The 48069-nt window shown below is 65.1% G+C and carries 49 protein-coding genes and 1 pseudogene (1 of these 50 only partly in view); 13 read left to right on the top strand and 37 right to left on the bottom strand.

Annotated elements, in window-relative coordinates; genetic code table 11:
* Both OXR00_RS17605 and OXR00_RS17600 read left to right on the top strand, forming a co-directional pair.
* Positions 1–1281: hypothetical protein (locus OXR00_RS17605; protein WP_267389528.1), on the top strand; the 1281-nt coding region annotated here is incomplete at its 5' end.
* A gap of 44 nt (positions 1282–1325) precedes the next feature.
* Positions 1326–2603 carry an ectonucleotide pyrophosphatase/phosphodiesterase gene (locus tag OXR00_RS17600; RefSeq protein ID WP_267389527.1) on the top strand — a complete coding sequence of 426 codons (1278 nt, stop codon included), beginning with the start codon at positions 1326–1328 and terminating at the stop codon, positions 2601–2603.
* Between the two features lie 93 nt (positions 2604–2696).
* On the opposite strand, the gene OXR00_RS17595 is transcribed toward OXR00_RS17600, so the two are convergent.
* The 5 genes from OXR00_RS17595 to petA all read right to left on the bottom strand — a co-directional run bounded on the left by OXR00_RS17595 (position 2697) and on the right by petA (position 6684).
* The gene (locus OXR00_RS17595) at positions 2697–3167 is read right to left on the bottom strand and encodes a hypothetical protein (protein WP_267389526.1); all 471 of its coding nucleotides are present in this window, start codon (positions 3165–3167) and stop codon (positions 2697–2699) included.
* A gap of 206 nt (positions 3168–3373) precedes the next feature.
* Positions 3374–3916 carry an adenine phosphoribosyltransferase gene (locus OXR00_RS17590; protein ID WP_267389525.1) on the bottom strand — a complete coding sequence of 181 codons (543 nt, stop codon included), beginning with the start codon at positions 3914–3916 and terminating at the stop codon, positions 3374–3376.
* A gap of 3 nt (positions 3917–3919) precedes the next feature.
* Positions 3920–4771: a cytochrome c1 gene (locus tag OXR00_RS17585; RefSeq protein ID WP_267389524.1), complete on the bottom strand. Its 852-nt coding sequence runs from the start codon at positions 4769–4771 to the stop codon at positions 3920–3922.
* 11 nt (positions 4772–4782) lie between these two features.
* The gene (locus OXR00_RS17580) at positions 4783–6087 is read right to left on the bottom strand and encodes a cytochrome b N-terminal domain-containing protein (RefSeq protein ID WP_242151011.1); all 1305 of its coding nucleotides are present in this window, start codon (positions 6085–6087) and stop codon (positions 4783–4785) included.
* Positions 6088–6099: 12 nt separating this feature from the next.
* Positions 6100–6684 (bottom strand): ubiquinol-cytochrome c reductase iron-sulfur subunit, encoded by a 585-nt coding sequence (gene petA / locus OXR00_RS17575; RefSeq protein ID WP_267389523.1) that lies wholly within the window; start codon positions 6682–6684, stop codon positions 6100–6102.
* A gap of 176 nt (positions 6685–6860) precedes the next feature.
* Between petA and OXR00_RS17570 the strand changes: the two genes are divergently transcribed.
* From OXR00_RS17570 to OXR00_RS17560, 3 genes are read left to right on the top strand one after another with little or no spacing between them, the layout of a single operon-like run.
* Positions 6861–7322, top strand: a complete 462-nt coding sequence (locus OXR00_RS17570) for a tRNA (cytidine(34)-2'-O)-methyltransferase (protein WP_267389522.1) — start codon at positions 6861–6863, stop codon at positions 7320–7322.
* Positions 7323–7363: 41 nt separating this feature from the next.
* On the top strand, positions 7364–8206 hold the full coding sequence (gene hemF / locus OXR00_RS17565) for an oxygen-dependent coproporphyrinogen oxidase (RefSeq protein ID WP_267389521.1): 843 nt from the start codon (positions 7364–7366) through the stop codon (positions 8204–8206).
* Positions 8207–8210: 4 nt separating this feature from the next.
* Positions 8211–8810: a GNAT family N-acetyltransferase gene (locus tag OXR00_RS17560; RefSeq protein WP_267389520.1), complete on the top strand. Its 600-nt coding sequence runs from the start codon at positions 8211–8213 to the stop codon at positions 8808–8810.
* Here the strand turns inward: OXR00_RS17560 and OXR00_RS17555 are convergent.
* On the bottom strand, positions 8774–9541 hold the full coding sequence (locus tag OXR00_RS17555) for a hypothetical protein (RefSeq protein ID WP_267389519.1): 768 nt from the start codon (positions 9539–9541) through the stop codon (positions 8774–8776). The genes OXR00_RS17560 and OXR00_RS17555 overlap by 37 nt on opposite strands.
* A gap of 10 nt (positions 9542–9551) precedes the next feature.
* On the bottom strand, positions 9552–10379 hold the full coding sequence (locus OXR00_RS17550; RefSeq protein WP_267389518.1) for a hypothetical protein: 828 nt from the start codon (positions 10377–10379) through the stop codon (positions 9552–9554).
* 113 nt (positions 10380–10492) lie between these two features.
* Between OXR00_RS17550 and lipB the strand changes: the two genes are divergently transcribed.
* The 3 genes from lipB to OXR00_RS17535 all read left to right on the top strand — a co-directional run bounded on the left by lipB (position 10493) and on the right by OXR00_RS17535 (position 12351).
* Positions 10493–11179, top strand: a complete 687-nt coding sequence (lipB, locus tag OXR00_RS17545; RefSeq protein WP_267389517.1) for a lipoyl(octanoyl) transferase LipB — start codon at positions 10493–10495, stop codon at positions 11177–11179.
* A gap of 66 nt (positions 11180–11245) precedes the next feature.
* Positions 11246–11488 (top strand): hypothetical protein, encoded by a 243-nt coding sequence (locus tag OXR00_RS17540; protein WP_242150993.1) that lies wholly within the window; start codon positions 11246–11248, stop codon positions 11486–11488.
* 176 nt (positions 11489–11664) lie between these two features.
* Entirely contained in the window at positions 11665–12351 is a 687-nt protein-coding gene (locus tag OXR00_RS17535; RefSeq protein WP_242150990.1) for a hypothetical protein, read from the top strand.
* Between the two features lie 52 nt (positions 12352–12403).
* Here the strand turns inward: OXR00_RS17535 and xth are convergent, their stop codons facing one another.
* Together xth and erpA are read right to left on the bottom strand one after the other, a co-directional pair.
* The gene (gene xth / locus OXR00_RS17530; RefSeq protein WP_267389516.1) at positions 12404–13174 is read right to left on the bottom strand and encodes an exodeoxyribonuclease III; all 771 of its coding nucleotides are present in this window, start codon (positions 13172–13174) and stop codon (positions 12404–12406) included.
* Positions 13175–13187: 13 nt separating this feature from the next.
* Positions 13188–13526 (bottom strand): iron-sulfur cluster insertion protein ErpA, encoded by a 339-nt coding sequence (erpA, locus tag OXR00_RS17525; protein WP_267389534.1) that lies wholly within the window; start codon positions 13524–13526, stop codon positions 13188–13190.
* 133 nt (positions 13527–13659) lie between these two features.
* Between erpA and OXR00_RS17520 the strand changes: the two genes are divergently transcribed.
* Positions 13660–14505, top strand: a complete 846-nt coding sequence (locus OXR00_RS17520; protein WP_267389515.1) for an IclR family transcriptional regulator C-terminal domain-containing protein — start codon at positions 13660–13662, stop codon at positions 14503–14505.
* Positions 14506–14571: 66 nt separating this feature from the next.
* On the opposite strand, the pseudogene OXR00_RS17515 reads toward OXR00_RS17520, so the two are convergent.
* The 4 genes and pseudogenes from OXR00_RS17515 to OXR00_RS17500 form a co-directional block, all read right to left on the bottom strand.
* Positions 14572–15132 (bottom strand): annotated as a pseudogene (locus OXR00_RS17515) (M23 family metallopeptidase); the annotation flags it as partial.
* 365 nt (positions 15133–15497) lie between these two features.
* The gene (locus OXR00_RS17510; protein ID WP_267389514.1) at positions 15498–16301 is read right to left on the bottom strand and encodes a ferritin-like domain-containing protein; all 804 of its coding nucleotides are present in this window, start codon (positions 16299–16301) and stop codon (positions 15498–15500) included.
* The gene (locus OXR00_RS17505; RefSeq protein WP_267389513.1) at positions 16298–16765 is read right to left on the bottom strand and encodes a peroxiredoxin; all 468 of its coding nucleotides are present in this window, start codon (positions 16763–16765) and stop codon (positions 16298–16300) included. The genes OXR00_RS17510 and OXR00_RS17505 overlap by 4 nt, the downstream gene beginning before the upstream one ends.
* Positions 16762–19434 carry a bifunctional [glutamine synthetase] adenylyltransferase/[glutamine synthetase]-adenylyl-L-tyrosine phosphorylase gene (locus tag OXR00_RS17500; protein WP_267389512.1) on the bottom strand — a complete coding sequence of 891 codons (2673 nt, stop codon included), beginning with the start codon at positions 19432–19434 and terminating at the stop codon, positions 16762–16764. Before OXR00_RS17500 ends, OXR00_RS17505 begins: the two co-directional genes overlap by 4 nt.
* An 83-nt stretch (positions 19435–19517) precedes the next feature.
* On the opposite strand from OXR00_RS17500, the gene OXR00_RS17495 reads away from it, so the two are divergent.
* Positions 19518–19706 carry a hypothetical protein gene (locus OXR00_RS17495; protein ID WP_267389511.1) on the top strand — a complete coding sequence of 63 codons (189 nt, stop codon included), beginning with the start codon at positions 19518–19520 and terminating at the stop codon, positions 19704–19706.
* Here OXR00_RS17495 and OXR00_RS17490 read toward each other — a convergent pair.
* The 3 genes from OXR00_RS17490 to OXR00_RS17480 all read right to left on the bottom strand — a co-directional run bounded on the left by OXR00_RS17490 (position 19703) and on the right by OXR00_RS17480 (position 21444).
* Positions 19703–20350 (bottom strand): sigma-70 family RNA polymerase sigma factor, encoded by a 648-nt coding sequence (locus tag OXR00_RS17490; RefSeq protein ID WP_267389510.1) that lies wholly within the window; start codon positions 20348–20350, stop codon positions 19703–19705. The two genes, OXR00_RS17495 and OXR00_RS17490, sit on opposite strands and share 4 nt — an antisense overlap.
* 83 nt (positions 20351–20433) lie before the next feature.
* Complete coding sequence (locus tag OXR00_RS17485) at positions 20434–20580, bottom strand: hypothetical protein (RefSeq protein WP_242150965.1); 147 nt, start codon at positions 20578–20580, stop codon at positions 20434–20436.
* A 60-nt stretch (positions 20581–20640) separates the two neighbouring features.
* Positions 20641–21444 carry a response regulator gene (locus OXR00_RS17480; protein WP_242150961.1) on the bottom strand — a complete coding sequence of 268 codons (804 nt, stop codon included), beginning with the start codon at positions 21442–21444 and terminating at the stop codon, positions 20641–20643.
* Between the two features lie 219 nt (positions 21445–21663).
* On the opposite strand from OXR00_RS17480, the gene OXR00_RS17475 reads away from it, so the two are divergent.
* Both OXR00_RS17475 and OXR00_RS17470 read left to right on the top strand, forming a co-directional pair.
* On the top strand, positions 21664–21843 hold the full coding sequence (locus OXR00_RS17475; RefSeq protein WP_242150958.1) for a NepR family anti-sigma factor: 180 nt from the start codon (positions 21664–21666) through the stop codon (positions 21841–21843).
* A gap of 8 nt (positions 21844–21851) precedes the next feature.
* A complete protein-coding gene (locus OXR00_RS17470) occupies positions 21852–23441 on the top strand; it encodes a histidine kinase dimerization/phosphoacceptor domain -containing protein (protein WP_267389509.1) in 1590 nt (529 codons plus the stop codon).
* Positions 23442–23496: 55 nt separating this feature from the next.
* Here OXR00_RS17470 and OXR00_RS17465 read toward each other — a convergent pair whose 3' ends face one another.
* The 21 genes from OXR00_RS17465 to OXR00_RS17365 form a co-directional block, all read right to left on the bottom strand.
* Positions 23497–24675 (bottom strand): deoxyguanosinetriphosphate triphosphohydrolase, encoded by a 1179-nt coding sequence (locus OXR00_RS17465; RefSeq protein ID WP_267389508.1) that lies wholly within the window; start codon positions 24673–24675, stop codon positions 23497–23499.
* Complete coding sequence (locus OXR00_RS17460; RefSeq protein ID WP_267389507.1) at positions 24672–27158, bottom strand: SPOR domain-containing protein; 2487 nt, start codon at positions 27156–27158, stop codon at positions 24672–24674. Before OXR00_RS17460 ends, OXR00_RS17465 begins: the two co-directional genes overlap by 4 nt.
* 202 nt (positions 27159–27360) lie before the next feature.
* Entirely contained in the window at positions 27361–28842 is a 1482-nt protein-coding gene (ftsZ, locus tag OXR00_RS17455; protein WP_267389506.1) for a cell division protein FtsZ, read from the bottom strand.
* 110 nt (positions 28843–28952) lie between these two features.
* A complete protein-coding gene (gene ftsA / locus OXR00_RS17450) occupies positions 28953–30215 on the bottom strand; it encodes a cell division protein FtsA (RefSeq protein WP_242150943.1) in 1263 nt (420 codons plus the stop codon).
* Positions 30216–30239: 24 nt separating this feature from the next.
* The gene (locus tag OXR00_RS17445; RefSeq protein WP_267389505.1) at positions 30240–31196 is read right to left on the bottom strand and encodes a cell division protein FtsQ/DivIB; all 957 of its coding nucleotides are present in this window, start codon (positions 31194–31196) and stop codon (positions 30240–30242) included.
* A complete protein-coding gene (locus OXR00_RS17440; RefSeq protein WP_267389504.1) occupies positions 31193–32122 on the bottom strand; it encodes a D-alanine--D-alanine ligase in 930 nt (309 codons plus the stop codon). Before OXR00_RS17440 ends, OXR00_RS17445 begins: the two co-directional genes overlap by 4 nt.
* The gene (gene murB, locus OXR00_RS17435; RefSeq protein ID WP_267389533.1) at positions 32119–33021 is read right to left on the bottom strand and encodes a UDP-N-acetylmuramate dehydrogenase; all 903 of its coding nucleotides are present in this window, start codon (positions 33019–33021) and stop codon (positions 32119–32121) included. The genes OXR00_RS17440 and murB overlap by 4 nt, the downstream gene beginning before the upstream one ends.
* Positions 33018–33191, bottom strand: coding sequence for a hypothetical protein (locus OXR00_RS17430; RefSeq protein ID WP_267389503.1), 174 nt, complete (start codon positions 33189–33191; stop codon positions 33018–33020). Before OXR00_RS17430 ends, murB begins: the two co-directional genes overlap by 4 nt.
* Entirely contained in the window at positions 33188–34591 is a 1404-nt protein-coding gene (gene murC, locus OXR00_RS17425) for a UDP-N-acetylmuramate--L-alanine ligase (RefSeq protein WP_267389502.1), read from the bottom strand. The genes OXR00_RS17430 and murC overlap by 4 nt, the downstream gene beginning before the upstream one ends.
* Positions 34588–35748 carry an undecaprenyldiphospho-muramoylpentapeptide beta-N-acetylglucosaminyltransferase gene (gene murG / locus OXR00_RS17420; RefSeq protein WP_267389501.1) on the bottom strand — a complete coding sequence of 387 codons (1161 nt, stop codon included), beginning with the start codon at positions 35746–35748 and terminating at the stop codon, positions 34588–34590. Before murG ends, murC begins: the two co-directional genes overlap by 4 nt.
* Positions 35745–36959: a putative peptidoglycan glycosyltransferase FtsW gene (locus tag OXR00_RS17415; RefSeq protein WP_242150922.1), complete on the bottom strand. Its 1215-nt coding sequence runs from the start codon at positions 36957–36959 to the stop codon at positions 35745–35747. Before OXR00_RS17415 ends, murG begins: the two co-directional genes overlap by 4 nt.
* Positions 36956–38236: a UDP-N-acetylmuramoyl-L-alanine--D-glutamate ligase gene (murD, locus tag OXR00_RS17410; RefSeq protein WP_267389500.1), complete on the bottom strand. Its 1281-nt coding sequence runs from the start codon at positions 38234–38236 to the stop codon at positions 36956–36958. Before murD ends, OXR00_RS17415 begins: the two co-directional genes overlap by 4 nt.
* The gene (gene mraY / locus OXR00_RS17405; RefSeq protein WP_242150915.1) at positions 38233–39303 is read right to left on the bottom strand and encodes a phospho-N-acetylmuramoyl-pentapeptide-transferase; all 1071 of its coding nucleotides are present in this window, start codon (positions 39301–39303) and stop codon (positions 38233–38235) included. The genes murD and mraY overlap by 4 nt, the downstream gene beginning before the upstream one ends.
* The gene (gene murF / locus OXR00_RS17400) at positions 39304–40677 is read right to left on the bottom strand and encodes a UDP-N-acetylmuramoyl-tripeptide--D-alanyl-D-alanine ligase (protein WP_267389499.1); all 1374 of its coding nucleotides are present in this window, start codon (positions 40675–40677) and stop codon (positions 39304–39306) included. It lies immediately after the preceding gene.
* A 148-nt stretch (positions 40678–40825) separates the two neighbouring features.
* Positions 40826–42241, bottom strand: coding sequence for a UDP-N-acetylmuramoyl-L-alanyl-D-glutamate--2,6-diaminopimelate ligase (locus OXR00_RS17395; protein ID WP_267389498.1), 1416 nt, complete (start codon positions 42239–42241; stop codon positions 40826–40828).
* Positions 42238–43977, bottom strand: a complete 1740-nt coding sequence (locus tag OXR00_RS17390; RefSeq protein ID WP_267389497.1) for a penicillin-binding protein 2 — start codon at positions 43975–43977, stop codon at positions 42238–42240. The genes OXR00_RS17395 and OXR00_RS17390 overlap by 4 nt, the downstream gene beginning before the upstream one ends.
* Positions 43974–44570, bottom strand: a complete 597-nt coding sequence (locus OXR00_RS17385) for a hypothetical protein (RefSeq protein WP_267389496.1) — start codon at positions 44568–44570, stop codon at positions 43974–43976. The genes OXR00_RS17390 and OXR00_RS17385 overlap by 4 nt, the downstream gene beginning before the upstream one ends.
* Positions 44570–45529: a 16S rRNA (cytosine(1402)-N(4))-methyltransferase RsmH gene (rsmH, locus tag OXR00_RS17380; RefSeq protein ID WP_267389495.1), complete on the bottom strand. Its 960-nt coding sequence runs from the start codon at positions 45527–45529 to the stop codon at positions 44570–44572. Before rsmH ends, OXR00_RS17385 begins: the two co-directional genes overlap by 1 nt.
* Entirely contained in the window at positions 45526–46026 is a 501-nt protein-coding gene (locus tag OXR00_RS17375) for a division/cell wall cluster transcriptional repressor MraZ (protein WP_242150899.1), read from the bottom strand. Before OXR00_RS17375 ends, rsmH begins: the two co-directional genes overlap by 4 nt.
* Before the next feature lie 353 nt (positions 46027–46379).
* Positions 46380–46685 (bottom strand): hypothetical protein, encoded by a 306-nt coding sequence (locus tag OXR00_RS17370; protein ID WP_267389494.1) that lies wholly within the window; start codon positions 46683–46685, stop codon positions 46380–46382.
* A 49-nt stretch (positions 46686–46734) separates the two neighbouring features.
* Positions 46735–47727, bottom strand: coding sequence for a cysteine synthase A (locus OXR00_RS17365; RefSeq protein ID WP_267389493.1), 993 nt, complete (start codon positions 47725–47727; stop codon positions 46735–46737).
* An 84-nt stretch (positions 47728–47811) separates the two neighbouring features.
* Here OXR00_RS17365 and OXR00_RS17360 point away from each other — a divergent pair, with 84 nt between their 5' ends.
* A protein-coding gene (locus OXR00_RS17360) for a DNA-deoxyinosine glycosylase (RefSeq protein WP_267389492.1) crosses the window boundary here: on the top strand, positions 47812–48069 show its start. Its footprint extends 276 nt past the window's final position; only the first 258 of its 534 coding nucleotides appear in the window; the start codon lies at positions 47812–47814; the stop codon falls past the right edge of the window.

Genomic DNA, 48069 nt, shown 5'->3' with positions numbered 1-48069 from the left:
GTACACATCATGCGGGAGATGACGATGCCGTCAAACCCGCCCGCCGCGATGCCGGGCAAGGCGATGCCAGCGCAGCCCACGCCCGCCGACACTGCGGCACCGCCGCACGACATGGCGGCGATGCCTGGCATGGTGATGGCCCTCGCTGGCTATGCCGAAGGCTCCGGCACCGCGCGCAACCCCGGCGCGGAGGGTATGATGCGCGGCCTGCATCTCGCCACCGGCGACTGGATGGTGATGCTGCACGGCTATGCCTTCGCCACCTACACCGATCAGGGCGGACCGCGCGGGCGTGATATGGGGTTCGTCACCTCGATGGCGATGCTCAGCGCGCGCCACGACCTCACGCCCGAAACGCATCTGCAACTGCGTACCATGCTCAGCCTCGACCCGCTGATCGGGCCACGCGGCTACCCCAATCTGTTCGCCACCGGGGAAACCGCCAACGGGCGCGATCCGCTGATCGACCGGCAGCACCCGCATGATCTGTTCATGGAACTGTCTGCCCGCATCGACCGCGATGTCGCGCCCGGCACCAGCCTGTTCCTCTACGGCGGCCCGGTCGCGGAACCGGCGCTGGGGCCGTCCGCGTTCATGCACCGCGCCTCCGCGCAGTATCAGCCGCTCAGCCCGATCACGCACCATTGGTTTGACAGCACGCACATCAGCTACGGCGTCGTCACTGCCGGCGTCGCCGCGACGCACTGGCAGATCGAGGCATCGGGTTTTCGCGGGCGTGAGCCGGACCAGTACCGCTGGAACATCGAGACGCCCGGCCTCGATAGCTGGAGCATCCGCGCGACGTGGAACCCGAGCGAGCATTGGTCCGCACAGATCAGCCACGGCCACATCACCAGCCCGGAACAGCTTGAACCCTTCACCAACGAGGCGCGCACCACCGCCAGCGTGCAATATGCCGGTGGCGGCCTTTCCGCGCTCGCCGCCTTTTCCGCCAAGAACAAGCTGCCCGGTCGCACGCTGACCGCGTTTCTCGGTGAGCTGAGCTGGGATTTCGCGCCCCGCGAGACGGTGTTCGGCCGCATCGAGAATGTCGCCAACGACGAACTGTTTCCCGATCTGCTCGATCCGCTGCATGGCGCGAAATACCGCATCAGCCTGTTCGAAGCCGGCTATGCGCACCGCCTGCGCCTCACCCGCGACACCGGCGTCGCGCTGGGCGGTGCGCTCGGCGTCTATGCCAAACCGGGCGCGCTCGACGCCGCGTACGGGCGCTTTCCGGTCAGCGCGAGCGTGTTCGCCAAATTCATGCTCGGAGGATGAGCGCTGTCTTGAAGATGTCGCGAAGCGGGCGCAGAGGGCGCCCCATGCGTTGGTATAGCAAAATCGTCGTCGCCGGGCTGTGCGCCAGCCTGCAAGCCTGTGTCACCCCGCCCGCCGCCGCACCCGCGCCGCCGGTGGCGCAGACGGAGGCGGCACGACAGCCGGTGACGATCCTCATCTCGATCGACGGATTTCGCAGCGACTATCTCCAGCGCGGCGTGACGCCGCGGCTGAACGCGCTCGCCGCCGCCGGGATCAGCGCGGTGATGCACCCTGCCTTTCCGTCCAAGACCTTCCCCAACCACTGGACGCTCGTCTCCGGGCTGCGGCCCGATCGCAACGGCATCGTCTCGAACAGCATGGAGGATGCCGCCCGCCCCGGTGAGACCTTCACCATGGCGACCGACGATCCATTCTGGTGGAACGAGGCAAAGCCGATCTGGGTCGATGCCGAACAGGCCGGCATCCACACGGCCACGATGTTCTGGCCCGGTGCGAACGTCGCCTGGGGCGGTGCGGTAAAGCCGAACAGCCACGGCGCGACCACCGGCGGTACCCGGCCGGAAGACTGGATGCAGTTCAACCAGGCGGTGACCGGCGCGCAGCGGGTCGAGGGCGTGCTCGACTGGATGCGCCGACCGGCCGCGATCCGGCCGCGCTTCGTGACGCTCTATTTCGATACGGTCGATAGTGCCGGCCACATGTTCGGTCCGGACGACGCGCGCACCACTGCTGCCGTCGCCGACGTCGATACGCTGATCGGCAGGCTGACCGATGGGCTGCGTGCGCTTGGGCAACCCGCCAATCTCGTCATCGTCGCGGATCACGGCATGGCGGCGACGAGCAGCGAGCGTACCATCGCGCTCGACCGGATCGCCAACCCGGCCGACTACCGCGTGTTCGAAACCGGTCCGTTCGCGTCGCTGTCGGCGGTGCCGGGGCATGAGGCGGCGCTGGAAAAGGCGCTGTTCGCGCCGCACGCGCATCTGCATTGCTGGCGCAAGTCGGATATTCCGGCGCGGTTCCATTACGGCGCCAATCCGCGCATCCAGCCGTATTTCTGCCTCGCTGATGCCGGCTGGGAAACCGCCAAGACCACGCCAGACAAGCCGCGCACCGGCGGCGACCACGGTTACGACAACATGGCGCCGGAGATGAACGCGCTGTTCATCGCCAGCGGCCCTGCGATCAGGCCCAAGGGCAAGCTCGCCGCGTTCGACAATGTCGATGTGTACCCGCTCTTGCGCGATCTGCTGGCGCTGCCGCCCGCTGCGGGGGTGGATGGCAACGATGCGCCGTTCCGGGACGCGCTGCGACGGTGATACAAAACGGGCGGCGTGTCATCGACACGTCGCCCGTTTGGGATTTGGGTAAGCTAGGCTGGCGGTGTGTACGACCGCCGCGCCGCTCGCCGATCAGTGGTGGTGACCGCCACCGCCACGGCCGTGGAACCCGCCGCCACCGCCGCCGTGGAAGCCACCACCGCCCGGACCGCGACCACCGCCGCCATGGAAGCCACCGCCACCCGGACCGCGACCGCCCTGAATGCCGCCGCGTGCGCCACCGAAGTCGCGCCACATCGGGCGTACATCACGGTGCGCGTTGTTCCAGGTCTGCGAACGCCCGCGCCAGTAGTTCTGCTGACCACCATCCCACCGATGGCGACCACGGTTGCGATCATAGACGTAATAGCCGGTGCCCGGATAATAATAGTCGCCGTACCAGCCCCAGTATGGATCGGCGTTGAAGCCACCATAATAGGGATCGTAGCCGTCGCTGACATAGCCGACGCCACCGCCGTAGCCATAGCCATCATCGACACAGGCGGATAGGCCCACCGCAGCGGCAAGGCCAAGACCGGCAATCAGGATTTTGCGTGAAAGCATGGTTTTACTCCAACAGGACGCGGTGCCGCGAGACCTGCGGCGCATCATGTCGGATCAACGATATATTGTCGCCAGAGTTCCATATCCGTTCCCCCCACGAAACACGGGGTTGCGGTAACCTGCCCAACTGGTCGCGATGGCCACGGCAGATTGCCGGATCGGCCGCGCCGGATGCTGATCACTGCACGCTCAGCCGTGACGAGAGCTCAGTGCCCGTCGAACGCGATCAGCGCGTCGACCGAAAGCCCGTCGCCGCGCAGCGCGTCGGCACCGCCGAGATCGGGCAGGTCGAGCAGGAACTGCACCTGCTCCACCACCGCGCCCGCCTTGCGCAACAGCCGCACCGCCGCGCGTGCGGTACCGCCAGTCGCGATGAGATCGTCGACCAGCAACACGCGCTGGCCGGGCACCAGTGCGTCCTCGTGGATGGCGATGCGATCGGTGCCGTATTCCAGCACGTAATCCTCGGCGATGGTCGCGCCGGGCAGCTTGCCGTCCTTGCGGATCAGCAGCACGCCCGCGTTCAGCGGCGCTGCCAGCGCGGCGGCGAAGATGAAGCCGCGTGCCTCGATCCCCGCGACCAGATCGACTTTCCCCACCACTCGCGCCGCCATCCGCGCGATCGCCTCGGCAAAGCCGTTCGCGTCGAGCAGCAGCGTGGTGATATCCCGGAACATGATCCCCGGTTTGGGGAAATCCGGGATGGTGCGGATCAGGGCTTTGAGATCGTCGTTCTGGCCTGCGGTCATTCTCTAGTGTTTCACGTTACGCCAGACGTTCTGATACGCGCCGTATGCGAGGAAGCAGAACACCAGCAGGAACCCAAGCACGGCCAGGCCGGCGCCGTGGCGGGTATCGAGATTGGGTTCGGCTGTCCATGTCAGAAACGCCGCAACGTCCTTCGCCATCTGGTCGACCGTCGGCCTGGTCCCGTCGAGATACTGGACCTGCCCGTCGGACTTGAGCGGCGGCGGCATCGCGATGTTGAGGTTGGCGAAATACTGATTGTAGTACAGGCCCTTCGGCGTCTTCACGTCGGGGAACTTGGCGAGCAGATCGGCCGGCTGATTCACATAGCCATGCCCGACCAGCGAGTAGATATAGTCCGGCCCCTCATGCCGCGCCTTGGTCATCAGCGAGAGATCGGGCGGGACAGCATTGTTGTTGGCGGCGCGTGCGGCCACGTCGTTGGCGAACACCAGCGGGAAATGGTCGGACGGGATGTTCTTGCGCGTGGCGATTTCGCCGGTGTCCGGGTTGATGCTCGGCTGTTCGATCTGCCAGCCCGCGGCGATCGCCTTCACCTGACCATCGTCATAGCCGAGCTTCTTGAGGTCGCGGAACGACACCAGCCGGATCGAATGGCAGGCCGAGCAGACCTCCTTATAGACCTGGAAACCGCGCTGAAGCTGACGCAGATCGAACTTGCCGAGCACGCCCTCCGATGGCAGTTCGGCACTGAGCAGCGGGTGCTGCGAGCGGACGTAATGTTCGGCGGTCGGCGCGGGCGGATCGGTGACGACACCGATGACCGACCAGAGCAGCGACCAGGCCAGCACGGCGACGATGCCGAGGCCGACAATCCCGGAAATCCAGCGAATCATGGTCGTCCCCCTTATTCGGCTGCCAGCACGGAACCGCTAACCGCGGATTTCGTCGGGCTGGTGCCGCCATGCTTCGCCAGCACCGCCTCGGTGATCGAGGTCGGCAGTGGGCGCGGACGCTCCATCCGCGACACGATCGGCAGGATGACGAGGAAATGTGCGAAATAATAGGCCGCCGCGACCTGCGCCGTGATGACGTAGAGCGGCTCCGCCGGCGATCCGCCGCACCAGCCCAGCACCAGCACGTCGGCCACCAGAATCCAGAAGAAGGTGCGGTACACCGGTCGGTAATTGGTCGAGCGGACCGGCGAACTGTCCAGCCACGGCAGGAAGAACAGCAGCGCGATCGACCCGAACATCGCCAGCACGCCCCACAGCTTCGCGGGGAGGATGAAGTCCGACGTGAACGAACGCAGGATCGCGTAAAACGGCCAAAAATACCATTCCGGCACGATGTGCGCGGGCGTGGAAAGCGGGTTGGCCGGAATGTAATTGTCCGGATGGCCGAGATAGTTCGGCGCGAAGAAGATCAACCCGGCAAACACCACCAGGAAGATGCCCAGCCCGAAGCCGTCCTTCGCGGTGTAATAGGGGTGGAACGGTACGGTATCCTGCTCCCCCTTCACGTCGACGCCGGTCGGGTTGTTCGAGCCCGGAATGTGCAACGCCCAGATGTGCAGCACGATCACGCCCGCGATCACGAACGGCAGCAGATAGTGCAGCGAGAAGAAGCGGTTGAGCGCGGCGTCATCAGGAGCGTAGCCGCCGAGCAGCCACACGCGGATGGTATCGCCGACGATCGGGATAGCCGAGAAGAAACCGGTAATGACCTGCGCGCCCCAGAAGCTCATCTGTCCCCATGGCAGCACATAGCCCATGAACGCAGTCGCCATCATCAGCAGGAAGATGACCACGCCGAGCAGCCACACCATCTCGCGCGGCGCCTTGTACGATCCGTAGTAGAGGCCCCGGAAGATGTGGGTGTAGACCACGATGAAGAACATCGACGCGCCGTTCGCGTGCGCATAGCGCAGGAACCAGCCGGCGTTGACGTCGCGCATGATGTGTTCGACCGAGTCGAACGCGACGCCGCCGTTGGCGGCATAATGCATCGCCAGCACGATGCCGGTGATGATCTGGATGCCAAGCGCGGCACCGGCGAGCACGCCGAAGTTCCAGAAATAGTTGAGGTTGCGCGGCACCGGATAGCCTGCGCCGACCGCATTGTAGACGAGGCGCGGCAGCGGCAGCCGTTCGTCCACCCATTTGGTGACGCCGTATTTCGGTTCGTAATGCTTGGCCCAGGGAAAGCTCATCTCAGTGCATCCTCAACCGACGGTGACCGTCGTGTCCGACGAGAAGGTGTATGGCGGCACGGCCAGGTTCTTCGGCGCCGGCCCTTTGCGGATGCGCGCGGCGGTATCGTACTGCGAGCCGTGGCACGGGCAGAAATAGCCGCCGAACTGGCCGCGGTTCTCGCCCTCGTGGATACCGAGCGGGATGCAGCCGAGATGCGTACACACGCCGAGCGTGATCAGCCAGTTGGCCTTGCCGGGCTTGGTGCGCTCCGCCAGAGTCTGCGGGTCGCGCAGTTCGGACAGCGGCACGGCATTCGCCTCCTCGATCTCTTTCGGGGTGAGGTGGCGCACGAACAGCGGCTGCTTGCGGAAACTGGTGACGACCCCCTGCCCGGCCTCGATCTTCGACAGATCGACCTCGGTGGTGGATTGCGCCAGCACGTCCGCCGACGGACTCATCTGGTTGATGAGCGGCAGCACCACGATCGCGCCGCCGACGCCGGCCCAGGCCACCGCCGCGATGTTGATGAAGTCGCGCCTACGCGGATCGTCTTCGCCCTCGTGATACGGGGCGGGGTCCTCTCCGGGTGGCACGGCATGATCGAGTGTTGCCATTTCTCTGCCCTTGTCTTCCGTGTCGACCGTTGCGGCCTCGGCGGTGGGTCTTTTCTGAGGTGAAACGCGCTAGACGCTGCCACCCTGAACCTCTCCGTCCCCACGGGAGGTAGTGATCTGATAGACGGAGGTGGCGCGCTTTGCCAACAGCAATTTACCTCTGTTAAAGGCGCGCGATGCGGATCGCTTTGTACCAGCCCGAAATCGCCGGCAATGTCGGCACTATCCTGCGCATGGCAGCGTGTTTCGGCGTCGCGGTCGATCTGATCGAGCCGATGGGCTTTGCATATAGCGATCGCGCGCTGGCGCGGGCGGGCATGGACTATGCGCGCGCCGCCGAAGTGCGTCGTCATATCGACTGGTCCGCGTTCGTCGAGACGGCACCGTCACGCCTGGTGCTGCTGACGACACGCGGCGGCACCCGGCTTGATGCGGCCAGCTTCGACGCGGGCGACACCTTGCTGTTCGGGTCGGAGGGCAGCGGCGTGCCGCAGCCGGTGCACGATCGCGCCGACGCGCGTATCCGCATCCCGCTTGGTGCCGGCATGCGCTCGCTCAACCTCGCGGTGGCGTGCGGCATCGCGCTAGGCGAGGCGTTGCGGCAGACGGATGGTTGGCCGGGCGATGCCGAGTTTTGACCACTCGACTTGCGCGGGCGTCTCGCGCAAGAGCAACCGTCATGCAACCGCTCGACGAACAGCAAACCGCCGCCCGCACCTGGTTTGAGCATCTGCGCGACCTAATCTGCGCGGAATTTGAACGTATCGAGACCGAAGCCGGGTCCGACGCGATTTTCGAATACACCCCTTGGGACCGCACCGATCCGTCTGGTGCGCCCGGAGGCGGTGGTGTGCGCGGCGTGATGAAGGGCAAGGTCTTCGAAAAGGTCGGCGTGAACGTCTCGACCGTCGGCGGCCAGCTCGAAGGTGAGTTCGGCAAGACCATCCACGGCGCAGCGGACGACCCGAGTTTTTGCGCGACCGGCATCAGCCTCGTCGCGCATATGGCCAACCCGCACGTCCCCGCCGTCCACATGAACACCCGCTTCCTGACGACCACCAAACGCTGGTTCGGCGGCGGCGCCGATCTCAATCCCCCGCTGCCGGTGAAAGAGGACACCGCCGCTTTCCACGCCGCGATGAAGGCAGCGTGCGACGCGCATGATCCGGCGCATTACCCGCACTTCAAGGCATGGGCCGACACCTATTTCTACATACCGCACCGCAAGGTGCATCGTGGTGTGGGGGGCATCTTCTACGATCATCTCGAAGGCGATTTCGACGCCAATTTCGCCTTCACCAAGGACGTCGGCCGCGCGTTTCTCGAGATCTTTCCCAAGATCGTGCGGCGGCGAATGGACACGCGCTTCGATGCGGTGGACCTCGCCGCGCAGCGCGCATGGCGGGGGCGCTATGCCGAATTCAACCTCGTCTATGATCGTGGCACGCTGTTCGGGCTCAAGACCGGCGGCAACATCGACGCCATCCTGATGAGCCTGCCACCGGTCGCGACCTGGAGTTGAGCCCGTGGGTCTGACCGGCGTGCGCGCGACCGACGTGGCGACGATCGTCACCACGCTGGAGATGCGCGCGCGGCCTGACGTGACGCAGGCGCTGGTATCACCGTTGCGGCTGGTGCGGCTCGAAAGCCCCACACCCGATCGCTACCGGGCGCTGTTCCGCGCCGTCGGGGAACGCTGGCTGTGGTTCTCGCGGCTGGTTATGGATGATCCGACACTGACGGCCATCATCCACGATCCCGATGTAGCGGTGTTCGCGGCTGTGGACCCGGCGGGCAAAGACGCTGGCATGCTGGAACTCGATTTCCGCCGCCACGGCGAATGTGAGCTCGGCTATTTCGGGCTGGTACCGGATCTCGCCGGACAAAAGCTCGGTCGCTGGTTGATGGCAGAGGCGCTTGGCCGAGCGTGGGCACCCGGTGTGGAGCGGGTATGGGTCCATACCTGTACGCTCGACCACCCATCGGCGCTAAACTTCTACCGCGCGTCCGGTTTCACGCCAATCGCACGCACGATCGAGACGTTTGCCGATCCGCGCATCCTGGGGCTGCTACCCGAATCGGCCGGTCCTCACGTGCCGCGGTTGAGCGCCAGCGCTTCGCGGTAAAGCGCGATCCGCACCAGAATCCCCGCAGTCAGCGTCACCGTCAGCGTCGCCGCCGCCATTGCGTCGAGCAGCGCCGCCGCGACCGGGTTGGCCATCGGCGCGCCACCCATCGTCCGCCCCGCCACCGCAAAGGGCAACGCGACAAGCTGCCCGCCGAACAGCAGCAGGCCGGCGATCGCCATCATCACGACACCGTTGCCACGCGTCAGCCGCACACTGCGCTGAAGCGCGGCCACCACGCCGATCGGCTGCTCGGCGACGATGACCGCCCCGCTCAGCAATAGCCGCCCCAGCAGGTACAGCGACGGCAGCACCAGCACCACGCCGATCGCCGGCAGCATGAACAGCCCCGCCGGAAGCGACACCAGCAGCGCCGCAAGGAAGTAGCGCGGGAACAGCCGCAGCGCATCCGCCAAAGCGTCGCGGAGCGCAGGCTGCCCATTGCCGAGATACAAAAGCAGCATCACCAGGCTGCCGAACAAGGTCAGCAGTTCCGCGCCGAACAGCCAAGGACCATATGCGCCGAACCAGCCGGTAAATGCCTCCAGCCACGTCCGCACCGCCGCTTCATCAGGCTGCCCCTCCGGCATCATCGGGGCGACCGGTACCAGCAGCGAACAGGCAAATTGGGGCAGGAACACGAAGAACCCCGTAACGCGCAGCAACAAGTCCCAATCTGCTCGCCACATCTCCCACGCGGTACGAAGTGCACGGCCTATGTTGATCTTCATAAACAACTTTTCATGCGAGTTCGATGACCGCTTCACGAACGTCGCGAACCGCGACGAACAGGCGCGCGGCAAAAATGACGGCCAGGATGGAAAACCCCGTCTGAACGAGTGCAACCAGGATCGCGGTGATGATCGTCGCAAAATTCACCGGGCCCGCGCCCAGCGCGAACAGGCCAAGGATCGTACCGAAAACCGTCCGCGTCGCCATCGTCGCGACTTGCGAGACGATGATGTACAGCAGCAGCACACCGACCAGCTTCAGCGTCAGCCCGCGTGTCAGCCGCAGCGATCGTGGCAGCGCGGATACGCCCCGCCGCTCCGCCACCAGCGCCGGGTCGACAAGCAGCAGCCGGGCGAACAGGATCAGCACCAACACCGTGAAAAAGAGGCTGTACACCAGCGCAAACACGGCCGGCCCGAATGCTATCGTCGGCATGGCGCCGGGCGCCGGCATCTGCCCGGGCACGATCCCGCCGAGCGCGAACGCGACGAAGATCGGAGCCGCCGCCACCACAACAATACCGAGTTCGATCACCGCGACGAGCAGCTTAGCCGGCAGCCGCGCCGCCCCGATACGGATCGCCCCCGATGAGTCGACCGGCTCGATCACGAGTGCTGTCAGTGCGAGATTACCCCACAAGGTCACGATGCTCATCGCCAGCGTGGCAAGGCCGAACACGATGTTTGCTGGCGTCGCGTCGCGACCGACCAGCGGCATGAGGTTGCCGAGCAGCGCCATCGGCACGAAGATCAGCGGAACCGCAATGCGCAGCACCGCGCCGAAGCGATCGCTGATGAACCCCGACGTTCCGTCCCACGTTGTCCCGATGCTGACCATGCGTCCCCCGACAAAAGCGCCGCCGTTGCGTAGCGTTAGCGCAAGCGGCGGAAGCTTGCCAACCGATCCCGCATAATCTTGCGCTTGGCAGCACTTGAGCGCAATCGACGGCGATGGATTTGACGACCGAGATCGAATGGCGTGTCGAGCCGACGCGCATGCCCTATCAGGATGCGCTCGCGACGATGGAGGCGCGTGCCGCCGCCGTTGCCACGGGCGACGCGCGAGAGCTGGTGTGGTTGCTCGAACACCCGCCTGTGTACACCGCCGGCACCAGCGCGAACCCCGCCGAGCTGCTCGATCCGCGCTTCCCGGTGGTTCAGACCGGGCGTGGCGGCCGCTTCACCTATCACGGCCCCGGCCAGCGGGTCGGCTATCTTGTGCTCGATCTCAACACGCGCGGACGCGACATCCGCCACTTCATCTGTTCACTGGAAGGATGGCTGATCGACGCACTCGCTCAACTCGGCATCGTCGCGTTCCGCGCACCCGGTCGGATCGGCATCTGGACGCGCACGGCCGATGGCGCGGAGGCCAAGATCGGCGCGATCGGGGTACGTGTCCGACGCTGGGTGACATTGCACGGTTTCGCGATCAACCTCGCGCCCGATCTGTCGCATTTCACCGGCATTGTGCCATGCGGCTTGCCCGACTTCGCCGTCACCAGTGCACGGGCGCTTGGCAAAGCGAGTGATTTCACCACCTTCGACGCTGCGCTGGCAGCTACGTTTCCGGCGTTTCTACAGCGTTTGCGCGGCAGTGCGGAAAACAGCCTTGAGGCAAAAGCCGGTTCAGACTAATATCCCCCTCGATTTGGGTAATAAGGTCAGACGGCCACCCGGGTCGCCTATCTAGGGAGCTTTTCTATGCGTGCATTCATTTCCAAGGTCGCTGTCGTGTCGCTCGTCGCCGCTGCTGCGGTTTCGCTGTCGGCTTGCGGCAAGACCACGTCGACCACCGACAACACCACTGTCACCGACCTGAACTCGATGGACAGCACGGACACGATGTCCGACAACATGACCGCAGTCGACGGCACGATGGCTGACAACGGCATGATGGGCGACAACGGCGCGATGATGTCGAACGGTTCGTCGAACGCGATGTAATCACCGGCAACGGTGTTCTGAAAGGCCGTCCGGACCATCCGGGCGGCCTTTTTGATTCCGTCGATCTGATCCGTCGCAAATCGACAAACCGTTACGGCGTCGTGCGAAATAGGGTTTGGACAGCGGCGCGAAACGCCCTAAACATAGTAAAGATCCAATTTGCCTGAGAGAAAAAGATGAAACTGTCGCGTGCGTTAGGCGGAATTGCTGCGGTGTGTGCAGCGACGCTTTCTCTCCCTGCCAACGCGCAGTTCTTTTTCTCGCCGCACGATATGACGGCGCCGCCGATTACCGGCACCGAGGCCAATTTCGCGACCGATTTCCCGAAGGCCACGCCTACGGAGGTCCGCGCCGCGCTGGTGTGGCAGATGCGCGCCGCGCTGAACGTCGCGGCGCTGCAATGCCAGTTCGAGCCGACGCTGCTCGCCGTGCCGAACTACAATGCGGTCCTGTTCAACCATAAGGACGAGATCAAGAAGTCGTACGATACCGTCACCAAATATTTCATCCGGGTCAACAAGACGCCCAAGGCCGGGCAGACCGCTTTCGATCATTTCGACACGCGCAATTACTCGACCTTCACCGCCGTCGATGCACAATATGGCTTCTGCCAGACGGCTGCGCAGATCGCGGTCAAAGCCGCGATGGCGCCGCGCGGCCAGTTCTACAAAGTCGCACTGGAAGAGAGCGGCACGCTCCGCAACAGCCTCGTTTATTGGGGTGACCAGCGCTTCCCGCGCCATCCCGTGATCGCAACTGCAAAGGGTATACCGAACCTCGATCCGCGCTGCTGGGACAAAAAGGGCCAGTGGGTCGAGAAGACATGCGGTGCACAAGACACCAATCTCGCCAGCGTAAAGTAATCGGGCGGGGGCGCCGGAGAGCAAAGCTTTCCGGCGCTCCCGCCGAAACGACTTATCTGAGGCGCGCCCAGGTGGGGGCATGATCGCTCGCCTTCTCACGACCGCGATATTCCTTGTCGACGCCGGCGTCGACAAGCCGGTCCGCAGCGATCGGTGATAGCAGCAGGTGATCGATACGGAAGCCGGCGTCGCGCTGCCATGCACCCGCCTGATAATCCCAGAACGTCCAGACGCCGCCTTTAGGATGCCGCGTCCGCAACGCATCGGTCCACCCTTGCGCGACGAGCGCACGAAACCCTGAGCGGCTTTCCGGCTGCATGAGCGCATCACTGGCCATTGCACGCACCGAGAAGGTGTCATCATCATTGGGGATGACGTTGTAGTCGCCCGCCAGCACGACCGCCCGCTCCTCGCCCAGAAGATCCCTCGCACGCGTCGTCAGCCGCTCGATCCAGCGCAACTTGTAATCGAACTTAGGCCCGGGGAGCGGATTGCCGTTGGGGAGGTAGATCGAGGCGACGATCAACCCATCGACATCCGCTTCGAGGTAGCGGCTGTGGTCATCCTCGCTCTCACCGGCAAGGCCGCGTTGCCGTTCTACCGGCTCGACGCCTTTCGCCAGCACCGCAACACCGTTGAACCCCTTCTGGCCATGCCACACCGCACCATAGCCCGCATCCCGGATTTCGGTGATCGGGAACGTCTCATCCGTCGTCTTCAACTCCTGAAGGCAGACGATCTCAGGCTGTTGCTCGGTAAGATACTCGATCAGGCGCGGCAGGCGTGCCTTGATGCCGTTGACGTTGTAGCTGACGATCTTCACGATGTAGCGGCGATCAGATCGAGAAACTGGAACCGCAGCCGCAGCCCGACGCCGCCTGCGGGTTGGTCACGCGAAATGCCGCGCCGCCGAGTTCCTCGACGTAATCCACTGCCGCGCCGCGGACGAGATCCAGACTGACCGAATCGACCACCAGCCGCACCGCGCCGTTTTCCGCCACCGCGTCGTCACTCTGCACCGTCTCAGCGAACCCGAACTTGTATTGGAAGCCAGAACAGCCTCCCCCATCTACCGACAGTCGCAGGATCGGCGGCTTGCCCTGTTTGGCCGCGATGGCTGCGACGCGGGCAGCAGCGGAGTCGGTCAGGGCGATTTCGGGAGCGAGTGTGGCCATGACGTTGAGATAGGCGGTGCCAAGCCGCACGGCAACCGCTCCATCCCGGCTCGACGCGGTGGCCGACACCGCTTAGACCGACAGCCTTTACCGGCCGGATCGGACGGTACGGTTATGATTACAGGAGGATGTGTTGGCGACCCCGATGAGCCCCGCCGCGCTGGCGCCCGATGATGATACCGAGGTCGCGCGGCCGGCACCCGAACGCAACCTCGGCGCGCAGACGCTGGAGCGCGGGCTGACGTTGCTCGCGCTCGCCGCGTCGGAACCGATGACGGTCGGCAACCTTGCAAACGCCAGTGGCCTGCCGCTGAGCATCGTGCGGCGGCTTGTTAAGACGCTCATCGCCCGCGAGTTTCTCGCGATTGCGCCGGACAGCGTCGTGCGCGGCGGCGGCGAATTGCTGCGGCTGAGCCAGGCGTCGCTACAACGGCTCGACCTGGTTTCCGTGGCGCGGCCGTGGGTGCTTGCGCTTGCGCGTCAGACCGGGCTGAGCGCCTTCCTCGGGCGGCGCGAGCTCGACAAATCGGTGCACCTGATGCGCGCAGCTGGCGCGGAGCGGGTGGCTGTGACGACTGGTGCCGGCAGTACGCGATTCCTGCCGGAGACCGGACTTGGCAAGGCGCTGCTGCTGGACGACGATGTCGCGAGCTGGACCGAATTGTTCGGCGCGATCGCGGCGGAAGAGCGCGGCGACTGGCTTGCCGAGATGACCCTCGCGGCGGAACGCGGCGTCGTGCTCAAGATCGGTCCCGCGCCTGATTGCATCAATGCGGTCGCCGCACCCGTGCGCGATGCGACCGGCAAGATCGTAGCGGCGATTAACGTCGCGGCACAGGCGCAATACCTCGACGATGAACGCATGGCGGAGGTTGCGACCGCCGTTCTCGACACCGCGCTGTCGATCAGCCGGGAGTTGGGCTTCTCACCCGACCTAGTGTCGAAGCCGCCATCGACAAAACGCGCGCGGAAAGTCTGAGAAGGACACAAAAAAGGCGCCGGTCACGAGACCGGCGCCTTTTTTTTAGTGCCCAAACACCATTGATCAATCGGCAGCGTCATCCGCCGCGGGGCCGACGCCGACCGGGATCGTGTGTACCGAACGATCCTGCGCCGCCAGCAGATAGTCGGCGGTCTGGAGGAAGGGCACCGGGTTCACGGCGTGGCCGTCGATGCGAACTTCATAGTGCAGATGCGGCCCGGTTGAGCGTCCTGTCGAACCGATCAACGCGATCAACTGCCCACGATGCACGCGCGTGTGGTCGGCTACGAGGATCTTGGAAAGATGGCCATACCGGGTCTGAATACCTTTGCCGTGATCGATCTCGACCAGATTGCCGTAACCACCGGCACGCTCGGCGCGATCGACAAAGCCGTCTGCGGTTGCGTAGACCGGTGTACCGACCGGGCCGGGGATGTCCACGCCAGCGTGCATCTTCGCGGTGCCGCGAAACGGATCGGAGCGGATGCCGAAGTTGCTGGTAAAGGCGAGATGCTCGACCGGCTGAACCGATGGAATCGCGATCGCGCCCCCCTGGTCGAAGGTGTCGAGCTTCTTCCAGGTCTGGAACAGTGAACGGAACTGCACGTCCGCGCGCGTGTCGGCAGCAGTCGTCGCGCTGTCGGCGGCGTCGAACGCGCTGCCTGCCGCGGCGGAATGGACCGCAGCAACTGCCGCGGCCCCTTCGGCCGCATGCGCAACGCCGCCAGCCAGCATGCAAGAGGCGATGCCAGCGATGCCGGCGACCAGTCCTCGCGCCGTACGGAACGTCGCATGATGATAATCGTTATGACGGATGCAGTCACGATTGGTGAAGAGAGATTGGAGCGCCGAGAAAGACGCACACGATGTAAGCGTGGTTATGTTCATCGGTTCCCAGTGGCCGTTAACGCGCTTGCCGATTACGACGGCACCCGCCCCACGTCCAGATCGCAGCCCCTCCACGCCCGGACGCCTTTTCTTGCCCTTATTTACCAAGCCTGGGCAAGCGGCTGATAATATTCCCGCGTCAGACCGGCAGCATGACGCGCTGAATCGTTGAACGGTGCTTTCAGTTCGCCACGAAAATATTGTGACAGCAGCTTTTTCCAATGCGCGGCCGGAAGCACGCCGGCGCTCGCGCAACCGGATTCGAACCATTTCGTGCCCGTTCGTACGTGCCGAATCTCATCGTCGAAGATCCTCCGCAGGATCGCGGCGGTTGCTCGGTCGCCAGCGGCATCTGCACGCGCGATCATATCCGGCGTCACGTCGAGGCCCCGCGCCTCCAGCACCATCGGCACGATCGCCAGCCGGGCAAGCGCATCGCCGGCGGTGTCCGCCGCCGACTCCCACAAGCCGTCGTGCGCCGGTAGCGCTCCGTAGCGGCTGTCGAAAGCACGCAGGCGCCGCTCGACCAAGGCGAAGTGCATCGCTTCGTCGGCCCCAACCGAAAGCCAGTCACTGGTAAACTCCGGCGCGAACTGCGCGCCGAACCGCCCGGCCATGTCGAACGCGAGGTCGATTGCGATGAACTCGATGTGCGCGAGCGCGTGCAACAGCGCGACGCGTCCGCGCAACGAACCACCCTTGCCACGCCTGGGCATATGGGTCGGCGGCAGCAATTGCGGTTCGGCCGGTCGCGCAGGACGATCCGGCATGGCGCTGCCATCGACCGGGCCGAACGCGCCCCGCCGCCAGCCGCGTGCAACGGCGCGGGCGCGCATCACCTTGGCGGTCGGTTCCGCGGTTTCGAGTACGTCGCGGATCGCGGCTGAAACGCTTGGCAACGTCACGCCAGCGATTTTGCCGCTGCCAGGACCTGCTCGGCATGACCTGCGACGCGAACCTTGCCCCAGCGCCGCGCGAGCGTGCCATCCGCGGCGAACAGGAAAGTTGAGCGCTCGACACCCATGTAGGTGCGTCCGTACATGCTCTTTTCGATCCACACGCCGAATGCTTCCATGACCACATGATCCTCATCGCTGGCGAGCGGTACCGTGAGATCGTATTTGGTAGTGAACTTGGCGTGCTTGGCCGGCGTGTCGGGTGATACGCCCAGCACCGCGACCCCCGCCGTCGCGAAGTCAGCCGCTAGCGCACTGAAATCCTGCGCTTCGCGCGTGCAGCCCGTCGTGTCGTCCTTGGAGTAGAAGTACAGCACGAACGGCTTGCCGACGAAGCTGCGCAGCGAAACTTTCGCGCCGTCCGCGCCTGCAAGTTCCAGATCGGGAAGTGCTTCGCCCTCTGCAATCGTCATATCCGGTCTCCTGTCGCGACTGCCACCAGAAAGTCGACGACCTCCTGCCGTGTCGCGGCGAGCGAGGCAACCACGCCGTCCCAATCGGCCATGCCGAGCGCGCCGGCAATCAGGCGCTGCGTGGGCGCCGGCGGAATCGCGGCATCAGGCGCGACCAACCGCAGCGTGACAAGCAAACCCGTCAGCAACGCCTCGGCATCGCCGAGCGTCGGCGGCGCCAGTCCGGCCGCCGCCAGCGCGCCGATCGCCTCGCTTAAATTGGCGGAAAAGCCGGCCAAGCAGGTCAGTTGGCGAACGTGGACGGCGAACTCCAGATCGACGAGACCGCCCGGCAGCAATTTGGCATCGAGCGGGCCAGCGGGCGGCTTGTGCTTCGCCATGTCGGCACGCATCGTCATCGCATCCGCAACGATGTCGCGCTGCGGTCTCTCCCCGCGCAGGACCGCGTCGATCACCGACTGCACCTCGGCCCGCGCGCGTGCGGAGCCGAACACCGGCCGCGCGCGGGTCAGCGCCATGTGTTCCCACGTCCACGCGCTCTCGCGCTGATACCGCGAGAACCCGTCGAGCGAGACGCTGAGCGGCCCTTGCGTACCTGAGGGGCGCAGACGCGTGTCGATCTCGTAAAGCGGGCCGGATGCGGTTGGCGCGGACAAGGCGCCGGTGATCCGCTGCGCGAGCCGGTTGTAATACAGTACCGCGCCGAGCGGCTTCCTGCCGTCCGAATCCAGGCGGTAATCGCCCGTAAAAAGGTAGATCAGGTCGAGATCGGATGCATGGGTCAACGCCGCGCCGCCAAATCGCCCAAGCGCAAGGATGACCAGTTCGCTGTCCGGCACACTGCCATGCACAGCGACGAACTCGCTTACCGTCGCCGCCGCCAGCACCTCCGTCGCGGCCTCCGCCACCCGCGCATAACCCGCCGCGACAGCGAGTGGATCGCTGGCCGCGGCAACGATCTGCGTGCCGAGCGCAAACCGTTTCTCTCCAACGATACGGCGAACATGGTCGAGCTGCGCCTGATAATCCTGCCCGCCATGCATCTCCGCAGCCAGCGCCGCAACGTCGCCAACCGGGCCCAGCGCGGTTGCATCAATCAGCCCGTCGAACAATTCGGGCCGACGCGCGAGCGCCTGTGCCAGCGTCTCGGCGTGGCTCAGGATCAGCGCGAGCAGCCGCGCCAGCGCCGGCCGCGCCTGCAACAGTCGGAAGAAGTTGATCGCGCTCGACAGGTGCGACAACATACTGTCCAGCCGGGCAACCGCAGTACCCGGATCGGGCGCCTGCCCCAGTGCCTCGATCAGGCCGGGAAGCACCGCCTCCAGCGCGGACCGCGCCGCCTCGCTGCGCAGCGCGGGATAGATGCCGGCACGCCATTGCCCGATCGCACGCGCGGCGCCCGACGGATCGGCAAATCCCGCTGCGGCAAGTTGCGCGGCGAGATGTTCGGCGCTGAACGACATGGCGGCGCCCTCCGCCGGATCGAGCGCATCGTAGATCGCCCCGACACGCTCGACGTGCGGTCGCAACAGAGCGAGCAGCGCCGCACCGTCGTCCAGCCCATGCAACTGCGCGAGCGAGTCGAGCGCCGCACCCTCTGGCAGTCGGTGCGTCTGCCGGTCCTCAACCATCTGCACGCGATGCTCGATCGTGCGCAGCAGCGTATAGGCTTGGCTCAGCGCCGCTGCCTCGTTGGCACCGATCCAACCTGCCGCAGCCAGCGCGGCAAGCGCGTCGCGTGTGGCGGGCGCGCGTACCGACACATCCCGCCCACCGTGAATCAACTGGTGGATCTGCGCGAAGAATTCGATCTCGCGGATGCCGCCGCGCCCCCGCTTCAGGTCATAGCCCGGGCCAAACGCCTGCCCGTGCGCATGATGATCGCGGATGCGCCGCGAGATGCCACGGATTTCCCCGATCGCGCCAAAATCGAGCGCACGCCGCCAGATGAAGGGTTGGATCGCGGCAAGGAACCGCTTGCCCAACCCGAGATCGCCCGCCGCCGCCCGCGCGCGAATAAAGGCAGCGCGTTCCCACGGCAGCGCCAGCGATTCGTAATAGGAGATTGCCGCATCCACGGGCAGCGCGATCGGAGTCGCCTCCGGCGAAGGCCGCAGCCGCAGATCGACACGTAAGACATAGCCGTCACCGTCACGATTCTGGAGGATCTCGACAACGCGTCGTGCGATCCGCACCGCCGCCTCGGCGACATCCTCACGAGGACGGCACGGTAGCGTCGCGGGATCGAAGATCAGGATCGGATCGATATCCGACGAGTAATTAAGTTCGTGGCTACCCTGCTTGCCGAGCGCGATCGCCGCAAAACCGCGTGGCTCGACATCGGGCGTACGTTCCGCGATCGCCGTCCGTATCGCAGCATCCAGCGCGTGGTCAGCAAACGTCGACAATATCGAGGTCACATCGGTAAGGTCGTAGGCACCGGCAAGATCGCCGATCGCAACACTCAGCGCGAGCCGCCGCCGCGCCAGCCGCAACTGCGTCGGCACGGGCATGGTTGCTTCCCCGTCCTCGCGCACAAAGGGCAGCGGCAAGCGACCGGCCGCGAAGACATCCGCCAGCTCTGTCTCTCGCTGCAACGCCAGTTGGAGGAATGGCGCGTGCGCACGGGCCTGCTCAAGTGCAGCGTGAATGGAAGATGGATTGACCATTGGTGAGATCATCGGCGCGACATCGGCTTGAGTTGTTTCGCCACTGTAAGCAACAAAAGCCCAGTTGGACGGTTCTAGTCTTTATGTCGATCAACTTAACCTCAAGCGCCGACAGCGCCACAGGGCAAAGCTTTTCAGTGGCCGCCCCGCGCCGCAGCGACACCATCGCCACTGCGCTCTGCTGCGCGTACGCAACACCTGTCGACGATCAGGATTTTGATATTCTGCTAGCGATGATCGACCGCGAGACGCAAGAATTTCGCCCGAGCTAGTCCCGGTCCCGATCGCGGCTTAGATCGTCGACTTCACCCATGATGGTGTCGAGTGCGGTCATGCCAGGCTCATTGCTGTGCGTGCGCCGTGACGGCAGACTGTTGTCGCTCATCAGCGATTCCAACGCGACTCGCCCGCGCGCAACGCGACTCTTGATCGTGCCGACCGCGACACCGCAAATCTCTGCAGCTTCCTCGTAGGCGAAACCGCCTGCCCCCACTAGGATCAACGCTTCACGCTGCGGCTGCGGCAGGTGCAACAAGGCACGTTGCATATCGCCAAGCTCGACGTGACGATCCTGGCTCGCCGGAGCGGCAAGGATCCGATCCGCCACAAGGTCGTCCCACTCGCCTTTGAAGCGCGCACGTCGCATTTGCGACAGGTAAAGGTTGCGCAGGATGATGAAGGTCCATGCGCGCATATTGGTGCCGGCCTGGAATCGCTGACGCGCCGCCCAAGCCTTCATCAACGTCTCCTGCACAAGATCGTCGGCGAGATCGCGACTTCCCGACAGCGAACGACCAAATGCACGCAGATGTGGGATCACCTGAGCGAGCTGCGCCTTAAACTCCGTATCGGAGAGGGCAACATGCTCCACTGCGGCAGCAACTTCCTCGTCATCCGTATCGCGCGCGTCGCTCATCAATATCCGTTTCTATTCCCGATACACTACATGGTGAGCGGGGAGTGCAAAGTCCATCCGGACGCCGGCAAAGGGCAACCGGTTCAGCGCATACCTATGGCAAGCAGTACCGCGAACAGGATCACTATCACGACCAACGAAACCCCCAGCACGTAGCGCGTGACATGGGGTGTCGCGCCGCTCCGCGCCTCGGTTCCGCTAACTTCGGTGGTGTCTTCTGGATCAGCCATACGGGTTCCAACCTACGAAAACCGTTTTGGCTCCGTACCGGTTGGAACCCATGAAAATAATCAGGCCGGTACGGTCGTGGAATCGAAGAACAGCGCCTGACTGATCGCCGCTTTCACCGTGGATCGCTGGAACGGTTTGGTGATGAGGAACGTCGGCTCAGGACGCTCGCCTGTCAGCAGACGTTCCGGGAATGCCGTAATGAAGATCACGGGTACCGAGAATTCCGCGAGAATGTCCTTCACCGCGTCGATGCCCGAACTGTCATCCGCAAGCTGGATGTCGGCGAGAACCAGACCTGGCCGATCCTCCATCGCAAGCGCCACCGCCTCGTCACGGGTGACAGCGACACCGGTCACTTCATGGCCGAGATCGCGCACGATCGTTTCGATGTCCATCGCGATGATCGGCTCGTCCTCGATAATGAGGACACGACTGCGCGTCTGCTTCTCAATCTCGACCAGCGCCTCGGCGACGAGCGCCTCCACTTCATCGTGGTCCACGTCGATCAGATAGGCCGCATCCTCGGGCGTGAAGCCTTCCATTGCCGTCAGCAACAGCGCCTGACGCGACAGCGGCGTCATCCGCGCCAGCCGCGCACGCGCGATCGCTTCGGCATCGGCAGCGGGATCGATGCTCGATTCGTCCGCAGTCTCATCAAAGTTCGCCGAGGTCCAGATCGCCTGGAACATCCGGTACAGGCCAAGCCGCGGATCGACCTCACGCGGGAATTCGTTAGGCGCCGCTACGATCGCCTCGAGCGTAGCCCGGACGTAGCGGTCGCCCTGCGTCTGGCTACCGGTGAGTGCACGGCCATACCGCCGAAGAAAGGGAAGATGCGGTGCAAGCTGTTGTCCTAGCGACATGACCTTTGGGGTCCTCCGTGAGAAAGCGCCGCCCATTCCTGGAAGCGGACGGTCGCCAATGCAATGCGATTTGGTCGAAAAACAACGGCGGTGGTTTTTCGCATCGCAGGTGGAACAATCGAAGCGCTCTTTAGTTTCATTGCGGCTACACGACGTGTAATCAGCACCGCTTCCATCCGGATCCCCGGGTGGATATGTTTAAAATCCCGGCGATGCCGGATGCCGAAGGGGACGACATTGCGTTCGGGCGACGAGTCTTCAAAAAAACCGCCGAGCGTGCGTGCGAAGGTCCAAAGCAAGGATCGCGACATGGGCGCGGCCCTTCGTACCGTCTATCAAAAGACGGTTGACGAGACCGTCCCGTCCGAGATGCTTGATCTCCTCGGCAAGCTCGACTGAGCGTCGACATGGATCAGACTCTGGACGCGTCTGCGGCCAGTCGGTCTCAGCAGCGTAGTCTCGCCGCGCGCATGCCCACCGGTGCCAAGGTCTTCTTGATCCTGAGCACCGCGCTGCTGCCATTGGCGATCATCGCGCTCTTCGCGTCGTTCCGCACGACCCAGATCGCCGATGAGGGCGCGCGCGCCGCGTTGCGCATTGCTTCGGCGGAAAGCGCGCGAAAGATCGGCATCGAACTGATCGGCGACATGACCGCGTTGCGGGTCGCGCTGAACGCACTTGACGCTGATAAGGCGGATGCGCCGAGTTGCGCACGTGCGCAGGGTGTTTTCGCACCGCAGGCGGCGAGCGGATCACAGTTTGCGATTTCCGACGAAGCTGGTCGGCTGATCTGCGGCACACCCTTGCCGTCGAGCTTGGCGGTCGCGCCGTCCGGCAAATCCTCGATTACCACCCGTGTCATCTCTGGGCGTGGTGTAACGCTCGCTATCCGGGGTGCCAGCGGCCAGACACAAGCCGAGGCATTCTTTCCTGTCGGTTTCCTTGCCAAGACCGCGAAACCAAGCGAATTCGCTCCTGATTACGAGGCGCAACTGCTGGGCGGAGACGACGCGCTGACGTTGTTTGATCTGCCGCCACGTGAGGTGCTTGAGCGGAGAGGCACATTGCGGATCGGTCTTGGGCTTGGTGATCTCACCTTGCAGACGCGGGCCCGCAGCGCGCCGATTACCTCGCCGGTATTGATCGCGATGCTACTGCCGATCGTGATGTGGGCCGCGGCCGCCAGCATCGCATGGTTTATCGTCGATCGGCTGCTGATCCGGCCGCTCCGTCGCTTGAATGCCAGCGTCGCCGCGTTCACACCCGGCGAGGAAATCAATCCGGGCGCCATCACCTCGCTGCCGGCACAGGAGATACGCGAGCTTGGCGATACCTTCCGTGCTATCAGCCGGACCGTCGTAGAGCATGAAGCGGGGCTCGCCGAGGGCCTTGTCCGCCAGACCAAGCTGACGCGCGAAGTGCATCACCGGGTCAAGAACAACCTGCAGGTGATCTCCAGCCTCATCAACTTCCACGCGCGCGGCGCGCGTAGTGCCGAGGCGAGCGCGGCCTATGCCTCGATCCAGCGCCGTGTCGATGCGCTGGCCGTGGTACATCGCCACCATTTCGCCGAGCTCGAGGTAAACCGCGGGCTAGCGCTACGCTCTGTGCTGGGGGACCTTGCATCGAACATTCGCGCAACAGCGCCAGAGGGTTCCGCCAAACTCAGCATCGCACTCGATATCGCACCGGTGCTCGCGACTCAGGATATTGCGATAGCGGTATCGTTCCTCACTACCGAGATCATCGAATTGTCGATGACGTCGAACCCATCGGCTCCGATCCGCATCACGGTCAGAGATGGCGAGACACCGGACCGGGCAGTATTGCGCGTTGTTTCGCCCGGGCTGATCCAGACCGATGATCTGCAGGTGCTGGTCGAGGAACGCTATGGTCGCGTGATCGAAGGCTTGTCGCGGCAACTGCGCTCAAAGCTGCATTACGATCCGTTCGTCGGCGCGTACGAGATCGCACTGGCGATCACCGGGCGGGATTGACGACAACCCTTCGCGGCCCGGTTCGCATGTTGCCCGGAATGATGCGGCTAAACCCTCAAAACCCTTCAGGAAGATCAATCGCCCCGACGCACTCTCGGTAGCGTGTCACCGCGTAGCGGTCGGTCATGCCGGCGATGAAATCGGCGATATGGCGGCTGCGCCATGGTTCGTCCGCTGGCAGGCGCATTGCCCATTCTGTCGGCATTCGCGCGGGATCGTCGCGATAGGCGGCGAACAGCCCGGAGATAATGCCCTCCGCCACCCGCGCCGCCTCCAACTGGACCGGATGATAATAAAGATTGGCGTACATGAAGCGCTTCAGCGCACGCTCCTCATCACGCATGGTCTGCGAGAAAGTGGCCAGGCACTGCCCTGCCGCCCGCACGTCGGCTGCGCTCTCGATGCGATATTCCGCCACGAGACGCTGCGTCTCCGCGATCAGATCATTGACCATCACGCCGATCTGGCTGCGGATCAACTCTCCGGTCAGTCGCGAGGGCGCGATCCCCGCAAACCGTGCGCACGCCCCTGCCCAGCCGCGCGCGACCAACGGCACCTCAAGCAACTGATCCAGCGTCAGCAATCCGGCACGCAGCCCATCGTCGATATCGTGATTATCGTAAGCGATGTCATCAGCGATCGCGGCGACCTGCGCCTCCAATGATGACCATTGCGTCAAATCCAACGGGAAGGTCGCATCGGCTTCGGCCAGCGCCCAGCCCGGCCTGACGATCGGCCCGTTATGCTTGGCGAGTCCCTCCAGCGTTTCCCAACCAAGGTTCAGCCCCGGCCAACAGGGATACGGGCTGTCGATCACCATCAGAGCGCGCAGCGTGTTGCCGTTATGATCGAACCCGCCGGCATGAGCGAGCGCGGCTTGCAGCGCGCTCTCGCCGGCATGGCCGAAGGGCGGATGGCCGATGTCATGCGCCAGCGCTAGCGCCTCGGTCAGATCCTCGTTGAGGCCAAGCGCGCGCGCGATCGTCCGCGCGATCTGCGCAACCTCCAGGCTATGCGTCAGCCGGACCCGGAAATGGTCGCCATCCGGCGCCATGAACACCTGCGTCTTGTGCCGCAGCCGCCGGAAGCTGATCGAGTGGATGATGCGATCGCGGTCACGCTGGAACGCATCGCGCGGCCCGCGCAGATCACCGCCCGCCTCCGGGTAGAGGCGGCCTCGGCTGGCGGCAGGATCGGCGGCAAGGAAGGCGAGCGGTCCTGGAACGCGCGTCATTTTGTCGGCAACTTGCTGACCTTCTGCCCGGCGTCGCTGGTGAACAGGAAACCGGACAACCCCTGCTTGGCCAATTTGTTAACATAGGCCTGCGCCTCGGACTCGCTCGCGAACGGACCGGTCAGGATGCGGTTTGTCGCTCGTAGCGGCGTGGAATAGCCCTGCCGGTTCTTGAACATTGCCGGCTGATCGCCACGCAGCTTGTTCCACTGCTTGGGCAGATCATTCTCGTTCGCGCCACCGGACACCTGTACCCAGATGCGCGACGGCTCAAGCACCTTGGGGTCCTTCTTCTTGGCGTCGGCCGTTTTCTTGGCATCAGCCGCCTTCTTCGCGTCTGCCTTCTTGCTGGCGAGCTTGCCCGACTTCTTGGTGTCGGGCTCGGCGTCTGCATCGTCTACTGCCGTGTTGCCCTTGCCAGTCTTCTTCTTCGTGTCTGCGGCCTTCTTGGTCTCTGGCTCGGCGTCCGTATCGACGCCCTTCTTGGTGACGGTTTTCTTGTCGCCCGGCTTCTTCGCGCCAGCTTTTTTGGCATCGACAGCATCATCCTCGTCAGCGAGCTTTTTCGCGTCGAGCGTTTTTTTGTCCGCGCCTCTCTTTGTTTCCGCAGCCTTCCTGTCGAGAACCGGCTCCACCTTGGTCTTGGTGACCACCGGTTTCGCTTCGCTTGGCCGGTTCGGCTCCGCCTTGTTGCTTGGTTCCGGCGTTGGGCGATGACGGGGTTCCGCTGCCGAAGGCGGCGATATTGCAGCGACCTCCACCGGCGCGGGAAGAGGTGCTGGAGCACGTTCGACCGGCGCAACGCCGAGTTCGGCACCGGGAACACCAATCTTAGCAACAATACCCTTGAGCGCCGCATCCTCGCTACTGGCCCTGACGACGGCCGTCGGCACCGCAGCCGCTGGCGATGCAGAAGCAAGCGAAGTCGGCGTACTCGCGGCCGGAGTGGTCGCGGCGTACCGCGACGGGCTAACGCTTTCCGTTCGGGTCGCCAGCGCCTCGGGCGATCTCGCCACCGGTGACACCGCCACCGCCTGCGGCGCCGGACCTACGGAGGAAAACCCCGGTGCCGGTGCCATCACGCGCTGCATCGGGGCCGCCGTTTCGACCCGCGTCGCGGTCTCGGCGGGTGGCGACGCAGGCGAAACCGGTGCCGCGCTATATGGGGTTATCGGCGTGACGGACTGCGTCGGCCAGCGCGTCTGCGCCACCGCTGTCGAGGGCAGTGGTTGCGACTGGAGCGGGGCCAGCGGCATCACCCGTCCGCCGCCCGGCTGAACCGGCTGATAGACAGGCGCAACCTGCCGCTGTGGTGCGACCGCAGCCGACGCGGGCATTCCCGGCTGCGCGTACGAGGTCGAGGCTGCGGCTGCGGCTGCGGCACGGTTCGCCTGTGCCGCCGGACTGTAACTCGGCGCCGATGCCCGTGCGCCCGGCAGTTGCTGCACGTAGAAGTTGGTCGCAACCGGCGCTGCAGGGCTCCGCGCGCCACCCGCCGACCCGACATAGGCTGGCGGAGCGGGCAGCGACATGGCCACCGGTGGCGCAACAGCCTGCACTGCGACTTCGACGCGATCACGCCGCCCGTGCTTACGCTTTGCCGCCTTCTCGACCTTTGCGACTTCGGCGCGGGCCGGCTTCGCGCGCGCCTGCGCAGCGGCAGCGAGTTCTCGCGCATCCGGATCGACGCCGAGTGCCGGCAGTTGCGGAACCATCCGTGCGTCCGCGAGGCGCTGCGGCGAGGCCCGCACCTCGCCGAAATGTACCGCAAAGGCGCGATCGACCGGAGACAGCGTCGGCAGACGATCAAAGAAAGGTTGCAGCCCCTGCGACATGCCGGCGGGCATCATCGTCGTCGCAATCTGCTCGGCATCGACGCGATTGCCGCTCATCGCGAGGATGAAGGCGCGCGCGCGCCACGCGCCGCGATCGCTCTTGCGCAACAGCGGATCGAGCAGCGCCAGCGCCTCCTCGCGCTTGCCCGAGATGCCGAGCGACAACGCATAGCGGCGCGTGGTCTCGTCGTTCGGCCCACTCTTCAGCGCCAGGCGATAGTCACGCTGCGCCCGCTCCTGTTCACCGATCAGATCATAGGCAAGCCCGCGATCTGCCGCGAAACTGCTGACGCGCGCGCCATAGCTTTCGGCCTGCGCGAAGCGACGCAGCGCCTCGCCCGGTCGCTCGGACTGCACCAGCAACTGCCCGAACCCCGCGTTGACACGCCCGTTGCGCGGATCGATCCGCTCGGCACGTGCGAAGAAGGCGGCGGCGGCGGTCGGGTCTTCAAGCCTCAGCGCGAGTTCGCCCGCGCGGATCAGCGCGTTGAGATCGGAAGGATTGGCCGCAAGCGCGCGCACCTGATCGGCAAGTGCATCGGCGTCGCCCGGCGGCGTGGTCTGCGGCAACGGCTGGACAAATTGCGCGGCCAGCGGTGCCGTCGGCGCAAGCGCCAGAATGAGCGAGAGGGTGACGAGCGGTCGCATCGCGGCTGTGCCTAGTTTCGTTTTCACGTGGGTTGAACCACCTACTTCGTTCGCACCGGTGCGGATCACGAACGATCGGGAAGAGCCCCGGTTGAGTCAGGCCGAACCTAGACAGAAAGCGGCGTGAACGAAACTCCCTTGCGACCGTCCGACGCAGGCGGACGACACGGCACGCCCGCTACCGGGCGTGCCGTGTTTCGTATCACTGGTTGTTCTGGCGATGCAGGAAGCGTGGGATTTCGACCGCGTCCTTGTCAGCAGCGGCCTCGTCTTCGCGCGCGGCACCACGCGACACGCTCGACATCCGCTCGAACAAAGTACCGCCCAGCTTCACGCGCGGTGCCGGCGGGGTCGGTTCGGCTGGAGCGGCCTCGGGCGCGCTGCCCGATGACAGCCAACGACGGCGCCCTGGCGCTTCCGCTGCGGGTTCGGCAGCCGCATCGCCGTATCCGACCGGCAAAGCAGCCGGGGCGGGCGCCATTTGCGTGTCACTGCCCAGCACGAGTTCATCGGGTTCGGCTGGTGCTGCGGGTGCGGTCGCCGCAACGGTCGCCGTTGGAGCGGGCGCAGGCGCAGGCACAGCCTCCGCGCGCGGTGCCGGTGCCGGCTCCGGCGCGGCGACAGGCGCCGGCTCGGCAGCCTGCGTCGGCTCAGCCGGACGGTTGGAGCCAAAGCTGAACGACCGTGACGGGGTCGGCGCAGGCGGCGCGGTCTGCACTTCCGCCTCGATCCCGGTGGCGACCACCGACACGCGAATCTTGCCTTCGAGATCCGGATTGAACGCCGAACCCCAGATGATGTTTGCATCCTCATCGACCAGCTCGCGGATGTGATTCGCGGCCTCATCGACTTCGAGCAGGCGCATGTCGTCACCGCCGGTGATCGAGACGATCACGCCCTTGGCGCCCTTCATGCTCACGCCGTCGAGCAATGGGTTGGCGATCGCCTTCGACGCCGCTTCGATCGCGCGATTGTCACCCTCGGCCTCGCCGGTGCCCATCATCGCCTTGCCCATCTCCTGCATCACCGAACGCACGTCGGCGAAATCGAGGTTGATGAGGCCGGGCATCACCATCAGATCGGTGATGCCGCGCACGCCCTGCTGAAGCACTTCGTCCGCCATCTCGAACGCCTGCTTGAACGTGGTGTTCGCATTGGCGACCAGGAACAGGTTCTGGTTGGGGATGACGATCAGCGTATCGACGTACTTCTGAAGCTCCTCAATACCCGCATCGGCGCTCTTGGCGCGACGGTTACCCTCGAACGCGAACGGCTTGGTGACGACGCCGACGGTGAGGATACCCATTTCACGAGCCGCCTTGGCGATGACCGGTGCCGCACCCGTGCCGGTGCCGCCGCCCATGCCGGCGGCGATGAAGCACATATGCGCGCCCTGGAGCATCTTGGCGACCTGGTCGATCGTTTCCTCAGCCGCGGCGCGACCGATTTCCGGCCGCGAACCCGCGCCGAGTCCCTGCGTGATCTTCGCGCCAAGCTGGATCTTGGTGTTCGCGGTCGACTGCTTCAGCGCCTGCGAATCAGTGTTCGCGACGAAGAAGTCGACACCCTGCACGTCCGCGCGCATCATGTTGGCGATGGCGTTGCCGCCCGCGCCGCCGACGCCGATCACGGCGATACGCGGGGTAAGTTCGTCCACTTCGGGCGCAAGAAATTCGATGCTCATATACTGGTCTCCTGCGCGCCCCCCAGATACCCGGCACGCTCACGCTTAACTATCTTGCACCATCACCTGCCGGCGTTCCAGCCCGAATGATGCGGCGGTGTCGTAAATCCTCAATAATTCGCCCGCGCCGCCGCCATCATCCGGCGGAAGATCGCCAAGCCCTTGGGCCGGTGGACCATCTGATGGCTGCGCGACAGCGCGCGCAGATCGACCGGGTCGGATGCGGCGTAGAACGCCAGACCCGCCAGCGTCGCAAACGCCGGCCCCGAATGCGCCTCCGGCAGCGCCGACAGCCCGCGCGGACGGCCGACCCGCACCGAACGACCGAGCGCAGCCTGAGCGTAATCGGCAATGCCGTTCAGCTCCGCGCCGCCGCCGGTCAGCACCACCTGGCGCCCGACCGGCCCTTCGAACTTGAGCTCGACCAATGCCTTACGCACTTCGCCGATGAGATGATCGAGCCGCTGGCGGATCACGCCGATCAACTGCGCGCGGGTGATGCGGCTGCCGTCACCAACCCCGTCCTCCGCCGAGATCGGCGCGACGTCGATCATTTCGTGATTGTCGCGCGGGGACGCGTTGGCCGAGCCGTGGAAGCACTTCATCCGCTCCGCCTGCGCACGCCGCGTGCCGAATGCGGAGGCGATATCGTCGGTAATGTCGGCGGCACCGATCGGGATCGAGGTCAGCCCGACCAGCATCCCGCCCGCGAACAGCGACACGTTGGTGATGCCCGCGCCCAGTTCGACCAGCGCGACGCCAAGCTCACGCTCTTCGTCGGACAGGCACGCCATGCCGGTCGCCACCGGGGACGCAATGATCGACTTCACCTCGAGATGCGCGTTCGCCACGCACAACCCGAGGTTGCGCACCGGCGAACCGTCCGCGGCGACGACATGGATGTGCACGCCAAGCCGATCGGCATGAAGGCCGAGCGGCCGCTTTACTCCGGTGAGGCCATCGAGCGTGTAGAGTGCCGGCTGCGCATGCAGCACGATGCGCCCGGCCGGATCAATCGAGTCACGACCGGCCTGCAACAAGGCGTCGATGTCGGTCTGCTCGACCCGGTGGCCACCAAGCTCGAACTCTACCGAGGCGACATCGGACACCAGCCCGCCCGCCGAGAAGCTGACCCAAACGTTCTCGATATTGGTGCCGGCGATCCGCTCGGCCTGCTCGACCGCTTCGCGCACAGCCGCTTCGGTGGCGGCGGCGTCGGCGATATAGCCGCGCTTGACGCCACGGCTCTCGCGCTGGCCGGTGCCGAGCACGATCAACTCGCCGCCATCACCCTTCTGCGCGATCATCGCCGAGACCTTCGACGAGCCGATATCGAGCGCGGTAATCAGTCCTTCCGGTGCCATCTTCGCCATGCGCGTTACCCCTGTTGCCCGTCTCTAGCCTTGCGCCGCCAGGCGCGCGGATTGTTGTGCCTGCGTGTTCGCCGGCTTCAGTTTGGCGGGCTGCGCGATCGCGGGCGTGGGCACGGTCCCGCCGGCGATGTCGCCCGGTTTGCGCGCGACCAACCGCGACGGATCGCGCATGTCGAACCCGACCCAGCCCTTGCCGAGCAGCGGCTGCACACCGTCCATCTGCGCGAACTTCACCAGCGCACGCGAAGCCATATCGTCGCCCTCCGGCAGTTCCAGCGTCTCGCCACTATCAAAGGTGAGGTTCCAGCGCCGGTTGCCGACCCACGTCGCTGCCTTGACCTGTGGGCGCAGCGCCGGCGCGGCGGCAAGCAGACGATCATAGGATTCCTGCTGCTCATTGGCATGATCCCCGACGACCAGCGGCAGATCCGGCATCGCATCCGCCGATACCGGCTCCAGAAAGGTGCCGTTCGCCGCGATCAGCGCAAGCTGGCCGTTGTTCTGCCACACCGCCGCTGGGGTGCGCTCGACGATCTGCACGAGGAGCGTGTCGGGCAGCCGCCGCGATACGTGCGCGTCTTCAATCCAACCGCTGTGCGCGACCAGCCGCTCGCGCGTTTGCTCGAGGTCGACCAGCGGCATCGCGAGGGACGGCTGATCGAGCGCGATCTTGTAGATGGTGTTCTGATCCATCCGCGACAGGCCGGTGATCTGCACGTTGTTCACGCGGAAACCCGCCTCGCCGACGCCCTCGCCCACCGCCGTGCCGATCGCACCCGGGATGCCCATCCACACACCGATCGCGAGCACGCCCGCACAGACCGCGCCGACGATCGTCCACGTCGCGATCTTCGTCAGCGTCGCTTCGCTGAACGGTAGCGCGGCGATGGCGCGATCGATGACCGATGTCTTTGCCGCCTTGCGACGCTTCTGCTGGACCGGGCGGCGGGGCGTGCCGCGCTTGATCGTCTTGCTGGTCATGGCTCGGCTAGTGCCTCATCCACGATCGCCTGCACCAGATCGGCATAGCTCATGCCGAGGTGCCGCGCCTGTTCCGGCACGAGGCTGAGCGGCGTCATACCAGGCTGGGTGTTCACCTCGAGCAGGAACAGCCCGTCGATGCCGCGCTCGTCATCCCAGCGGAAATCCGATCGCGACGCGCCCTTGCAGCCCAGCACACGGTGCGCGTCGAGCGCGATACGCTTGCACGCCTCGGCGATGTCATCGGGGATCTGCGCGGGACAAACATGCTCGGTCAGGCCATCAGTGTATTTCGCATCGAAATCGTACCAGCCGTTCCTGGGCTTCAACTCGGTCACACCAAGCGCCTGGCCGCCCAATACCGCTGTCGTGAGCTCGCGCCCCCGAATGTAGGGCTCGGCCAGCAACTCGTCGAACTCGCTCCACGGCCCCGCCACGTCGCGACCGATCGGGCTGCCGTAATTGCCCTCGGCGGTGACGATCGCCACCCCAACCGACGACCCCTCGTTGACCGGTTTGAGTACGTACGGGCGCGGTAGCGGATCGCCCTCGTACAGCGTCTCCGACTTGACGATGCGACCGCCCGGCATCGGAATACCGGCGGGCACCAGCAGCAATTTGGTCAGTTGCTTGTCGATCGCGATCACCGAAGTGGCAAGGCCGCTGTGCGTGTATCTCAGCCGCATCAGATCGAGCATGCCCTGCACCGATCCGTCTTCACCGGGGGTGCCGTGCAGCGCGTTGAACACGATGTCGGGCTTGGCGGCAGCCAGCCGACCGGCAACGTCATGCCCCATGTCGATCCGCGTCACCCGGTGGCCACGCGATTCGAGCGCGTCGGCCACACCCTTGCCGCTCATCAACGACACTTCGCGCTCGGACGACCAGCCGCCCATCAAGACGGCGATGTGAAGCGGCGCACTCACTTCGCGGACCCTATGCGCTGGATTTCCCACTCCAGCGTCACGCCCGAATGTGCCTTCACCCGCTCGATCACGTCATCCCCCAAGGCTTCGATATCGCCACTCGTCGCATCACCGAGGTTCAGCAGAAAGTTGCAGTGTTTCTCGCTGACCTGCGCGTCACCACGGGTCAGCCCGCGACACCCAGCCGCATCGACCAGCTCCCACGCCTTGTGACCAGCCGGATTCTTGAAGGTCGAGCCACCCGTCTTGGAGCGCAGCGGCTGCGATGCCTCACGCGCGGCGGCGATGCGCAGCATCTCGCCCTGGATCACCGCCGTCTGCTCCGGGCGGCCGCGGAACGTCGCGCTCACCACGATCGCACCTTCGGGCAAGTCGCTGTGCCGGTAGGTATAGCCGAGATCATCGAGCGACAGCGTGACGCGCTCGCCCGAGCGTAACACCACCTCGCAATCGACCAGAATGTCCTTCACCTCACGACCGTACGCGCCGCCGTTCATCCGCACGAACCCGCCGACCGTGCCGGGGATCGAGCGCAGGAACTCGATGCCGCCGATGCCTGCATCGCGGGCTTTCGACGAGACGAGGATACCAGATGCGCCGCCACCGCAGCGTAGCGTCGTAGCGTCGATCGGCTCGACGCCGGCGAACACCTTGCCGAGCCGCACCACCACACCGGGGAAGCCGCCATCGCGTACGATCAGGTTGGAGCCCAGTCCAAGCGCCATCACCGGCACGGCCGGGTCGAGACCGGCGAGGAACACGCAAAGGTCATCCGCATCGGCCGGTTCGAACAGCCAGTCCGCCGCTCCACCCGTTTTGAACCACACCAGCGGTGCCAGTGGCGCGCGCTCCGTCAATCGGCCGCGCACCTCGGGCAAGGCGAGCGCCGCGCGGATCACAGCCAAACGTTCCAGACCCGCACCCACGCCGTCATCGCCGCCAGGTTCGCGTCGGCGATCTCGCGGCTGGCATCGCCGACCGTCGCACGCAGATCGGCCGCCGACGCACGCTGTGCGTCGAGCATCTCCTTCTGGAGCTTCAGCGAATGGGTGAACAGATCATTCGTCATCTTAACGCTTCGATAGCAGGTGCGAGTCCCGCCGCCCACTTCGTAATATCCCCGGCCCCCAAGCACACCACCATGTCGCCAGGCTGCACCACGCCGGCGAGCGTCGTCGCCAGCGCATCGGCATCAGCGACCGTCGCGGCGGAGCGGTGGCCGCGGCGCTGCAGCCCCTCGACCAAGGCCTGGGCATCGACACCTTCGACCGGGGCCTCGCCGGCCGCATACACCGGCGCGACATACACCATGTCGGCATCGTTGAATGCGCCCTGGAACTCCTCCATCAGATTGCCGAGCCGCGAGAAGCGATGCGGCTGCACCACCGCGATCACGCGGTTCTCCACGCCTTCGCGCGCGGCGGCGAGCACCGCGCGGATCTCAACCGGGTGATGACCGTAGTCGTCGATCACCGTCACGCCGCCGGTTTCGCCGACCTTGGTGAAGCGTCGCTTCACGCCGTGGAACTTGGCGAAACCTTGCTGGATGGTCGCATCGTCGATGCCGAGTTCCAGCGCCACGCCGATCGCGGCGAGCGCGTTCTGCACGTTGTGCCGACCCGGCATCGGCAGTTCGATCCCCTCGATCGAACGGGTGGTCCCGTCACGCTGACGTACGATCGTCTCGAAGCGATTGCCGCCCGGGATCGGCTGTACGTTGACGCCGCGCACATCCGCCTGCGTCGAGAAACCATAGGTGACGACGCGCCGATCCCGCACGCGCGGCAGGATGCCCTGCACCTCAGGGTGATCGAGGCACAGCAGCGCCGCGCCGTAGAAGGGCACGTTCTCGACGAACTCGACGAACGCATCCTTGACCTTGTCGAACGAACCGTAGTGATCGAGATGCTCGGGGTCGATGTTGGTCACCACCGCAATAGTGCCGTCGAGCCGCAGGAAACTGCCGTCGCTCTCGTCCGCCTCCACCACCATCCAGTCGCTCGCGCCCAGTCGCGCGTTCGAGCCGTAACTGTTGATGATGCCGCCGTTGATGACGGTCGGATCGACGCCACCGGCATCAAGCAACGCCGCCACCATCGAGGTGGTGGTGGTCTTGCCGTGGGTGCCCGCCACCGCGACGGTGGATTTCAGCCGCATCAGCTCGGCGAGCATTTCCGCCCGGCGCACCACCGGCACGCGGTTGGCGAGCGCCGCTTCGACCTCGGGGTTACCGCGCTTGATCGCGGTGGAGGTGACGATCACCGCCGCGTCGCCTAGGTTCTCCGCCTTGTGGCCGATCGCGACCGGAATGCCTTTCGCGCGCAAGCCCTCCACCACATAGCCTTCGGCCACGTCCGAACCCTGCACGTTATACCCGAGGTTCTTCATCACCTCGGCGATGCCGGACATGCCGATGCCGCCGATGCCGACGAAGTGGATCGTGCCGATGTCGGTTGCGACACCCCTCATGCCATAGCTGCCTTGTTCCGGAATTTGACGGGCAGCGGCACGCCGATCGGCAACTCCCCCTTCGTTTCGCCCAGGCTCTCGACCAGATCGGCGAGATCACGCGCCGCATCGGGCCGGCCACAGCCGCGCGCACGCGTCGCCGCATTCTGGAGCGCTTCGGGATCGAGACCGAGCCGCTGCATCTGCTTGGCGAGTTCCGGCGCGGTGAAGCTGCGCTGGTCGATCGTGCGCGCACCACCCGCCATAGTCATCTCGCGTGCGTTGACGGTCTGATGGTCGTCGGTCGCGCTCGGCAGCGGGACGAGGATGGCGGGGCGGCCGGCGCAGGTCAGTTCGGACAGCGTCGAGGCGCCGGCGCGCGCGATCACCAGATGCGACCACGCCAGATGCTCGGGCAGATCGGGAAGGTACGTGGCAAGGTCGGCGGCGATATCGAGTTCCTTGTACTTGGCGCGACACGCCTCGATATCCTCGACCCGCGCTTGATGCGTCACCTGCAAGCGACGGCGGAACGCGACCGGCAACATCGACAACCCATCCGGCACCACCTTGCTCAGCACGCTCGCGCCCTGGCTGCCGCCGGTCACCAGCACACGGAAGATGCCGTCTTCCTCCAATAGGGGATATGGTTTGGCGCGGATCGCGATGACCGAGTCGCGTACCGGATTGCCGACCAGACGGGTCTTGTCGTTCAGCGCCGGCTTGAGCCGCTCGACCTTGGCGTAGGATGTGGCGATCGCATTGACCTTGCCCGCCACCAGCCGGTTGACGCGACCCAGCACCGCATTCTGTTCGTGGATCGCAGTCGGGATCTTCTGGTTGAAGGCCGCCAGCAGCGCGGGCAACGCGGGGTAACCGCCAAAGCCGATCACCGCCGCAGGGCGAAAGGTCTTGTAGAGTTCCACCGCCATCGCGCGGCCGCGCCACATCTCACGCGCCGCGCGTACGTAGCCGAGCGGACCACCGCCCAGCCGCCCGGCCGGCAGGATATGCGTCTGGATGCCCTCGAACAGATCGGGAAAGCGCACGCCACGCTCGTCGCTGACCAGCGCGACGTAATGGCCGCGCCGGATCAGTTCTGCCGCGAGCGCGGCGGCGGGGACCATGTGGCCGCCCGTACCGCCCGCAGCGAGGACGAAGTGACGGGGTTTGCTCATACGCCGCTCCATTTGGCGATATAGGGGGATCGCAACACGAACGGATTGCGCCGCGTGAACGCCAGCAGCAAGCCCATTCCCGCCGACAGCGCCACCAGCGACGATCCGCCATAGCTGATGAACGGCAACGTCATCCCCTTCGACGGGGCGAGCCCGGTATTGACCGCCATCGAGATCAGCGCCTGCACCCCGAACTGGGTCGCGAGGCCGGCGGCGGCGAACAGGCGAAACTCGTCGACCTCGTCGAGCAGTTTTACAAACACGCGTACCACGATCGCGAAGAAGATCAGCGCGATGATCATGCACGCGATCAGCCCGAACTCCTCGCCGATCACCGAAAAGATGTAATCGGTATGCCCCTCGGGCAGACGGAACTTCATGGTGCCGCCGGCAGGCCCGGTGCCACGCCACCCGCCGTGGGTGATGGTCGCGCGCGCGGCGTTGGTCTGGAAATGGTCCGACGCGCCCTCGCCCTCCACGTCCGGGAACAGGAAGGCGTTGATACGTTTCTGCGCGGTCGAATAGAAGAAATAGGCCGACACCAGGCCGGCGGGGGCGAGCGCGATCAGCCCGAGGATCACCTTGGTCGATGTGCCGGAAATCATCAGCAGCGCGAACCACACGCTTACGAACACGATCGTCTGGCCGAAATCGGGCTGCATCATCAGCAGCGCGCCGACCAGCGCCGTCATCGCCCCGGTGATGAACACCACCGGCAACGCATCGTCCTGCGCCCTCATCGACAGGATCCACGCCACCGTGACGATAAAGAAGGGCTTCAGGAACTCCGACGGCTGGAGCAGCGAGATGCCGAGGTTGAGCCAGCGCGTCGCACCGTTCTTGGACACGCCGATAAACGGTACCGCCGCCAGCGCCACCACGAACAGCACCGCGCCAAACAAGGCGAGCCGACGCGCCACCGATACCGGCAGCATCGAGATGAGCAGCATCACGGGAATCGACACGCTGACCCAGGCGATCTGCCACCATAGGTAATAGAGCGGCTGAATATGGTGCCGCTCGTCCGAATAGCGCTGCGCCGCCGACGGCGACGCCGAACCGACCGCGATCACCCCGACGCCGATCAGCAGCAGCACCAGCAGCAGCAGCACCCGGTCGATATCCCAGAACCACATGCCCAACCACGACCGGTCGGAGCGGCCGCCGCTGCCCTGCATGCGCTTCCACATGGATGGACGCTTCGCGCTCATGCCAGCGCCTCCACGAGCGAACGGAACGTGTCGCCACGCTGCTCGAAATCACGGAACTGGTCGAACGAGGCGCAGGCCGGAGACAGCAGCACGGTATCGCCCGGCCGCGCCTGACGCGCGGCGCTGGCGACGGCGGCGGCGAGCGTGTGCGCCTCCTCGACCGGCATATCGGCGCGGAGCAAGCCGGCGAACGCCGCGGTGGCATCGCCGATCGTATAGGCGCGAACGACATGGCCGAATTGCGGGCGACACGCTTCGAGGTCGCCGCCCTTGGCTTTGCCGCCGACGATCCAGTGGACGCGATCGAACGCGGCGAGCGCCGGGGCAACGCTCTCCGGATTGGTCGCTTTGCTATCGTTGACGAACACCACACCGCTCCGCTCGCCGACCCGCTCCATGCGGTGCGGCAGGCCGGTGAAGCTGGCCAACCCCGCCTCGATCGCCTCGGCCGAGACGCCGAGCACCTCGCATGTGGCGATCGCGGCGAGCGCGTTCTGTGCGTTGTGCGGGCCCTGCAGCGCTGGCCAGCGCGACTGGTCGAGACCGGCAGCGGCGATCTTGGTGACCCGCTCCGGCGGCAGGCTGCGCGCGATCTCGGCCGAAGCCGTATCGCCGATGCCAATCACGGCGACGTGACCCTCGGTTTGCATCGTAAACAGCCGCGCCTTGGACGCAGCATAGCCCGCGAAATTATTATACCGATCGAGGTGGTCCGGCGTGATGTTGAGCAGCACCGCGACCTCGCAATCGAGTTTCTCGGTCAGGTCGATCTGATAGCTCGAGAGTTCGAGCACATACACGCCCCCCTCCGGCAGCGGTTCCTGCGCCAAAATCGGCAGACCGATGTTGCCACCCATCAGGCTCGGGATGCCGGCGGATCGCAAGATGTGATGAACGAGTGCGGTCGTGGTCGATTTGCCATTCGTTCCGGTGACACCGACCACTTTAGCCGCCGGCAACGAGGCTCTAGCCTGCGCGAAAAGCTCGATATCGCCGATGATCGGCACGTCTGCCGCACGCGCCTGCGCTGCGACCGGATGCCGGTTTAGCGGCACCCCCGGCGACACGACCAGCGCATCGAACCCGTTCAGGTCGATCGTTTCCGGATCGGCAAATGTCACCCCGGCACCTGCTAACGCCGCTCGCCTAGTAGCGTCCGCATCCCACGCCACCACGTCCGCGCCACCGGGGAGCAACGCGCGCACGCTCGCGACGCCGGAACGGGCAAGTCCCAGCACAGCGTAGCGTCTGCCGCGCCAGGCGGGGCTGAAAATCACCGCAATTTCAACGTCGAAAGGCCGGCCAGCGCCAGCACCAGCGCGATGATCCAGAAACGGATCACGACGGTCGCCTCGGCCCAGCCAAGTTGCTCGAAATGGTGGTGAATCGGCGCCATGCGGAACACGCGCTTGCCCGTGCGCTTGTAGACGGCAACCTGGATGATGACAGACAGCGCCTCCACCACGAACAGCCCGCCAATGATGCCGAGCACGATCTCGTGATGCGCAGTCACCGCAATCGCGCCTAACGCGCCGCCAAGCGCCAAGCTGCCGGTATCGCCCATGAAGACGGCGGCTGGCGGCGCGTTGAACCACAGGAAGGCAAGTCCCGCGCCGACGATTCCGCCACAGAAAATCGCGAGTTCACCAGCGCCCGGCACATGCGGGATGCCGAGATACGTCGCGAACTTGAAGTTACCGGCAAGATACACGATCAGCATGAAGCTGACGGCGGCGATGATCACCGGCATGGTCGCAAGTCCATCAAGCCCATCGGTCAGGTTCACCGCATTGCCGAACGCCACGATCGTGAACGCCGCGAACAGAATGTAGAAGTAGCCAAGATCGATCGAAATGCCGGTGACGAACGGCAAATACAGATGTGTGCCGTTCTGGTGCACGATCATCGCGCTGGCGATAATGGCGATTACGAATTCACCCAACAATCGCACGCGTCCGGATACGCCAGCGGTACTCGCTTTGCGCACCTTGTCGTAATCATCGAGGAAGCCGATCGCGGCGAACCCCAATGTCACGAACGTACACGCCCATACGAACGGGTTGGTCAGGTCCATCCACAACAGCACCGACAGCGTCAGACTGGTCAGGATCATCAGCCCGCCCATCGTCGGCGTGCCGCGCTTGGCGAGATGCGTCTGCGGACCATCAGCGCGGATCGGCTGGCCCTTGCCCTGCCGCACGCGCAACCACCCGATGAAGCGCGGGCCAATCAGCAAACCAAGGAACAGCGCTGTCGCCACCGCCGCACCCGTCCTGAAACTCTGGTAGCGGACCAGGTTGAACAGGCCGTGGAAATGGAACAGCTCGGCGATGAAGTAGAACATTTACCCAATCCCGCTGCGCAAGGCCGCGACCACCGCCGACAACCCCACGCCGTTCGAGCCCTTGATGAGAACCGCGTCGCCTGCCGCGAGCAGCGCCCGCAGCCGCTCTCGTGCCGCTGCGGCGTCGGCCACATGGACGAAATCGCCCTGCCCCTCAAGCACGTTCGCGAGCGGCGCCATGGATTTACCGACCAGAATGCCCGCTTCGACGCCCGCCGCGCGGAGCGGCTCGGCCAGCGCGGCGTGGTACGCGTCGCTGTCATCGCCAAGCTCCCGCATTTCGCCAAGAACCACCAGCTTACGCGCGGTTTTCTCTTGCCCGAGCACCGCAAGCGTTGCGCGCATCGACGCCGGATTGGCATTGTAGCTTTCGTCGATCACCAGCGCCTCGCCGCCGCCGCGCCGTACCGTAAAGCGCGCGCCTCGCCCGGCGAGACCTTCGAGTTCGGCCAAGGCAAGGCCGGCAAGCGCGAGATCGCCACCGGCCGCGCGCACGGCGGCCAACACCGCCAGCGTGTTCGACACCCAGTGCGCGCCGGCTTGACTGATCGTGTAGCTGACCTCCCGATCGTCGAGCCGCGCCGTTACGAAAGTGCCGCCTGACGACACCGGCATCGCCTCGATCGCACGCACGTCGGCGCCCACCCCCGAACCAAAGGTAACGACTTGCCCGGCATAGGGGGTGGCGGCGGCGATCAACCGATCGCGATGCGGACTGTCGAACGGCACGATAGCGGTGCCACCCGGCTCCAGCCCCTGGAAGATCTCGCCCTTCGCGTCGGCGATCGCTTCTTCGCCCGAGAAGAACGCGGTGTGTGCCGGCGCGATCGTCGTCACCAGGGCGATATGGGGCCGGACGATGCGGGTCAGTGCGGCGAGTTCGCCGGCATGGTTCATGCCCATTTCGAACACGCCGAAGCGGGTGTCCGCAGGCATCCGCGCGAGGCTGAGCGGAACGCCTGTGTGATTGTTATAGCTCTTGACCGAACGATGCGCCTGCCCACGCGCACCCCGTTCCAGCGCGGCGAACAATGCCTCCTTGGTGCCGGTCTTGCCGACCGAGCCGGTGACGCCGATGATCTTCGCCTGCGTTCGCGCGCGGGACGCGCGGGCAAGCGCATCCAGTGCGGTGGCGGTGTCCTCGACAAGGATGTGCGGGTAGTCTGTCGCGACGCTGACCAGCGCACCCGCTGCGCCTTGTGCGAAGCATTGATCGAGGAAGCGGTGCCCGTCGGTCGCCTCTCCCTTCAAGGCGACGAACAGGTCGCGCTGACCAACCTCACGGGAATCGAATGCGATGCCCGAAACGGCAAAGTCCGCGGAGGCGCTGCCGCCGGTCGCCGCCGCGATGTCCGAAGATGTCCAAAGGCTCATGCAGATGGTCCGACGATGAAGTGCTTCCCCGCAGAGTTCGGGGTGTGATGGCAGAAACGCTCGTAGCGCGGTGCAGCCGGCGTGTCCGCGTTTTTCGGGATGGAGGTACAGGGGTCGCCGGCAACCCCCAACAGCCGATCACGCCCCGTCACGCCGCCATTTCTCGCGCGACGCTCACGTCGTCAAAAGGCAGGACGAATTCGCCGACGATCTGCCCCTGCTCATGCCCCTTGCCAGCGATCAGCACGATGTCTTGCGGTCCTGCCGCGGCGATTGCGGCGCCGATCGCGTCACGACGCATGCCGATCTCGACCGCATCCGGCGCGCCGGCCAGCACCATCGCGCGGATGCCTGCGGGGTCTTCGCTGCGCGGATTGTCGTCGGTGACGATGACGTAATCGGCCTTGGTGGCCGCAACGCGGCCCATCTCGACGCGCTTGCCGGTATCGCGGTCCCCGCCCGCCCCAAACACGACGATCAGTCGCCCGACGACGTGCGGACGCAACGCCGCGATCGCCGCTTCGAGAGCGTCGGGCGTATGCGCGTAATCGACATACACCGGCGCACCACTTCGCGTGATCACCGCCCGTTCAAGCCGCCCGCGCACCGGCTGAAGTCGCGACAGTGCGGCCAGGGTCGCCGTCATCTCCCCGCCGGTCGCCATGACCAGTCCGGCCGACACCAACGCGTTGGCGGCCTGATACGCACCGATCAGCGGCAGCACGACCTTGTGCGTACGCCCGTCTGCCTCGACCGTCAGCGTCTGGCCGAGCAGACTCGGTTCACGCGCGACCAGCCGTAGCGTCTCGCCCCTGGTGCCGACCGAAATGATGTTGATGCCTCGCGCCTTCGCCGCAGCAACGACCTCACCCGCCACCGCATCGTCCGCCCAGACCACTGCCGTGCCGTCTTCCGGCAGTACATCGGCGAACAGCCGCAGCTTGGCGGCAAAATACTCCTCCATCGTGCCGTGATAGTCGAGATGATCTCGGCTGAGGTTGGTGAAGGCCGCTGCCGTCAGCGGGACACCCTCCGTCCGATACTGATCGAGCCCGTGGCTAGACGCCTCGAACGCCAGATGCGTCACACCTTCGCGCGCGAGCCCGGCGACGTTCGACAGGAAGGTCACCACGTCGGGCGTCGTCAACCCGGTCGACACGCGGTCGTCGCCGGTGGTGACGCCCAGCGTGCCGATGGACGCGGCGGAGTGGCCCGCCATGCGCCACACCTGCCGCACCATCTCGACCGTCGAGGTTTTGCCATTGGTGCCCGTAACCGCCACCGCGCACGCCGGAAACGGAGCGAAGAAGCGGGCCGCCAGTCGCGCGAAGCACCGTCGAGGTGCTGCGTCGGCGATATGGATGGCGCCTTCCACCACCGCTTCGGGACGTGCTACAATGGCGATCGCGCCACCCGCCACCGCCGCTGCGATATAATCCTCACCATTGAAGCGGCCGCCCGCAAACGCGCCGAACACCGTACCGGGAGCAACCTTGCGGTGGTCGATCGCGAAACCGGTAACCGGCACATCAACAGCGCCGGGGACCAGCACCGAAAGCTTCACTGTTCTTCTCCACCCGTCGGCGGCGTAGCGCCCGCGACCAGCGTAAGCGCCGGCCGCAGGTCGGCAAGGTCGATCTCTCGCTTAGCGTCCGGCATCACGCCCAGCAGCGCGCCGGTCCGCGCAATGACGCGACCCACGACCGGCGCGGCGTTCCATGCCGCCGTTTTCCAGCCGGCGGTTTCCTTGGTGCCTTGCGGCGAATCGAGCATGGCCAACACGACATACCGTGGCGCATCCATCGGGAAGGCTGCAACGAAGGTCGCAACGTTGCGGGAGTGATCGTAGCCACCGTTCGCCGCCGCCTCCGCGGTGCCGGTCTTGCCGCCGACGCGGTAGCCGGGCGCATCGCCCTTTCGTCCGGTGCCGTACAGACAGACGAGCCGCAGCAACTGCCGCATCCGCGCGCTGGTCGATTCAGACAGCACGCGCCGCCCTTCCGCCGCATGGCCCGGCGCGACCTTCAGCAGCGTCGTCGGGCGCCAGATGCCACCGTTGACCAGGACGGCATAGGCGTTGGCGAGTTGCAGCGGCGTAACCGCGATGCCGTGCCCGTAGGCGGTCGTCATCGTCGCGGTGCGCGACCAGTACCTCGGCCACAGCGGGCGCGCTTTCTCCTTCAGCTCGATCACCGGCTTGGTGTCGAAGCCCATCGCGCGGAACATTGCCTTCTCACGATCCTCGCCGAGTTCGTCCGCGATCCGCGCGGTGGCGACGTTGGACGAATAGATCAGCGTCTCGGGGATGTTGAGCCAGCGCTTCGGATCACCGCGTTCGTCATGGATGGTAAAGCTGCCGACCTTCAGCGGCGCGGTCGCATCGAAGCGACGCATCATCGAGGTGACGGTGCCACTCTGGATCGCGTTCGCCATGGTAATCGGCTTGAAGGTCGAGCCCAGTTCGTACACGCTCTGCGTCACGTTGTTGCGCAGCGCGTCGCCCGGCGTACCGCCGATCTTGTTCGGATTGTAAACCGGCAGCGACGCCATCGAGATCACCTCGCCGGTATTTACGTCGAGCACGATACCGGTCGCATTGCGCGCCTTGAACGTCACCATCGCGCGGCCGAGTTCGCTCTCCATCGCCGCTTGCACGCGCGCGTCTATCGACAGCGTGATCGGCTCGCCGCGCTCGGCTGGGCTGCTCAGCCGCTCGTCGAACGCGCGTTCAATGCCGGCACGACCGGCGATGTTGGGATCCTTGGCGCTCGGCCCGATGTATCCCAGGGCGTGCGCGGCGAGCGTCGACTGCGGATACAGCCGCTCCGGCTCCTGAGCAAAGACGATACCCGGCTCGCCAAGGTCGTGGATTGCGTTGACCAGCGCCGGGGAGGCGTGCTTCTCCAGATAGGTGAAGTTCGCCTTCATCGACAGCTTGGAATAGAACCATTCCTCATCATGCCCGGGCATGATCTTGACCAGCGCCTCCGCCAGCGCACGCTTGTCGCCAAGGATATCGTGCGGGCGCACTCCAATCGTCCAGGCGTCGATCGTGCGGGCAAGCGGCTCGCCGTTGCGATCCAGGATGTCGCTGCGCACCACTGGATTGACCGTCCCGCCTTGGGCATTCGCCGGCGACGACAGCAGACCAAGCAACGCAATCTTGCCTACCACGACCAGAAAGCCGGCGCCGAGGCACAGCATCAGGATCATCAGTCGCACATGCGCGACGGCGACCAGCGCATGACGCTGGCCGCTGACGCGACGTTGCGAAAGCGGGCGGGCGAGAAACGTGCTCATCGTCCGGAACGTGCCTCGCGGCGTGCACTCGACAGGAGATCGCCGACCGTGGAGTCGCTCAGCAACTTACGATCGAGCATCGCCACCGCTTGTACCTTCACACGCTTCACATCGATATCCTTCACCTTGGCGACGGCAGTGGCGAGCGTCGGCGCGGCCTTGGTCTTCACCGCCACGGCGGGTTGCGCGTGCGGTTCGGGGGCGACCGTCGCAACTTGGACCTGCGCTGCCTCGGCAAGCGTCTCGCTCATCGGCGGCGCCGGCACGAATGACGCGGTCTGAATATCGGCCCCGCCCTGCTGATGCACGTCGATCGAGGCGAGTGCCGCCTCATCCGCGACGAACTGGCCGGCGCCCGGCGCGACCAGACGCAGCGTGTCGTTGTTCCACTGGTCAAGCTGGGCGAGATTGGCGCGGGTCTCGAACTCGGTTTCCAGCGCGCGGATATCGCGACGCGCCTGGGCGATGTCGGCCACGGTGTGGTCGAGCTTCTTACGCTCGGCCGCGACCTGAAGCGGCACAAGCAGGAAGCCGAGCGCCACCGCGACGCCCGCCAGAAACCAGCCCATGGTCTTCCACGCATACCCAAGCATTACAACGCCCCTTCATGAACCCAAGCCGCAGCCGCCGTCCGCTGCGCGACCCGTAACGTCGCCGAGCGCGCACGCGGATTGCGCGCGATCTCGGCCTCACCAGCGCGCACGGCGCGGGCGACATTCTCAAAACTCGGTTCGGCCTTCGCCGTAACTTGCGGCAAATGCCGCGATCCACCCGGCAGGCCGCCGCTGCGTTCGCGGAAGAACCGTTTGACCAACCGGTCTTCCAGGCTGTGAAATGTCACCACCGCCAATATGCCTCCCGGACGAAGCGCACGCTCCGCCGCAACAAGCCCGTCGGCCAGTTCACCAAGCTCCCGGTTGATGTGAATCCGAACTGCCTGGAAGGTCCGTGTCGACGGGTCCTTCTTATCATGCGGTTTATGTCCTAATGCCTTCTTAACCACGTTGGCCAGTTCGGTGGTGCGCGTAAGGGGTCTTGCGGAGACGATGGCGCGAGCGACCCGACGCGAGCGTGGCTCATCGCCATATTCGTACAGCACGTCGGCGATCACCGCCTCGTCGGCGGTGTTGAGGAACTCCGCCGCAGTCTCGCCCGCCTGGCTCATCCGCATGTCCAACGGGCCGTCCTGCTGAAAGCTGAAGCCGCGTTCCGGACGGTCGAGCATCATCGAGCTGACGCCGATATCCATTACAACCCCATCGACCGGCAGCGCATCGCGAGCGGCCAGTTCAGCCTCCAGCGCGGAGAAGGTCGCGGCGATCAACGTCAGCTTGCCATCCGACGCGGCAACCAGCGCCTGCCCGTCAGCGATCGCGTCTGGATCGCGATCGAACGCGAACACGCGCGCACCCTGCCCAAGCATCGCGCGCGTGTAGCCGCCCGCCCCGAACGTGCCGTCGACCTGAGACGAACCAGGCTGGATCGCAAGACTCGCAAGCACTTCATCGAGCAGCACCGGGATGTGTGGAGCATCAGCAAAATCGGGGCTCACAGCACGATGCCCTTCTCTGCGCACTGAAATTCGACCGCTTCCTTCAGGAACGGATCGATGCCGTCGGTTTCGAGCATGATACGCGGCGACCAGATCGTGATCCACTTGAAGGTGCCGTGGAAGAACGCGACCTCGTCGATACGGGCGTATTTGCGCTCGAACGCGGGCATGATGAAGCGGCCACTGCCGTCGAACGGCATCGCCTCGGCGGCTCCTGCGCGAGCGAGGATGTTGTAATCCGATCCTCCGGTCGCCGCGACATGCGCGTCGTCGCGCGATTCGCACTCCCGCTTCAGTTGAGCAACGAAGCCGGGATCATAGGCGATTAGGCAGCGATAGGTCGGGTGCGGGGCGATGATGACGGTGCCGCCATCCTTGCCATCGTCACGTGGCGCGTTCTTGGCGAGCGTGCTGCGGAGCGACGAGGGAATAGCGACACGACCCTTGTCATCGACAAGGCCAAGTCCTTTCCCCTGATACTCCAGCCGGTCCCCCACTTGCTACGCTCCACAAAGCGACAGGCAAGCCGATCCCGGCCCGGAAAGCGGCTGTCGTCAGCCGCTTCGGTGAGGATCGCGCAGGCGAATTAATGCTGCCCCTGTCGAGGAACGGGTTAACATATGGCTAAGCCGGGATTCAAGGGGAATTCCGGGGATTTCGCGGGAGAACGCCTATGCAGCGGACTTCGCCACGAATTTTTTCCGCAACACGTCACCTCGTTCTACGAACGTTCTTGTATGACAAGCATCGCCGCCCGGGCGTCAAACAGACGCGGCGCCGTTGCGGTGTGATTTCCCGTATTTTCCCTGGCGATAAAACACGCCACAACGCGCCTCGCGCAGCAGCTTCGCTACTTCGCAGCCGCCTCGGACGCATTGTCGCTGGCGGGCGATTCGGATGTCGCTGCGCTCGGCGCGACACCCAACTCGGCGAGGGGTTCGTTGGTAGCCTGATCGCTGGGCGCGGTGGTGTTATCCGATATGCGGTGCTCCACCTGCGTACGCGCACCACTGGCGACAACCAGCGGCCGGTCTTTCGTCGCTGTGGCGAAGACGGCGGCGGCAAGGCCGATCAACAGAAGGACGGCCGCAAGCCCGATCATCCCGACCTTCGCGCGGTGGCCTGCATGGCCCGGTTCCGGTGCGATCATTTTCATAGTGTGGCAGAAATGTAACGTAAGATTATCCGATTGTCGATGCCTAGCCTCAACTCGTCGCAAGCCACGGAAAAACCGGCAAGCCCTTCTGCTCCAGCCACGCTTTATTGTAGAGGGTTGACAGATACCTGAAGCCAGTATCGCACAAGATCGTCGCCACGCGGCTGCCCGGCCCCAATTGGCGCGCGAGCCGAACCGCACCGGCCACGTTGATCCCCGAGGACAAGCCAAGGCACAGCCCTTCTTCGGAGAGCAGGCGACGCACCCACTCAAGGCCTTCGTCATCAGAAATGCGGAACTGCGTGTCGATCGGCGCGCCCTCCAGATTGCCGGTGATCCGCCCCTGCCCGATCCCCTCGGCGACAGAAGACCCTTCCGACCGCAATTCGCCGTGGGCATAGTATTCGTACAGCGATGCACCGTGCGGATCGCTTAGCGCGATGGATATCCGCTCGTCCTTCGCCTTCAGCCCCATACCGACGCCGGCGATCGTACCACCGGTACCGGCGGCGCAGGTGAACCCGTCGACCCGACCCTCCATCTGCGCCCAGATCTCCTCAGCTGTGCCGGTGATGTGCGCGCGGCGGTTGGCGACGTTGTCGAACTGGTTGGCCCAGACGGCGTTCGGCGTCTCCTCGGCGATCCGGCGCGAGGTGTGTACGAAATGTCCGGGATTGGAATATGGCGCCGCCGGGACCAGCACGAGCTCCGCGCCCAGCGCACGCAAAGTGTCCATTTTCTCGCGGCTCTGCGTCTCGGGCATGACGATGATCGTCTTGTAACCCTTCGCACTGGCGACCAGAGCGATTCCTATGCCGGTGTTGCCCGCCGTACCCTCAACGAACGTGCCGCCCGGCGCGATCACGCCACGCGCCTCCGCATCCTCGACGATTGCGAGCGCAGCACGGTCCTTGACGGACGCACCAGGGTTGGCAAACTCGCACTTGCCGTAGATTTCCGCTCCCGCCGCAGCGCTTGGCCCCTTCAACAAGACAAGCGGCGTGTTGCCAATCAGGGCGAGCGTGTTGGACGTTGTGTGCATGGTTCTCAGATAGCGATGCGCTGGCCGGCTGCAATGCATGCAAATCTTGCCGCAACGATATAGGGCTTTGCCAGAGGAGGGACGATGCCGCACGAACCGAGCGCCGAGATGCCGCAACCCGATCTGACGTTCAAACACGCCCTCGCGCCTGTTGTCGCCTGCGACGCGCGGGTGTTGGTACTTGGGAGCTTGCCAGGCGAACGCTCGCTCGCCGCCGCGCGCTATTATGCACATCCTCAGAACCAGTTCTGGCGCTTGATGTCGGCGGTGCTGGACGAGGATCTGGTAGCTCTTGGCTATGACGCCCGTATTGCCCGGTTGCTCGCCAGGCGCGTAGCGCTG

Origin of the sequence: Sphingomonas sp. GC_Shp_3 (assembly GCF_026540945.1) — a bacterium.
Lineage (GTDB): Bacteria > Pseudomonadota > Alphaproteobacteria > Sphingomonadales > Sphingomonadaceae > Sphingomonas.
This window is presented reverse-complemented; position numbering and strand designations above follow the sequence as displayed.

Coding starts and splice junctions, on each gene's coding strand:
- OXR00_RS17600 (WP_267389527.1), top strand. CDS start 1,326: ATGCGTTGGTATAGCAAAATCGTCGTCGCCGGGCTGTGCGCCAGCCTG.
- OXR00_RS17595 (WP_267389526.1), bottom strand. CDS start 3,167: ATGCTTTCACGCAAAATCCTGATTGCCGGTCTTGGCCTTGCCGCTGCG.
- OXR00_RS17590 (WP_267389525.1), bottom strand. CDS start 3,916: ATGACCGCAGGCCAGAACGACGATCTCAAAGCCCTGATCCGCACCATC.
- OXR00_RS17585 (WP_267389524.1), bottom strand. CDS start 4,771: ATGATTCGCTGGATTTCCGGGATTGTCGGCCTCGGCATCGTCGCCGTG.
- OXR00_RS17580 (WP_242151011.1), bottom strand. CDS start 6,087: ATGAGCTTTCCCTGGGCCAAGCATTACGAACCGAAATACGGCGTCACC.
- petA (WP_267389523.1), bottom strand. CDS start 6,684: ATGGCAACACTCGATCATGCCGTGCCACCCGGAGAGGACCCCGCCCCG.
- OXR00_RS17570 (WP_267389522.1), top strand. CDS start 6,861: ATGCGGATCGCTTTGTACCAGCCCGAAATCGCCGGCAATGTCGGCACT.
- hemF (WP_267389521.1), top strand. CDS start 7,364: ATGCAACCGCTCGACGAACAGCAAACCGCCGCCCGCACCTGGTTTGAG.
- OXR00_RS17555 (WP_267389519.1), bottom strand. CDS start 9,541: ATGAAGATCAACATAGGCCGTGCACTTCGTACCGCGTGGGAGATGTGG.
- OXR00_RS17550 (WP_267389518.1), bottom strand. CDS start 10,379: ATGGTCAGCATCGGGACAACGTGGGACGGAACGTCGGGGTTCATCAGC.
- lipB (WP_267389517.1), top strand. CDS start 10,493: ATGGATTTGACGACCGAGATCGAATGGCGTGTCGAGCCGACGCGCATG.
- OXR00_RS17540 (WP_242150993.1), top strand. CDS start 11,246: ATGCGTGCATTCATTTCCAAGGTCGCTGTCGTGTCGCTCGTCGCCGCT.
- OXR00_RS17535 (WP_242150990.1), top strand. CDS start 11,665: ATGAAACTGTCGCGTGCGTTAGGCGGAATTGCTGCGGTGTGTGCAGCG.
- erpA (WP_267389534.1), bottom strand. CDS start 13,526: ATGGCCACACTCGCTCCCGAAATCGCCCTGACCGACTCCGCTGCTGCC.
- OXR00_RS17505 (WP_267389513.1), bottom strand. CDS start 16,765: ATGACGATTGCAGAGGGCGAAGCACTTCCCGATCTGGAACTTGCAGGC.
- OXR00_RS17500 (WP_267389512.1), bottom strand. CDS start 19,434: ATGGTCAATCCATCTTCCATTCACGCTGCACTTGAGCAGGCCCGTGCG.
- OXR00_RS17495 (WP_267389511.1), top strand. CDS start 19,518: ATGTCGATCAACTTAACCTCAAGCGCCGACAGCGCCACAGGGCAAAGC.
- OXR00_RS17490 (WP_267389510.1), bottom strand. CDS start 20,350: ATGAGCGACGCGCGCGATACGGATGACGAGGAAGTTGCTGCCGCAGTG.
- OXR00_RS17485 (WP_242150965.1), bottom strand. CDS start 20,580: ATGGCTGATCCAGAAGACACCACCGAAGTTAGCGGAACCGAGGCGCGG.
- OXR00_RS17480 (WP_242150961.1), bottom strand. CDS start 21,444: ATGTCGCTAGGACAACAGCTTGCACCGCATCTTCCCTTTCTTCGGCGG.
- OXR00_RS17475 (WP_242150958.1), top strand. CDS start 21,664: ATGCCGAAGGGGACGACATTGCGTTCGGGCGACGAGTCTTCAAAAAAA.
- OXR00_RS17470 (WP_267389509.1), top strand. CDS start 21,852: ATGGATCAGACTCTGGACGCGTCTGCGGCCAGTCGGTCTCAGCAGCGT.
- OXR00_RS17465 (WP_267389508.1), bottom strand. CDS start 24,675: ATGACGCGCGTTCCAGGACCGCTCGCCTTCCTTGCCGCCGATCCTGCC.
- OXR00_RS17460 (WP_267389507.1), bottom strand. CDS start 27,158: ATGCGACCGCTCGTCACCCTCTCGCTCATTCTGGCGCTTGCGCCGACG.
- ftsZ (WP_267389506.1), bottom strand. CDS start 28,842: ATGAGCATCGAATTTCTTGCGCCCGAAGTGGACGAACTTACCCCGCGT.
- ftsA (WP_242150943.1), bottom strand. CDS start 30,215: ATGGCGAAGATGGCACCGGAAGGACTGATTACCGCGCTCGATATCGGC.
- OXR00_RS17445 (WP_267389505.1), bottom strand. CDS start 31,196: ATGACCAGCAAGACGATCAAGCGCGGCACGCCCCGCCGCCCGGTCCAG.
- OXR00_RS17430 (WP_267389503.1), bottom strand. CDS start 33,191: ATGACGAATGATCTGTTCACCCATTCGCTGAAGCTCCAGAAGGAGATG.
- murC (WP_267389502.1), bottom strand. CDS start 34,591: ATGAGGGGTGTCGCAACCGACATCGGCACGATCCACTTCGTCGGCATC.
- murG (WP_267389501.1), bottom strand. CDS start 35,748: ATGAGCAAACCCCGTCACTTCGTCCTCGCTGCGGGCGGTACGGGCGGC.
- OXR00_RS17415 (WP_242150922.1), bottom strand. CDS start 36,959: ATGAGCGCGAAGCGTCCATCCATGTGGAAGCGCATGCAGGGCAGCGGC.
- mraY (WP_242150915.1), bottom strand. CDS start 39,303: ATGTTCTACTTCATCGCCGAGCTGTTCCATTTCCACGGCCTGTTCAAC.
- murF (WP_267389499.1), bottom strand. CDS start 40,677: ATGAGCCTTTGGACATCTTCGGACATCGCGGCGGCGACCGGCGGCAGC.
- OXR00_RS17390 (WP_267389497.1), bottom strand. CDS start 43,977: ATGAGCACGTTTCTCGCCCGCCCGCTTTCGCAACGTCGCGTCAGCGGC.
- OXR00_RS17385 (WP_267389496.1), bottom strand. CDS start 44,570: ATGCTTGGGTATGCGTGGAAGACCATGGGCTGGTTTCTGGCGGGCGTC.
- OXR00_RS17370 (WP_267389494.1), bottom strand. CDS start 46,685: ATGAAAATGATCGCACCGGAACCGGGCCATGCAGGCCACCGCGCGAAG.
- OXR00_RS17365 (WP_267389493.1), bottom strand. CDS start 47,727: ATGCACACAACGTCCAACACGCTCGCCCTGATTGGCAACACGCCGCTT.